Origin of the sequence: Halomonas litopenaei (genome assembly GCF_017303055.1) — a bacterium.
GTDB classification, from domain to species: domain Bacteria; phylum Pseudomonadota; class Gammaproteobacteria; order Pseudomonadales; family Halomonadaceae; genus Halomonas; species Halomonas litopenaei_A.
The window spans coordinates 458,034-515,704 of sequence record NZ_JAEKJT010000005.1 but is presented as its reverse complement, the minus strand read 5'-3'; the positions used below and the strand labels follow the sequence as shown (position 1 = coordinate 515,704).

General features: G+C 62.0%; 52 protein-coding genes and 2 tRNA genes (1 of these 54 only partly in view). 21 read left to right on the top strand and 33 right to left on the bottom strand.

The annotated features are described in order from the left end of the window. Window positions 1-352 carry the 3' end of a transketolase gene (gene tkt, locus JF545_RS12535; RefSeq protein ID WP_206942526.1) on the top strand. Its footprint begins 1,640 nt before the window's first position, so only the last 352 of its 1,992 coding nucleotides appear in the window; its start codon lies beyond the left edge, outside the window; it ends in the stop codon at window positions 350-352. A 236-nt stretch (window positions 353-588) separates the two neighbouring features. Here tkt and JF545_RS12530 read toward each other — a convergent pair whose 3' ends face one another. Beyond that, a complete protein-coding gene (locus JF545_RS12530) occupies window positions 589-1,641 on the bottom strand; it encodes a class I fructose-bisphosphate aldolase (RefSeq protein WP_206942525.1) in 1,053 nt (350 codons plus the stop codon). A 177-nt stretch (window positions 1,642-1,818) separates the two neighbouring features. On the opposite strand from JF545_RS12530, the gene JF545_RS12525 reads away from it, so the two are divergent. The 5 genes from JF545_RS12525 to fba all read left to right on the top strand — a co-directional run bounded on the left by JF545_RS12525 (window position 1,819) and on the right by fba (window position 6,441). After that, entirely contained in the window at window positions 1,819-2,208 is a 390-nt protein-coding gene (locus tag JF545_RS12525) for a CidA/LrgA family protein (protein ID WP_206942523.1), read from the top strand. Beyond that, window positions 2,205-2,921: an LrgB family protein gene (locus tag JF545_RS12520; protein ID WP_206942521.1), complete on the top strand. Its 717-nt coding sequence runs from the start codon at window positions 2,205-2,207 to the stop codon at window positions 2,919-2,921. The genes JF545_RS12525 and JF545_RS12520 overlap by 4 nt, the downstream gene beginning before the upstream one ends. Before the next feature lie 114 nt (window positions 2,922-3,035). Continuing rightward, complete coding sequence (locus JF545_RS12515; protein WP_206942519.1) at window positions 3,036-4,061, top strand: type I glyceraldehyde-3-phosphate dehydrogenase; 1,026 nt, start codon at window positions 3,036-3,038, stop codon at window positions 4,059-4,061. Between the two features lie 70 nt (window positions 4,062-4,131). Further along, on the top strand, window positions 4,132-5,310 hold the full coding sequence (locus JF545_RS12510) for a phosphoglycerate kinase (RefSeq protein WP_206942517.1): 1,179 nt from the start codon (window positions 4,132-4,134) through the stop codon (window positions 5,308-5,310). Window positions 5,311-5,376: 66 nt separating this feature from the next. Beyond that, window positions 5,377-6,441 carry a class II fructose-bisphosphate aldolase gene (fba, locus tag JF545_RS12505; RefSeq protein WP_206942515.1) on the top strand — a complete coding sequence of 355 codons (1,065 nt, stop codon included), beginning with the start codon at window positions 5,377-5,379 and terminating at the stop codon, window positions 6,439-6,441. Window positions 6,442-6,589: 148 nt separating this feature from the next. On the opposite strand, the gene JF545_RS12500 is transcribed toward fba, so the two are convergent. Next, on the bottom strand, window positions 6,590-7,675 hold the full coding sequence (locus JF545_RS12500) for a hypothetical protein (protein ID WP_206942513.1): 1,086 nt from the start codon (window positions 7,673-7,675) through the stop codon (window positions 6,590-6,592). Between the two features lie 618 nt (window positions 7,676-8,293). After that, entirely contained in the window at window positions 8,294-8,575 is a 282-nt protein-coding gene (locus JF545_RS12495; RefSeq protein WP_206942512.1) for a DUF4235 domain-containing protein, read from the bottom strand. Window positions 8,576-8,857: 282 nt separating this feature from the next. Between JF545_RS12495 and JF545_RS12490 the strand changes: the two genes are divergently transcribed. From JF545_RS12490 to JF545_RS12450, 9 genes are all read left to right on the top strand, one after another. After that, window positions 8,858-9,550, top strand: coding sequence for an HAD family hydrolase (locus tag JF545_RS12490; RefSeq protein ID WP_206942510.1), 693 nt, complete (start codon window positions 8,858-8,860; stop codon window positions 9,548-9,550). Between the two features lie 380 nt (window positions 9,551-9,930). Continuing rightward, window positions 9,931-10,977 (top strand): LacI family DNA-binding transcriptional regulator, encoded by a 1,047-nt coding sequence (locus JF545_RS12485; protein ID WP_206942509.1) that lies wholly within the window; start codon window positions 9,931-9,933, stop codon window positions 10,975-10,977. Beyond that, window positions 10,974-11,945 (top strand): sugar kinase, encoded by a 972-nt coding sequence (locus JF545_RS12480; RefSeq protein ID WP_206942508.1) that lies wholly within the window; start codon window positions 10,974-10,976, stop codon window positions 11,943-11,945. The genes JF545_RS12485 and JF545_RS12480 overlap by 4 nt, the downstream gene beginning before the upstream one ends. Window positions 11,946-12,062: 117 nt before the next feature. Beyond that, the gene (locus tag JF545_RS12475) at window positions 12,063-13,043 is read left to right on the top strand and encodes a 2-hydroxyacid dehydrogenase (protein ID WP_206942507.1); all 981 of its coding nucleotides are present in this window, start codon (window positions 12,063-12,065) and stop codon (window positions 13,041-13,043) included. A gap of 87 nt (window positions 13,044-13,130) precedes the next feature. Next, window positions 13,131-14,144: a TRAP transporter substrate-binding protein gene (locus tag JF545_RS12470; RefSeq protein ID WP_206942506.1), complete on the top strand. Its 1,014-nt coding sequence runs from the start codon at window positions 13,131-13,133 to the stop codon at window positions 14,142-14,144. A 57-nt stretch (window positions 14,145-14,201) separates the two neighbouring features. Then, window positions 14,202-14,807: a TRAP transporter small permease gene (locus JF545_RS12465; RefSeq protein WP_206942505.1), complete on the top strand. Its 606-nt coding sequence runs from the start codon at window positions 14,202-14,204 to the stop codon at window positions 14,805-14,807. Beyond that, complete coding sequence (locus tag JF545_RS12460; RefSeq protein ID WP_206942504.1) at window positions 14,804-16,111, top strand: TRAP transporter large permease; 1,308 nt, start codon at window positions 14,804-14,806, stop codon at window positions 16,109-16,111. The genes JF545_RS12465 and JF545_RS12460 overlap by 4 nt, the downstream gene beginning before the upstream one ends. Window positions 16,112-16,163: 52 nt before the next feature. Further along, entirely contained in the window at window positions 16,164-16,844 is a 681-nt protein-coding gene (locus tag JF545_RS12455; RefSeq protein ID WP_206942503.1) for an HAD-IA family hydrolase, read from the top strand. 209 nt (window positions 16,845-17,053) lie between these two features. Further along, window positions 17,054-18,229, top strand: coding sequence for an acetyl-CoA C-acetyltransferase (locus JF545_RS12450; RefSeq protein WP_206942501.1), 1,176 nt, complete (start codon window positions 17,054-17,056; stop codon window positions 18,227-18,229). 88 nt (window positions 18,230-18,317) lie between these two features. Here JF545_RS12450 and JF545_RS12445 read toward each other — a convergent pair whose 3' ends face one another. From JF545_RS12445 to rlmE, 18 genes are all read right to left on the bottom strand, one after another. Then, window positions 18,318-19,817, bottom strand: coding sequence for a sodium:solute symporter family protein (locus JF545_RS12445; protein WP_206942499.1), 1,500 nt, complete (start codon window positions 19,815-19,817; stop codon window positions 18,318-18,320). Continuing rightward, a complete protein-coding gene (locus JF545_RS12440; protein WP_206942497.1) occupies window positions 19,807-20,046 on the bottom strand; it encodes a hypothetical protein in 240 nt (79 codons plus the stop codon). Before JF545_RS12440 ends, JF545_RS12445 begins: the two co-directional genes overlap by 11 nt. A 63-nt stretch (window positions 20,047-20,109) precedes the next feature. Next, window positions 20,110-21,318 (bottom strand): MFS transporter, encoded by a 1,209-nt coding sequence (locus tag JF545_RS12435; protein ID WP_224851887.1) that lies wholly within the window; start codon window positions 21,316-21,318, stop codon window positions 20,110-20,112. A 101-nt stretch (window positions 21,319-21,419) separates the two neighbouring features. Next, complete coding sequence (gene pnp, locus JF545_RS12430; protein WP_206942495.1) at window positions 21,420-23,552, bottom strand: polyribonucleotide nucleotidyltransferase; 2,133 nt, start codon at window positions 23,550-23,552, stop codon at window positions 21,420-21,422. Window positions 23,553-23,755: 203 nt separating this feature from the next. After that, entirely contained in the window at window positions 23,756-24,025 is a 270-nt protein-coding gene (rpsO, locus tag JF545_RS12425; RefSeq protein WP_206942494.1) for a 30S ribosomal protein S15, read from the bottom strand. A 90-nt stretch (window positions 24,026-24,115) separates the two neighbouring features. Beyond that, complete coding sequence (gene truB / locus JF545_RS12420) at window positions 24,116-25,078, bottom strand: tRNA pseudouridine(55) synthase TruB (protein ID WP_206942493.1); 963 nt, start codon at window positions 25,076-25,078, stop codon at window positions 24,116-24,118. After that, window positions 25,078-25,494 (bottom strand): 30S ribosome-binding factor RbfA, encoded by a 417-nt coding sequence (rbfA, locus tag JF545_RS12415; RefSeq protein ID WP_206942492.1) that lies wholly within the window; start codon window positions 25,492-25,494, stop codon window positions 25,078-25,080. The genes truB and rbfA overlap by 1 nt, the downstream gene beginning before the upstream one ends. A 21-nt stretch (window positions 25,495-25,515) precedes the next feature. Further along, window positions 25,516-28,053 carry a translation initiation factor IF-2 gene (gene infB / locus JF545_RS12410; RefSeq protein ID WP_206942491.1) on the bottom strand — a complete coding sequence of 846 codons (2,538 nt, stop codon included), beginning with the start codon at window positions 28,051-28,053 and terminating at the stop codon, window positions 25,516-25,518. 27 nt (window positions 28,054-28,080) lie between these two features. Further along, window positions 28,081-29,574 (bottom strand): transcription termination factor NusA, encoded by a 1,494-nt coding sequence (nusA, locus tag JF545_RS12405; protein WP_206942490.1) that lies wholly within the window; start codon window positions 29,572-29,574, stop codon window positions 28,081-28,083. An 87-nt stretch (window positions 29,575-29,661) separates the two neighbouring features. Beyond that, window positions 29,662-30,123 (bottom strand): ribosome maturation factor RimP, encoded by a 462-nt coding sequence (rimP, locus tag JF545_RS12400; protein WP_206942489.1) that lies wholly within the window; start codon window positions 30,121-30,123, stop codon window positions 29,662-29,664. 210 nt (window positions 30,124-30,333) lie between these two features. Further along, window positions 30,334-30,410: transfer RNA gene (locus JF545_RS12395), tRNA-Met, on the bottom strand. Window positions 30,411-30,541: 131 nt separating this feature from the next. After that, window positions 30,542-30,628 (bottom strand) — tRNA-Leu (locus JF545_RS12390). 16 nt (window positions 30,629-30,644) lie between these two features. Continuing rightward, window positions 30,645-31,079 carry a preprotein translocase subunit SecG gene (gene secG, locus JF545_RS12385; RefSeq protein ID WP_206942488.1) on the bottom strand — a complete coding sequence of 145 codons (435 nt, stop codon included), beginning with the start codon at window positions 31,077-31,079 and terminating at the stop codon, window positions 30,645-30,647. Window positions 31,080-31,083: 4 nt separating this feature from the next. Beyond that, window positions 31,084-31,830, bottom strand: coding sequence for a triose-phosphate isomerase (gene tpiA / locus JF545_RS12380; RefSeq protein ID WP_206942486.1), 747 nt, complete (start codon window positions 31,828-31,830; stop codon window positions 31,084-31,086). A gap of 152 nt (window positions 31,831-31,982) precedes the next feature. Beyond that, the gene (glmM, locus tag JF545_RS12375) at window positions 31,983-33,332 is read right to left on the bottom strand and encodes a phosphoglucosamine mutase (protein WP_206942485.1); all 1,350 of its coding nucleotides are present in this window, start codon (window positions 33,330-33,332) and stop codon (window positions 31,983-31,985) included. Further along, window positions 33,325-34,119, bottom strand: coding sequence for a dihydropteroate synthase (gene folP, locus JF545_RS12370; protein WP_206942612.1), 795 nt, complete (start codon window positions 34,117-34,119; stop codon window positions 33,325-33,327). Before folP ends, glmM begins: the two co-directional genes overlap by 8 nt. A gap of 196 nt (window positions 34,120-34,315) precedes the next feature. Further along, window positions 34,316-36,307, bottom strand: coding sequence for an ATP-dependent zinc metalloprotease FtsH (gene ftsH, locus JF545_RS12365; RefSeq protein ID WP_206942484.1), 1,992 nt, complete (start codon window positions 36,305-36,307; stop codon window positions 34,316-34,318). A gap of 317 nt (window positions 36,308-36,624) precedes the next feature. Continuing rightward, window positions 36,625-37,293: a 23S rRNA (uridine(2552)-2'-O)-methyltransferase RlmE gene (gene rlmE / locus JF545_RS12360; protein ID WP_206942483.1), complete on the bottom strand. Its 669-nt coding sequence runs from the start codon at window positions 37,291-37,293 to the stop codon at window positions 36,625-36,627. Window positions 37,294-37,620: 327 nt separating this feature from the next. Here rlmE and yhbY point away from each other — a divergent pair, with 327 nt between their 5' ends. After that, window positions 37,621-37,947: a ribosome assembly RNA-binding protein YhbY gene (yhbY, locus tag JF545_RS12355; protein WP_206942611.1), complete on the top strand. Its 327-nt coding sequence runs from the start codon at window positions 37,621-37,623 to the stop codon at window positions 37,945-37,947. A 137-nt stretch (window positions 37,948-38,084) separates the two neighbouring features. Here yhbY and greA read toward each other — a convergent pair whose 3' ends face one another. The 4 genes from greA to dapB all read right to left on the bottom strand — a co-directional run bounded on the left by greA (window position 38,085) and on the right by dapB (window position 44,171). Next, a complete protein-coding gene (greA, locus tag JF545_RS12350) occupies window positions 38,085-38,561 on the bottom strand; it encodes a transcription elongation factor GreA (protein WP_206942482.1) in 477 nt (158 codons plus the stop codon). Further along, on the bottom strand, window positions 38,558-41,788 hold the full coding sequence (carB, locus tag JF545_RS12345; protein ID WP_206942481.1) for a carbamoyl-phosphate synthase large subunit: 3,231 nt from the start codon (window positions 41,786-41,788) through the stop codon (window positions 38,558-38,560). The genes greA and carB overlap by 4 nt, the downstream gene beginning before the upstream one ends. A gap of 51 nt (window positions 41,789-41,839) precedes the next feature. Further along, the gene (carA, locus tag JF545_RS12340; RefSeq protein ID WP_206942479.1) at window positions 41,840-42,985 is read right to left on the bottom strand and encodes a glutamine-hydrolyzing carbamoyl-phosphate synthase small subunit; all 1,146 of its coding nucleotides are present in this window, start codon (window positions 42,983-42,985) and stop codon (window positions 41,840-41,842) included. A gap of 367 nt (window positions 42,986-43,352) precedes the next feature. Continuing rightward, window positions 43,353-44,171, bottom strand: coding sequence for a 4-hydroxy-tetrahydrodipicolinate reductase (gene dapB, locus JF545_RS12335; protein ID WP_206942468.1), 819 nt, complete (start codon window positions 44,169-44,171; stop codon window positions 43,353-43,355). 99 nt (window positions 44,172-44,270) lie between these two features. Here dapB and JF545_RS12330 point away from each other — a divergent pair, with 99 nt between their 5' ends. Beyond that, window positions 44,271-45,377, top strand: coding sequence for an esterase-like activity of phytase family protein (locus JF545_RS12330; protein ID WP_206942466.1), 1,107 nt, complete (start codon window positions 44,271-44,273; stop codon window positions 45,375-45,377). Here the strand turns inward: JF545_RS12330 and JF545_RS12325 are convergent. From JF545_RS12325 to JF545_RS12315, 3 genes are all read right to left on the bottom strand, one after another. Further along, the gene (locus JF545_RS12325) at window positions 45,346-46,104 is read right to left on the bottom strand and encodes a class I SAM-dependent methyltransferase (RefSeq protein WP_206942465.1); all 759 of its coding nucleotides are present in this window, start codon (window positions 46,102-46,104) and stop codon (window positions 45,346-45,348) included. The two genes, JF545_RS12330 and JF545_RS12325, sit on opposite strands and share 32 nt — an antisense overlap. A 246-nt stretch (window positions 46,105-46,350) precedes the next feature. Next, window positions 46,351-47,325 (bottom strand): DMT family transporter, encoded by a 975-nt coding sequence (locus JF545_RS12320; protein WP_242520810.1) that lies wholly within the window; start codon window positions 47,323-47,325, stop codon window positions 46,351-46,353. Continuing rightward, window positions 47,322-47,906, bottom strand: a complete 585-nt coding sequence (locus JF545_RS12315; RefSeq protein ID WP_206942463.1) for a MarR family winged helix-turn-helix transcriptional regulator — start codon at window positions 47,904-47,906, stop codon at window positions 47,322-47,324. Before JF545_RS12315 ends, JF545_RS12320 begins: the two co-directional genes overlap by 4 nt. 191 nt (window positions 47,907-48,097) lie before the next feature. Here JF545_RS12315 and corA point away from each other — a divergent pair, with 191 nt between their 5' ends. After that, window positions 48,098-49,063, top strand: a complete 966-nt coding sequence (gene corA / locus JF545_RS12310; RefSeq protein ID WP_206942462.1) for a magnesium/cobalt transporter CorA — start codon at window positions 48,098-48,100, stop codon at window positions 49,061-49,063. Between the two features lie 4 nt (window positions 49,064-49,067). On the opposite strand, the gene JF545_RS12305 is transcribed toward corA, so the two are convergent. Then, window positions 49,068-49,340, bottom strand: coding sequence for a DUF2218 domain-containing protein (locus JF545_RS12305; protein WP_206942460.1), 273 nt, complete (start codon window positions 49,338-49,340; stop codon window positions 49,068-49,070). A 184-nt stretch (window positions 49,341-49,524) separates the two neighbouring features. On the opposite strand from JF545_RS12305, the gene JF545_RS12300 reads away from it, so the two are divergent. The 3 genes from JF545_RS12300 to JF545_RS12290 are packed head-to-tail and all read left to right on the top strand — an operon-like array spanning window position 49,525 to window position 52,437. Then, window positions 49,525-50,637, top strand: a complete 1,113-nt coding sequence (locus tag JF545_RS12300) for an ABC transporter substrate-binding protein (protein ID WP_431606263.1) — start codon at window positions 49,525-49,527, stop codon at window positions 50,635-50,637. Further along, window positions 50,627-51,694, top strand: coding sequence for a FecCD family ABC transporter permease (locus JF545_RS12295; RefSeq protein WP_206942458.1), 1,068 nt, complete (start codon window positions 50,627-50,629; stop codon window positions 51,692-51,694). Before JF545_RS12300 ends, JF545_RS12295 begins: the two co-directional genes overlap by 11 nt. Further along, window positions 51,688-52,437, top strand: a complete 750-nt coding sequence (locus JF545_RS12290) for an ABC transporter ATP-binding protein (RefSeq protein ID WP_206942456.1) — start codon at window positions 51,688-51,690, stop codon at window positions 52,435-52,437. The genes JF545_RS12295 and JF545_RS12290 overlap by 7 nt, the downstream gene beginning before the upstream one ends. Window positions 52,438-52,463: 26 nt before the next feature. Here the strand turns inward: JF545_RS12290 and JF545_RS12285 are convergent, their stop codons facing one another. The 4 genes from JF545_RS12285 to grpE all read right to left on the bottom strand — a co-directional run bounded on the left by JF545_RS12285 (window position 52,464) and on the right by grpE (window position 57,547). Then, entirely contained in the window at window positions 52,464-53,375 is a 912-nt protein-coding gene (locus JF545_RS12285; protein WP_206942454.1) for a DMT family transporter, read from the bottom strand. Between the two features lie 217 nt (window positions 53,376-53,592). Then, complete coding sequence (gene dnaJ / locus JF545_RS12280; RefSeq protein WP_206942452.1) at window positions 53,593-54,729, bottom strand: molecular chaperone DnaJ; 1,137 nt, start codon at window positions 54,727-54,729, stop codon at window positions 53,593-53,595. A gap of 90 nt (window positions 54,730-54,819) precedes the next feature. Then, window positions 54,820-56,751 carry a molecular chaperone DnaK gene (dnaK, locus tag JF545_RS12275; RefSeq protein WP_206942450.1) on the bottom strand — a complete coding sequence of 644 codons (1,932 nt, stop codon included), beginning with the start codon at window positions 56,749-56,751 and terminating at the stop codon, window positions 54,820-54,822. Between the two features lie 151 nt (window positions 56,752-56,902). Continuing rightward, entirely contained in the window at window positions 56,903-57,547 is a 645-nt protein-coding gene (gene grpE, locus JF545_RS12270; RefSeq protein WP_206942448.1) for a nucleotide exchange factor GrpE, read from the bottom strand. Between the last annotated feature and the right edge of the window lie 124 nt (window positions 57,548-57,671).

The following is a 57,671-nucleotide window of genomic DNA, read 5'->3' as shown; positions in this document are numbered from 1 at the left end:
CACCCCTGAGCTGATCCTGATCGCCACCGGTTCCGAGCTGACCCTGGCCATGCAAGCCGCCGAGTCACTTGAGGCCGACGGCAAGCAGGTGCGCGTAGTGTCGATGCCGGCCACCGATGTGTTCGACAGCCAGGACGCTGACTACCGAGAGTCGGTCCTGCCGCGCAATGTGCGTGCACGCCTGGCCATCGAGGCGGGACACCGCGACTACTGGACCAAGTATGTGGGCTTGGACGGCGACGTCATCGGCATGTCCAGCTTCGGTGAATCGGCACCTGCCGGCGATCTGTTCAAGCACTTCGGCTTCACCGTGGACAACCTGGTGGCCCGCGCCAAGGCTTTGCTCGACTAGGCCATCAGCGCTTAGCTCGGCCAGTCCGGCTACAGGTTCCACACCCAGCGTGTGGCTGCTGACGGCGCGTACTGGTGGTGAGCGAAAAATGAAAGGGGCACGGCGAACGCCGTGCCCCTTTTTTGTCGAACCGCACCGAGCTGACTCACGGCAGCGAGAGAGACGGGCCTGAGTCGCTGAACAGGCGCTCTGACCCGGTCCGCTCGATCCTGATATCAGGTTTGTCCCAGTCGCCGTCAGGCGATTGTCACGTCCGGGGCGAGATAGACGTCCTGAATCGCATTAAGCAGGGCAACGCCCTCGCGCATCGGCTTCTGAAACGCCTTGCGGCCGGATATCAGCCCCATGCCCCCGGCACGCTTGTTGATGACAGCGGTGCGCACGGCCTGGGTCAGGTCCCCCTCCCCGCTCGAGGCGCCCCCGGAGTTGATCAGCCCGGCACGCCCCATGTAGGCGTTGGCCACCTGATAACGGGCCAGGTCGATGGGGTGATCGCTGGTCAGCTCGCTGTAGACCTTTTCATGGGTGTTGCCAAAGCCGATCTTGCGGTAGCCGTCGTTGTTCTCAGGCAGCTTCTGTTTGACGATATCCGCCTTGAGCGTTGCCGCCAGGTGGACCGCCTGGCTGGTGAGGTCTGAGGCAACGTGATAATCCGTTCCCTCATGCTTGAAGCCCGGGTTACGCAGGTAGGCCCACAGCACGGTGACCATTCCCAGCTCGTGCGCACGCTCAAAGGCGGCACTGATCTCTTCGATCTGACGACGGCTTTCCGGTGAGCCAAAGTAGATCGTCGCACCGACCGCTACGCAGCCCATGTCAAAGGCCTGGTCGACCTCAGCGAACAGCGTCTGGTCGTACAGGGCGGGATAGGTCAGCGTCTCGTTATGGTTGAGCTTGAGCATCATCGGAATGCGATGAGCGTAGCGACGCGCGACCGACGACAGACCACCAAGGGTAGAGGCCACGGCATTGCAGCCCCCTTCAATGGCCAATTCGACAATGTTGGCGGGATCAAAGTAGATGGGGTTGGGCGCAAAGGATGCCCCGGCGGAGTGCTCGATCCCCTGATCCACTGGCAGGATACTCAGATATCCTGTGCCGCCCAGCCGGCCGTGATCGAACAGCGTCTGCATGCCCCGCAGCACCGCCGGGGTCCTATCGGAGTCCATCATGACGCGGTCGACAAAGTCGGCACCGGGCAGGTGCAGCTGCTCCTTGGCAATTCCACGACACTCGTGCGTCAACAGATCCTCTGCCTCGGCGCCCAGCCAGCTGGCAATATCACTCATCATGCATCTCCCTGTCGTGCCCGAATCCGTCGGGCGGTCGGTAAAGGTCAACGTCAACAGGGTAGCGGAAGAGCATCACGAACGAGAGCCCCCAAAGCTGACCCGGGTGTCAGTTATCGGCACAATGGCTCATTTCCATTGGCCCCAGTCAGTGACATGACGCACTTGAGGAATGATATGGCGGCGCTCAATACATCGGTTCTACGAGGTTTCCTGTGGCTTTGCCTGTTCTGGCTGGCTGGCGACCTGGCAACAGGCATCGGACAGCTGCCACTATCCCCCGGCGTCGTGGGGTTGATGCTGATGACGGGCTTCCTGCTGGCGCGTGGCAGAATGCACGCCGACATTGCTGCGGCGGCACAACCTTTGATCATGCTGCTGGCGATGCTGATCATGCCCGGCGTGGTCGGCGTCTTCTGGGTCTTCGACCAGCTGGCCGGTTACTGGCTGGCGGTCGGCCTGGCGCTGACGCTGGGTACCCTGCTTAGCGTGGCCAGCACCTTGTGGCTGATGCAGCGTCTGCTTCCCCAAGACACGCCGTCTGCTCCCTTCAGGAAAACCCCATGAGCCTGTCCATCACGGATTACCTGAGCATGCCCATGCTGGCCATCGTGCTTTCGATTGGCGCTTATCTCGCGGGTATGGCCCTGTTCAAACGCCTGGGCTCGCCAGGATGGTGTCCCCCGGTATTGCTGGCTTCGCTGCTGCTTGCTGCCTTGCTGAAAGGGGGCTCCATCGACTACGCGGACTATCGCGAAGGAGCACAGTGGCTGATGCTCCTACTGGGCCCCGCCACCGTCGCCTTGGCCGTGCCGCTCTATCAGCAGATGCACCACGTGCGCGCGCTGTGGAAACCACTGCTGGTGTGCTTGCCCATCTCTACGGTGCTGGCCGCTTTCTATGCGCTGGCCATCGCCTGGTCGCTGGGGGCGCCACCGGAGCTTTTGGCCTCGCTGGCCCCCAAGTCAGTGACCGCCCCTATTGCCATGGGGGTGACAGAGCGCCTGGGAGGCTCCGTGTCGATCTTGATGGGGGGCCTGCTGATCACCGGCGTCGCGGCAACGGCCTGTGTCAGCTTGCTGGGCAAGGTGTTCAGGATCACCGATCAGCGTCTGCTGGGCCTGGCGCTGGGTATCAACGGCCATGCCATCGGTACGGTGCGTGCCTTTGAACTGGGCCCCACCGCCGGCGCCTTTGCATCGCTCGGCATGACCTTGACCGGCGTACTGACGGCCTTGCTGATGCCATTGGCCTGGGAGCTGACAGGCCTTGCTGGCTGAAACGATTCACTACCTCAGGGTACGCCACAAGCGGCCAGTAGCCGCGACGTGGGGGCCGATTTGAGATAGACTCTCGCGCCTGTGTCCATCCCACTCAGGAGAGTGTCGAGCCCCATGGCCCAGCGTATTGCCATCAATGGCTACGGTCGCATTGGCCAGTGCGTCCTGCGAGCCCTCATCGAGCGCAATGACCCTTCCCTGGAAGTGGTCGCCATCAATGAGCTATCGGGCCTCGATACCATTACCTACCTCACTCGCTACGATACGACCCATGGTCGCTTTCCTGGCAGTGTGGAAAGCCGCGATGGCCACCTGCTCATCAATGGGCACCCCATCCGCGTGCTGTCAGAGGCAGAGCCCGACCGACTGCCCTGGAAAGCGCTGGATATCGACCTGGTGCTGGAGTGCTCAGGCAGCTTCAAGGACCGCGCTACCGCCGAGCGACATCTGGCTGCCGGTGCCCGGCGTCTGCTGTTCTCACAGCCCGCAGAGAGCGATGTCGACGCCACCATCGTCACCGGCATCAATGACAGCGACCTGACTGCCTCCGCCAGGGTGATCTCGGCAGCATCGTGCACCACCAACTGTCTGGTGCCGATCCTGACCATTCTGGATGAAGCCTTGGGCATCGAGCACGGTGTCACGACCACCATTCACTCGGCCATGAACGACCAGCCCGTGATCGATGCCTACCACCAGACCGATCTGCGCCTGACTCGCTCGGCCATGCAGTCTATCGTGCCGGTGGATACCGGCCTGGCGCGGGGGATCAACCGCCTGATGCCGCACCTGGCAGAGCGCTTCGAGTGCCTGCATGTGCGGGTGCCGACCATCAATGTATCGGCCATGGACCTGTCGATCTGTGTGCAGCGCGATACCTCGGCCCAGGCTGTCAATCGCCTGCTGCAGGAGGCCAGCAACTCCCGGCTTGCTGGCCTGTTGGGGTACACCGAGGAGCCCATGGCGTCCATCGACTTCAACCACGATCCGCGCTCCGGTATCGTAGACGCCACCCAGACGCGGGTGGCCGGTGGTCGCCTGCTGAAGCTGCTGTGCTGGTTCGACAATGAATGGGGCTTCGCCAACCGCATGCTCGACGTGGCCACGCGCCTGAACCAGTTGCCCCGAGCGTTACCGTGATGCCTCTTCCCCTGGCCATTCTTTCCTACTCGATGTCTCTCTCAGACCGTTCAGACGAGGATCTGCCGACATGAACGTGCGCAAGATGACCGATCTCGACCTCAAGGGTCAGCGGGTGCTGATTCGTGAAGACCTCAACGTACCCGTCAAGCATGGTCAGGTGACCAGTGATGCCCGACTGCGCGCCAGTCTGCCGACGATCAAGGCCGCCCGGGATGCTGGCGCCAAGGTCCTGCTGATGAGCCACCTGGGGCGCCCCACCGAAGGTGAGCCCGCCGATGAGTTCACGCTTGCACCGGTGGCTGCCTACCTGGGCGACCTGTTGGACTGTCCGGTACGACTGGTCACCGACTATCTGGACCAGGCCCCGGAACTGGAAGACGGCGACGTCGTACTGCTCGAGAACGTGCGCTTCAACAAGGGTGAGAAAAAAGACGACGATGCCCTGGCCCAGCGCTATGCGTCACTCTGCGACGTGTTCGTGATGGATGCATTCGGCACCGCCCACCGCGCCCAGGCCTCGACCCACGGCGTCGCACGCTTTGCTCCCACTGCCTGCGCCGGCCCGCTGCTCGCCGCCGAACTCGACGCCCTGGAGAAAGCCCTGGCCACGCCCAGACGGCCGATGACGGCCATTGTCGGTGGCTCCAAGGTTTCCACCAAGCTTGAGGTGCTCAACGCCCTGTCCGAGAAGTGCGATCAACTGATCGTTGGCGGAGGTATCGCCAATACCTTCATCGCAGCGGCGGGACACAACGTCGGCAAATCGCTGTACGAAGCCGACCTGGTGGGCAAAGCCAAGGCCTTGATGGCCAAGGTCGAGATCCCGCTGCCTACCGATGTGGTCGTGGCGACCGAGTTTTCCGACTCGGCAGAGGCGGTCACCAAGCCAGTCGACCAGGTTGCGGACAATGAAATGATTCTGGACATTGGTCCAGAGAGCGCCGCGCGCCTGGGCGATATGCTGAAAAGCGCCGGCACGATCCTGTGGAACGGCCCAGTGGGCGTGTTCGAGATCGACCAATTCGGCGGTGGCACCGAGGCCCTGTCCCACGCGATTGCCCAGAGCGACGGTTTTTCCATCGCCGGCGGTGGTGACACCCTGGCCGCCATCGACAAGTACGGCATCGCCGACCAGGTGTCCTACATCTCTACCGGTGGCGGCGCTTTCCTTGAGTATGTCGAAGGCAAGGAACTGCCCGCGGTCGCTGCCTTGGAAGCAGCGGCACGTCAGGCCACTGACGCCTAACAACCCGATTACGTCATGGGCGTGCCTGCGGCACGCCCCTTACCCCTAATAGATTCAGGTATCTCCATGGCACTCGTCAGCATGCGCCAACTGCTGGATCACGCCGCCGAACACGGCTACGGCGTCCCGGCCTTCAACGTCAACAACCTTGAGCAAGTCCGCGCCATCATGGAAGCGGCCGATGCCACCGACTCACCGGTCATCCTGCAGGCCTCCGCAGGGGCGCGTAAATACGCCGGCGCTCCCTTCCTGCGCCACCTGATCCTCGCCGCGGTTGAAGAGTTTCCGCATATCCCGGTGGTCATGCACCAGGATCACGGCACCAGTCCTGCGGTGTGCCAACGCTCCATCCAGCTCGGTTTCTCTTCGGTCATGATGGACGGCTCACTCGGCGAAGATGGCAAGACGCCTACCGACTACGCCTACAACGTTGACGTCACTCGCCGTACGGTCGATATGGCCCATGCCTGCGGCGTGTCCGTGGAAGGCGAGCTGGGTTGCCTGGGCAGCCTGGAAACCGGCATGGCCGGCGAAGAAGACGGTATCGGCGCGGAAGGCAAGCTCAGCCATGACCAACTGCTGACGGATCCGGAAGAAGCGGCTGACTTCGTCAAGTCCACCGGTGTCGATGCCCTGGCAATCGCCATCGGCACCAGCCACGGTGCCTACAAGTTCACTCGCCCGCCGACCGGCGACACGCTGTCGATCCAGCGCATCAAGGAAATCCACGAGCGTATTCCGGACACCCACCTGGTCATGCATGGCTCTTCCAGCGTGCCCCAGGAATGGCTCCAGGTCATCAACGCCCACGGCGGGGCGATTCCCGAGACCTACGGTGTACCGGTTGAGGAAATTGTCGAAGGCATCAAGCACGGTGTGCGCAAGGTCAACATCGATACCGACCTGCGTCTCGCCTCCACGGGTGCCGTGCGCCGCTTCCTGGCTGAAAACCCGGCAGAGTTCGATCCGCGCAAGTTCCTCAAGCTGACCGTGACGGCCATGAAGGATATCTGCATCGCCCGCTATGAGGCCTTCGGCACTGCCGGCAATGCCAGCAAGATCAAGCCGATCAGCCTGGACGACATGTTCGAGCGTTATGCCCGCGGAGAGCTGGACCCCAAGGTGAAGTAACACCACCGCGAGCAGCCCGCTGGATCGATACGCCCTCGCCTCCCAAGGAGGCGAGGGCGTTGTAGTATCGGCTGCGGGGCAGGCGCTGACTCATCAGAGCGCAGACGGTACCTTACTGATCCGCAGCCCACAGCCATCATCCTGTGGCTTAGTCGGTAGCGTCTTCCAGGCGTCGCCTCAAAGGAATGTTGCTGTCCGCTCTGTGCGTGGCGAGTGACAGGTCTGCACGAATATCCGCAATGGCGTCCAACACCGGCTCCAGCGCTGTCAGCTGGCGCGGAGCACGCAGTCGGCGCTCCAGAGACCGATAGACTTCATCTGGATCCTCACCCGGTGCATGGCTGGCGGTGAAGGGCGCCAGGGACGGACCATTGGCGGCGACAGGCTCGAACAGACGCGCATAGGGGTCTTCTCCCGACCAGGTCAGACACAGCAAGTGATCCCGTGTCACCTGCACATTGAGGTCCGGCAGGCTTCGCGCCAGCCGCACCAGCGTATCGATCACATCGCCGGAGAGAAACGCCGCCAGTGCCTCGCTCTCTTCCGTACAGGCGACGAAGTAACGGGCGAAGTCACCTTCTCCCCACACCTCACCTGTACTGCCATGGTGCAGCGGGCGCCATTTCCCCTCTCGCAGGTTGCAAAGATCCACCGCCGCGACATGTTGCAGATCGCAGATCAAACCATTGCGATAGTAGGTGCGGCGGTCCTTGTCCGTACCCTCGTCATAGGCAAACCGGTAAACCCAGTACTCACCCGCAACACGCTCATCGATCGCCTTGCGACAATAGAGCAGCTCGCCATTGTCTGAGTATGTCCGCTGAAAATCGGTGATCTTGCCGCGCAGCGTCGCCAGCATGGCGCCAAGATCCACGTCCGGCTCGGCCAGGCGAAAGTCCAGCTCTGCCGCGCGCTGCACCAGCTGACGCAGAAAGGCGGCGACATTTTCGGTGGCATGGAAGTCAAACCCAAGCAGAGCCACCCCGATCACCGCCAGGGGCAACAGCCACGGCCAGGAAAGCCCCCCCGCCAGCGTAATGACAAAGCCCAACGTCCCGAGCAACAAGCACAGCAAGCCTAGCGCCGTCATGCCGGCGGAGGGTCGCGGGTTCAGAGAGATTCCCCGGTCCCGGGCACGGTCCAGCACGTCGATCAACGCCTCCCGAGACAAGGCCGCCTCGGCAGTGCGTTTTTCGCGGCGCACGAACCGGTATGCCTTCCAAAGCGGCGTCATCGTCGCGGCCCTCGTCTACTCATGTCTTTCTACTCATGTCGATAAATGATCTCGTCCACTCGGGGAAGCGCGCGGTGCCAGCCGTCTAGGTCATGACACGATCTTGACCCTACGGCGGGTGGCGCATTCGTTCAGGGCAACTCGAAGGCACGCCCTTCTTGTCGGACGCTGGAGCTCTCCGCGAGTGAAACACATCTCATCATTTCCCCTGAGACATAGCTGTGCCCAAGCGATAGACATGGCGCACTACAGCGCAGTGACGAGCGAGGGCTCTCAGGAGGGGAGGCCATTGACTGACAGGGGCATCGACCCGGGCAAGCGCTACTGAGACAGGAAAATAAGGGTTCGCCGGGAACGTCTCTGCGGATGATGCGTTATCCGCCCCCCGGGAGGCTTGGGGCTGGGGCTGGGGCTGGGGCTGGGGCTGGGGCTGGGGCTGGGGCTGGGGCTGGGGCTGGGGCAGCCGCCATCGCCCAAGGCTTTTGCATGCGCGGCGCGAAAGCGGTGGAGCTGGTGGGCCAGGCCCAGAGGAAGGTCACGTCATGAGGGGCACCGCCAGGCATCATAGAGGTGTCTGGCGCCCTGAGCGCCAGACACACAGCCACACCCGCGAAACGTCTACTTGCCGGGTCGAGGCAGACGGTGCCGCGAGCGCTGGCGCTGAGCGAGGGCCTTGTTGCCGGCGCTGCGCCCGACTACCCGCGCTACGCCCACCAGGACTCCCGTGGCAGCGCCCCAAAGCAGCGCGTCTCGCCAGCGCACGTCGTCCCGCTCTGGATTATCCGGCGGCTCGGCATCCACCACCTTGCGATACGTCTTCTCGGCTGCCTGTCTCGACATCAGGCTGGCCCCTACCGCGGCGACGGATCCGACAATGGACCACAGTGTCTCTTCCTTCACATTTACCTCCTTGAACGTTGACGATGCCCGCTTCACTGGCGGGCAAATCAAACGGGTACTCCTTCCCCGAATGTGAGATGTCGAACATCACGCCAAATCAGCATAGCCAAGACCGCCCCCTCCCCTCAAACCGGTCATTCATGCACCGCAATAGTGCACAATGCGCAGCGTGAGAAAACAGTGTTCAAAAATTATGGTTTTCGCCTACGAACACAGGCAGACTCCGCGGAAATCTGCAACACTGTTCGATAACGCTATTGCACGACTCGCGAGGTCGCTCCCATGCCCCGCCCTCTATGCCTTCTATTTGACTGTGACGGCACGCTGGTAGACAGCGAGCCACTGCTGGCGGCAGAAATGGCCGTCAGCCTGACTGCAGCCGGCCTTCCCTTCAGGGCCGAAGATTACATGGGCGATTTTCGCGGGGCGCGGTTTCGCAATATCGTAGCGGCGCTCGAGGCTCAGCATGGCCGTGTCGACCCCGACCATTTAGAGTCTCTCGAAGCCAGCATGCGTGCCAACCTCAACCGCCGCCTGGCCACCGACCTGACGCCAATTGCCGGCGCCACCGAGGCGCTGGCAGCGTTATCCCGCTATTCCATGGGCGTGGTCTCGAATGGGCCTGAAAACAAGGTACGCACGTCCCTGGCTACCGTCGGCTTGACGGAGGTCTTTGGCAACCGGCTCTTCAGCGGCTACACCGCGAATTGCTGGAAGCCTGATCCCTGCCTGTATCTTCACGCGGCAAGCATCATGGGCTTCGCCGCCGAGGACTGCGTGGCCATCGACGATGCCATCGTTGGTGTCCAGGCGGCCCTAGCCGCCGGCATGACGGTGATACACCTCAATCGCTTTGCCGATGCAGAGGAGACCCCTGAGGGCGCCCACATGATCACCAGCATGTTTCAACTGCCCACCGTCATCGGCCGCCTCCAGCGCGACCGCAACCGCCACTCGATGATATCCAGCGGCTAAGAAAACACCGCATAAAGGCCTGCGACCACGATTCACTGCGTTGCGTGCTGCTCGAACTTCTCAGCTATACCGCATAGGCTTCGGATCTGCGCGGCGGTCGCCTTGGGCCGCTCGGCTGATGACTTCAGCGCTGCCCTAAGCTCGCTCACTTCTGCTTTTCATGGCCCGGCTTGCTGCCGGGCCTTTTCATTGATGCGCGTCACACCCGACCTTTGTCTAAGCCCTGACGCCTTGCCCGACGCCCGCCTTGACGCCTAAGCTTTGCACCATATGGGAACGTTCCCATTTTGACCCAGAGTGGCGTGACGCCGCCGCCATGGATACCTCTTGAACCCATATCTTTTTCGCGCCATCAACCCCGCCTGAGACTCTGCCAGAGCATGAACCAACGACAACACCGCGCCACGATTCTGGAAGTTGCCCGCGAAGCCGGGGTCTCCAAGACCAGTGTGTCCCGCTACTACAGCGGTGAGCGCGAGCGCCTGTCTACGGCCATGCAGGAGCGTATCGTGGCGGCGGCAACGGCCTTGGGCTATCAACCGAACCCCATGGCCAGAGGACTCAAAGGAGGTCCCTCAGGCTTGATCGGCATGCTGGTTGCCGATATCCACAATCCGTACTCCGTCGCCATCATGCACGGCGTGGAAAAGGCCTGCCGACAGGCCGGGCTGTCGCTCATGCTATGCAACAGCGACAACGACCTTGATCAGGAGCGCCAGCAGCTGGCGTTACTGTCCTCCTATCGTATCGAAGGGCTGGTGGTGAATGCGGCGGGCCGCCACAGCGATGCGCTCGCACAGCTGGCGGCGAGCGGAACTCCGATGGTGCTGCTGGACCGTTCGCTCAAGGGAGTCGATGTCGATGAGGTGGGCCTGGATAACGCCACCGCCATCGATATGGCCATCGACCACCTGGTAGAGCAGGGCTACACCCGTCTGCTGTTTGTGTCTGAGCCCCCAGCTCAGGCGAGCTCACGCCAGGCCCGCCTGGAGCGCTTTGAGACGCAATGTCGTGCACGCGCTCTTGATGCACAGACGCTGGCGCTCGAGCTGAAAGACCACCAGGCGCTGGACGCGGCGCTTGCCCGTCATGTGGATCACCCTCATCCGTCCTGCGCCGTTCTCTGTGCCAACGGCCAGGTCACCCTGGCCGTGGCACGACGGATGAAATACCTCGGCTACCCCCTGGGAGAGATCGGGTTGATGGGTATCGACGAGCTAGAGTGGTGCGACCTGACCGATCCCGGCATCACCACGCTGGAGCAGCCTACCGACCTGATCGGCCAGGCTGCTGTTGACTGTCTGAAGCAGCGCAGCAGCCATCAGGCGACGGCAGCGCGTCGCCACATGTTCGCCCCTACCCTTGTTCCGAGAGGATCGACCCAGCGGCCACTGGCCACCTCTTCATCACCCGAGATTCCATCATGAACCACGATACTCCCGACATTCTTTCCTTCGGCGAGGCCATGGCCCTGTTCGTTGCCGACGTGCCTGGCGATCTGGCCGACGTCGAACGCTTCTCACGCGGCTGCGCGGGGGCCGATACCAACGTCGCCATCGGCCTGTCGAGACTGGGGTTCAACGTCGGCTGGATGAGTCGTGTCGGCAACGACAGCTTTGGTCGCTATCTGCGCTCGACGCTGGAAAAAGAAGGTCTCGACTGCCGCTATCTGACCACCGACCCGGTCCATGCCACCGGCCTGGTGTTCAAGGAACGCGCCGAGGGAGGCGCCGACCCGAAGGTCGAGTACCTGCGCAAGAACAGCGCCGCCAGCCAGATGTCGGTGGCGGACGCAGCCCAGATCGACATTCCATCGCTGCGGCACCTCCATGCAACCGGCATCACGCCCGCCGTATCGGCGAGTTGTCTGGAGCTATCGCGCCATCTACTGGGCCAGGCCCGCCAGCACGGGGTCAGCGTATCGTTCGACCCCAACCTCCGCCCCACCCTGTGGGCCAGCGAGCAGCAGATGCGCACCACCCTCAATGAGCTTGCTGCCCATGCCAACTGGGTCTTGCCTGGCCTTGCCGAGGGCAGGTTGTTGACCGGCCAAGACACGGCCCATGACATCGCAGGCTTCTACCTGGACCAGGGTGCCGAGGCGGTGGTGATCAAGCTGGGGCCTGAAGGCAGTTTCTACCGCGGCCGTCTCACAGGTCAGGATGAGGCTTTCACCGTACCCGGCGTGCCGGTCGCCAAGGTGGTGGATACGGTCGGTGCTGGCGACGGCTTCGCGGTAGGTTTCGTCAGCGCCATGCTGGACGGCCTGGCCCCCCGTGAGGCGCTCAAGCGCGCCAACCTGATCGGTGCCGCGCAGGTGCAAGTCCTGGGCGACATGGAAGGCTTGCCGAGTCGTGCTCGGCTGGGCCAGCTGGAAGCCGCGCTGCCTGCCTGAGCCGTGGCGTTGCCGCCAGGGACATCCTCGCGGCAACACCCCCACTGGCAGCCACGATCCGACCGCTATCCGACCACGACAGTAACAACAACCGCGACAACGACAAGAGAGTCCCCCATGACCCGACGTATTCTGGTGTTTCGCGAGATCAGCGCCGATCAGCTCGACAGCCTTCGCGCTGACTTCGAGGTCGACTACCTGCCTCACGTGACCCATGCCGATGACCCTGAGTTCATGGACGCCCTGTCACGGGCCCACGGACTGGTCGGCGCCAGCCTCAAGATCACTCCAGCCCTGCTCGATCAGGCCCCGCAGCTCGAGGCCATCGCCAGTATCTCGGTGGGCTATGACAATTACCCTGTCGAGGAGCTGACCCGTCGCGGCATCTTGCTGTGTAACACGCCGGATGTGCTGACCGAGACCACCGCCGACACCGGCTTCTTGTTGATCATGAGTACCGCCCGGCGCGCCATCGAGCTGGCCGAGCTGATCAAACAAGGCAAGTGGACAGAAAGCATCGGCAAATCTCACTTCGGCACCGACGTGCACGGCAAGACCTTAGGCATGGTCGGCATGGGGCGTATCGGTGCCGCCATCGCCCGTCGCGGTGCGCTGGGCTTCGGCATGAAGATTCTCTACGCCAAAGCCTCGCCCAAGCCGGCACTGGACGCAGAACTGGGTGCACAGCACCGAGAGCTCGATCAATTGCTGGAAGAAGCGGACATCGTCTGTGTCACGGTGCCACTGACCGAAGAAACGGAAAAGCTGATCGGCGCCGCCGAGTTCGCCCGCATGAAGGCCGGAGCGATCTTCGTCAACGTGGCCCGGGGCAAGGTGGTCGATGAAGCCGCCATGATTGCAGCGCTCAAGGACGGCACCCTGCATGCAGCCGGTCTCGACGTATTCGAGAAGGAACCCTTGCCCGCCGACTCTCCGTTGCCGCACATGGCCAACGTGGTGGCGCTGCCCCACATTGGCTCCGCCACTCACGAAACCCGCACGGCCATGGCACAGCGCGCTATCGACAATATTCGCCTGGCGCTCAGCGGCCAACGCCCACTGAGTCCGGTCAATGCAGACGATCTGAACGACGGATAGACGCCGGGCGACAGCTTCGGCAGGTCGCCCGTTTCACCGGCTCCACCTGTAACACCCCAGGTACATACCACAATAAATGAGGTAATCATGGCACACGCCCTCGCCCCCTCCCGCCGCACTACCCTGACTCGCCTCGGCCAGAGCCTGCTGGCCGGCGCCACGCTGGTCGCAGGACTGAGTCTTACTGCCCCGGTTCACGCCTACGACCTGCGCTTTGGTCATGGCGGCACGGAAGACACCGCCTATCACCTTGGCGCCACCCGGTTCAAGGAACTGCTGGAAGAGCAGGACGTCGATCTTGGCGTCCAGATCATGGGAAATTCCGTGCTTGGCCACGAGACCGAGATGTTTGAGCAGCTGATGGCTGGCGCCCTGGATATGTCCATCGTCAACCCCGGCTTGATCACCGACTTCTCTGACACGGCCAATGTCTTCTCCATTCCCTTCCTGTATCGCGATCAGGAGCACTGGCAGACCGTCCTGGACGGCGACGTGGGCCGGGAAATCGCCGACCAGATCACCGCCGAAACCGGCGTGAAAGTGCTGGCGTTCTTTGGTGGCGGCAAGCGCCAGATCGTCTCCAGCCGGCCGCTGGAAAGTCTCGATGATCTCGATGGCATGAAACTGCGCACCAATCCTACCAAGCCCCTCATCACCGCCTGGTCGGCGCTGGGGACAGACCCGACCGTCATGGCATGGAAAGAGATCTACACCGGTCTGCAACTGGGTGCCATTGATGGCCTGCTCAATGAAGCCGAGTGGATCCACCGCATGCGCTTCCACGAGGTAGCGCCCCATATCGGTCTGTCCGAGCATGACATCACCGTGCGCTTGCTGACCATGTCGGAACTGACCTGGGACCGGCTGGACGATGCCCAGCAGGAAGCGGTCATGGCAGCCGCCAGCCAGGCCGCCAGCTACGCCCGCGGCGTGCAGCTCGAACAAGATGCCGAAGCACTCGAGCTGCTGGTGGAAGAAGGGGCCACCCTGCATGAGCTCGACCGCGAGCAGATGCAGCAGATCGTACGTGAACCGCTCGCCGAAGTGATTGACGAAATGGGGCTGAGCGAGCTCCACCAGATGATCGTCAACGCCGAGTAATGATCCTTCAAGCACCGGGGCCTGCCCCGGTGCCCACCGTCTCAAGAGGATGAAGCCATGAGGCTCTTCCTGGATCTTCTTGCGCGCATCAATCGCGCCCTGGAGAAACTGCTGCACTGGGTATTGCTGGCCCTGCTGTTCGGCTTTATCGCCCTGATCATCTATCAAATCGTCAGCCGCAACCTGCCCTTGCTGCCTCGCCTGTACTGGACAGAAGAGTTCAGCCGGTTTGCGTTCCAGTGGATGATCATGCTCGGCACCGCCATTGGCGTGCTGCATGCGGATCACTTCGTGCTGGAAGCCTTTCCGCGAGGTTCCCGCGCCGATCGACTGACCCGCTGGATACGTGATCTTGCCTGTCTTGCCGTCGGCACGATCTTCGTCGTGCACGGCCAAGAGTTCGCCCTCTCGGGTCTTCGTCGCAGCGCCACGGCCTCCGGCATGTCGATGATCTTCGTCTACGCCACCTTCATGGTCTGCGGCGTGTTCATCATGTTGTTCGCCATCGAACGTCTGGTCCGTGCCGCACTCGACGGCCTCGATAGCATGGAAGCTGCCATGAACACTCCGGATCCCGTACAGGAATCCATCGATGCGCAGCAAGGTCACCAGGTGACCTTGGAGACGCCCTCTCAGGACGCTAGTGACGGGAGGCCCTCATGATCTCCATGGATGCACTCTTTATCCTGCCGTGGCTGCTGTTCGGCCTGCTTGGCGTACTGATTGTGGTGGGCGTGCCGATTGCCATGGCGCTGGTACTGACGGCGGTCGGCATGGTGATACTCGACCCCCGCCTGACCTACTGGGTCATGTTCCAGCGCATGTACAACGGCATGGACTCCTTCGTGTTGCTCGCCGTGCCGCTGTTTCTGCTGGCTGGCAATCTGATGAACGCTGCGCGTATCACGGATCGCCTGATCACCCTGTGCATGCGCCTGGTAGGTCATGTCAAAGGCGCCCTGGCCCACGTCAATGTCATGGTCAGCATGCTGTTTGCCGGCGTATCGGGTTCGTCTACGGCCGACAGCGCAGGCGTCGGCACCGTGCTGATTCCAGCCATGCAGCGAGAGGGCTACCCCACTCACTTTGCCGTTGCCGTGACGGCAGCATCATCGGTGATGGGCATCATCATTCCCCCGTCGATCAACATGATCGTCTGGGGAGCGCTGACCAACACCTCCATTGCGGGTCTGTTTCTCGGTGGTATCTTGCCAGGGGTGATGATCGGCATCGCACAGCTACTGATGAACGTCGGCTATGTGCGTCGCTACCAGGTGCCCGTGCGTCCCCGCGCCAGCTGGCGACAACTGGCCAGTTCCGGCAAGGACGGGCTGCTGGCTGCCGGCATACCGGTGGTCATCATTGGCGGCATCACGCTGGGTATCGTCACCCCGACAGAGGCCGCCGTGATCGCCGTGCTGTACGCCCTGGCTCTGGGCTTCATCGTCTATCGGGAGCTCAGCTTCCGCCAAGTACTGGATGCGTCCACCGACACGGTACGGCTGTGCTCGCTGTCGCTCTTCAGCCTCGTCGGCGCGGCCATCTTCGGCTACCTGATCAGCTTCTACCAGATACCTCCCAAGCTGATGCAAGGCGTCAACATCACCGACCCGATCACCTTGCTCATCATCATGACGGTGGTCATGCTGGTCATCGGTACCTTCATGGACTCACTGCCGGCAATGGCCATCATGGCACCGATCTTCCAGCCCCTGGCCATGCAGGCGGGCGTTCATCCCGTGCAGTTCGGCGTCATCGCCGTCATGGCCCTCGGCCTAGGGCTGATCACTCCACCCTATGGACTGTGCTTGATGATATCCGCCAAGATCGGGGGAATCCCCCTGCTCAAGGCGCTTGGCACGACCATGCTGTACCTGTCGATCATGCTGGCGGTCATTTTGCTGCTGATTGTCTTCCCCGACATCGTGCTGACCATACCCCGTCTGATTGCACCGGATTTTGTCTGACCATTCTGGTGGCGACCGTCGACGCGGTCGCCGCTCCATCAATGAGGAACCCATGTCCCAGACTCAGCCGCCCCTTTGCCTGCTGTTCGATTCCGACGGCACCCTGGTAGACAGCGAGCCGTTGCTGGCGCGTGCCATGGCCGACACCTTTCCGCCCTTTGGCCTGCCGTTTTCCGCCGAACAGTACATGGAGGAATTTCGCGGCGTCCGCTTTCTCGACATCGTGCAGGAGCTGGAAAGACGTTTCGGCTCGCTGGCTGACGACCAGCGTCAGATCATGGAAGATCGCCTGCGCGCCAACATGGCCGAGCGCATGGAGCAGGAACTCGTGCCGATAGCGGGTATCCCGCAGGCGCTGGACGCCCTGGCCGACCACCCCAAGGCGGTAGCCTCCAACGGCCCTATCGCCAAGATTCGACTGGCCATGGCGACCACCGGACTGGCCCCGCACTTCGGCGACCACCTCTTCAGCGCTTACGAGCTGGGTGTATGGAAACCGGACCCGGGACTCTACCTAGCCGCTGCTGAGGCCATGGGCGTGTCCCCCGAGCACTGCGTGGTCATCGATGATGCTGCCGTCGGTGTCGAAGCGGGCCTAAAGGCGGGAATGCAGGTGATTCACATCAACCACTTCCCCGAGGAAGAAGACACCCCGGAAGGGGCGGTGGGCATTACCCATGCAGACCAGCTGGTCGACACCATCGAGCGCCTCGCCGCCAAGGCCACGATGTAAGTCACCGCGGGGCGCCTCCCTTCGCCATACATCCGTATTGGCTTGATGAGAGGAGCCTTGCCTCTATGCGCGATTGGCCACAACGCCTCCAAAACCAGACCCGGTAGCTATACTAAAGTCCCCCGTAGAAACCCGGCATCCGGGGATTGCCGCGCTGCACAAGGCTCCCTATGCTGACGGGACAGCCCCTACAAGTCAGGAGACACTCCATGCAAGAAGTGGTGATCGTTGCTGCACGTCGTACCGCCGTTGGTTCCTTCGGAGGCTCGCTCGCCGGCATTCCCGCCAGCGACCTGGGAGCCGCCGTGATCAAGGACGTGATAGCGCAGACCGGCATCAAGCCGGAAGAGGTCGACGAAGTTCTGTTGGGGCAAGTACTCACCGCGGGAGTAGGCCAGAATCCAGCACGCCAAGCCTCGATCAAGGCAGGCCTGCCCGACGCCGTACCTGCCATGACCATCAACAAGGTCTGCGGTTCCGGCCTCAAGGCGCTGCACCTGGGTGCTCAGGCGATCATGCTGGGCGACGCCGAGGTGATTATCGCCGGTGGCCAGGAGAACATGTCTCTGGCACCCCACGTGCTGCCAAATTCGCGCACCGGCCAGCGCATGGGCGACTGGAAAGCGGTCGACTCCATGGTCAATGACGGCCTGTGGGACGCCTTCAACAACTACCACATGGGCATCACCGCCGAAAACCTGGCAGAAAAATACGGTATCACTCGCGAAGACATGGATGAGTTTGCCGCTGCCTCTCAGCAGAAGGCGGCCGCAGCCATAAAGGAAGGCCGCTTCAAGGGTCAGATCGTTCCTATCGAGATCCCGCAGCGCAAGGGTGACCCGGTCGTCTTTGACACCGACGAAAACCCGCGCGAGGTCACCGCGGAAAAGCTCGGTGGCATGCGCCCCGCCTTCAAGAAAGATGGCACCGTGACCGCTGGCAATGCGTCCTCCATCAACGATGGCGCCGCCGTCGTCATGCTCTGTTCCGCTGCCAAGGCAGAAGCTCTCGGATTGACGCCGCTGGCCCGTATCAAGGCCTACGCCAACGCTGGTGTTGACCCCGCCATCATGGGCATCGGACCGGCACCGGCCACTCGCCGCTGTCTGGAAAAGGCCGGCTGGACCCATGAAGAGCTGGATCTTATCGAGTCCAATGAAGCCTTCGCCGCCCAGTCACTTTCCGTCAACAAGGAACTGGGCTGGGACACCTCCAAGATCAACGTCAACGGTGGCGCTATCGCTATCGGTCACCCGATCGGAGCCTCCGGCTGCCGTATCCTGGTCAGCCTGGTCCACGAGATGATCGCCCGTGACGCCAAGAAAGGCCTGGCCACCCTGTGTATCGGCGGTGGTCAGGGCGTGGCGCTTGCCATCGAGCGCTGATCGACAGGTCGACCACAGTGGAAGCACAGCAAAACCCCCGCCAACGGCGGGGGTTTTGCATGTCTGGGTAACGCGCCATCAGGCGTGATCACGCTTCTGCCTGCACGCCACGCGTCGTCCACCAGGGGGCCGCAAGGCGGAAGAAGCGGTCGACCACCGCCGGGTCGGTGGGCGAGGTCATCAGTGTCACGCCGACGAACACCGGCAGATTGATCATCATCCCCCAGAACCCAGCGTGGATACCCAGCGGATGCGGCCACAGCGTGATGCAGGTCACTGTCACGATAAACCCGGCGAGGATACCCGCGATGACCCCTGGCGCGTTCGCTCTGGGCCAGAAGAACATGCCAATAAATGCCGGTACCACCTGAGAGGCGAACCCCAGACCAATCAGCAGGATCATGACCAGGCTACCTGGCTCAGCAATGGCCAGAGGGGCAATGATCAAAGCCATCAGAGCGACCACCAGGCGCTTCGCCCATTGCCCCGCCCGCTCATCTGACCACCCGGCCCAGGGCGCGATCACATCGCGACTCAGGCTCAGTGCCACGGAATGGATAAAGGGCTCCGAAGACGACATGGAGGCCGCCAGAGTCCCGGCACCCAGCAGACCCACCAGCACCACAGGCAGATGCGTCATTGCATATTCGAGTACCACCGTGTCCGCTCGATCCAGACCAGGAAGGGCAAATACGCCGATAAAGCCCACCGTCACCAACGGCAGGATCACCAGGTAGTAGCTAGGCAGCCAGGTGGCAGCGAGACGCAGGGAACGCGCTGAAGTGGCACTCATCCACTGGGTCCATACCGGCGGCATGAAAGACAGCATGGATACGATGATCGATGTGGTCCAGAAGGCAAAACTCATGTCGCCTCCGGCGCCGGGCAGCGTCAGGTACTCGGGACGCTGTTCAAGGACCTGCTGATAGACATCGGCAAAGTGCCAGCCACCGGTAAAGACATGGGTGGCCCACAGACCCACTATCCAGGCCACCACGAACATCAGCACCCCCTGAAACACATTGGTGCGGCCGATGGCACGCTGACCACGCAGGGTGAGATACACAGCAATGGCGCCAAGGACGACCACAACCCCCGCCCATACCGGTATCAGGCCGCCACTCATCACGTGCAGAATGTAAGCCGAGCCGACCGTCTGCAGCACCGCATAGGCCAATGACCCCACCGCCATCACCAGCGCAGCGAGAGCACCAAGCGCTCGACTCTGATAGCGATCGGCGATGGCGCTGGCTTGGGTAACGTGGCCAAAGTGGGCGCCAAAGGCCCATACCTTGGGCCCGAAGTACCACGCTACCAGCGCGAGGTACCCCAGATAGACCACCACATAGAACACCGGAATGCCCTTGGCATAGGCCCAACCCGGTGCCCCCATGAAGGTGTAGGCACTGACGCTACCGGCGGCAATCAACAGATACAGTGTGACCGGCCCCATGCTGCGCCCGGCGACTCCCCATTCCTCCAGGGTTGACGCCGAGCGGGATCCGCGACGATGCCCACCCAGACCAATCACCATCGCCACCAGAACATAGCCCAATGTCAGACCAAGCGGCAGCCATTCAGTGCTCACCGTCATCCTCTCCTTTCTCTCGAAGCAAACGATTTCCCAGCAGCATCGCCAGCACGCAGCACAGCAAGATCACATAGCTCCAGGCCACGATAGCGGGGACGCCCAGCACCAACTCGGCCCGGTTGATCCATTCGATCACGGGCCACACACCGGCCAGCACGATCACCCCAAAGATCCCCAGCAACAGCCAGCCTCGCCAGGAGGACGGGCGCACGAAGGATGGAAGCATCAGCATTCCTCACGTTCGATACTTGATGAAAAGAAACACGCAAGATTAGGCCGTTGTACGCCCTCACCCGTGGGAGGATCGCTGACGGCCCACCACGCGTGAGGGTGTCGCCAGCACCAGCAAAGCGGCGAGGGAGAACAGGCCACCCGCTGCCAGGAGTACCGACGACAGTCCCCAGCTATCGACCACCCGCCCGCCGGACAGGGCGCCAAGACCAATCGATAGGTTGAAGACGAAGGCCATCATGGCGGTGGCCGCTTCCGGATTGGTCGCCGAGCGCAGTATCCAGGTTTGAAGGCTGACCGAAATGCCACCGAACACAAACCCCCACAGCATCAACAGCGCGCTTGCGCCGGTCGCGGTGACGCCAAACCACGGAAAGCCCAGCGCCACCCCAGCCAGCACCAGAGGAATCAATAGCACCGTCAGATACGGCTGGCGGCCCGCCAGCCCACCGGCAATGAAATTGCCCATCAGACCGGCAGCACCGAACAGCAGCAACAGACGCGAGACATCACTCAATGGGATTCCCCCGAGTCGCTGCAAAATGGGGCTGATAAAGGTATAGGCGGCGAAGTGGCCGACCACGATCAGGGCAGTTGCCAGTGCACCGATACACACGCCTGGCAGTTTCAGCTGTCCGCCCAGGCTTACCAGACGAACCGGTTTCTGCGCGGGCAAGGACGGCAGCAGCTGCCATAGACAGAGACACACCAGCAGGCTCAGTCCACCCAGGGCGGCAAAGGCAATACGCCAGTCAGTGACACCCCCAAGCCAGGTGCCCGCAGGAACCCCCAACACCGTCGCCGCTGCCACACCACTGAAAATGAATGACATCGCCCTCGGCACATGCTCCAGCGCGACCAGCCTGCCGGCCAAACCACCGGCAATGGCCCAGAAACCACCGATACAGCAGCCGATGAGCACGCGAGTCGCCAACAGCCCTGCGAAGCTGTCCATCAGCGCGCCGAGCACGCTTGCGATGGTCATGACCAGCATGAGGCCTGTCAGCAGATAGCGTCGGTCCAGGCGCCCTACCGCGACCGGCAGCAAAGGCGCGGCAAAGGCGGCGACGACGCCAGGAACCGTAATCATCAGGCCCGCCTGCCCTTCACTGACATCCAGCGACGTAGCGAGCTGCGATAGCAAGCCAATAGGCAGCTGTTCTGCCGTGACCAGCAGGAAGATACCTGCCATTACGCTGAACACGGCACACCAGTCTCGTCGCTGGGTGACGGTCGTCATGCCAGAGCCACTACCCTCATCACTCATGCTTGCCTCAAACCTCATCCCCTGCGCACTTGACGATCAGGGGCGTAACACAAAAACGCCCCCGCGGCGTCAGCAACGGGGGCGTCGATGGCTTGCCGTCATTAGACCTCGGTAGCGGCTTCCTCAGCTTCAAAAGCCGCCTTTTCTTCCTCGGTCATTTCCTTGATGGTCAGCTTGACGCGATTGCGGTTGTCGATGTCGAGCACCTTGACCACCACCTCATCACCTTCGTTCAGGTAATCACGCACGTCATTGACACGCTCTGGCACGATCTGGGAGATGTGCACCAGGCCGTCGGTGCCAGGCATGATGTTGACGAAGGCGCCGAAGTCGGCGATACGCACCACCTTGCCGCGGTACAGCTTGCCGATTTCCGCCTCGGCGGTGATCGCCAGCACGGTATCGATGGCCTTCTTGGCCGCCTTCTTGTCCTCGGCGTAGATGCGCACGGTGCCGTCGTCGTCCAGGTCGATGGAGGCGCCGGTATCGTCGCAGATCTTGCGGATGGTGGCGCCGCCCTTGCCGATGACGTCGCGGATCTTGTCCGGGTCGATCTTGATGGTGGCCATGGAGGGCGCGTTGTCGGACACCTCGGCGCGGCTCTCGGCGATCACGGTGTTCATCTGCTCGAGGATGCTGATGCGCGCATCATGGGCCTGGTTCAGGGCCGTTTCCATGATCTGCTCGTCGATACCCTCGATCTTGATGTCCATCTGCAGGGCGGTGACACCCTCGGCACTACCGGCCACCTTGAAGTCCATGTCGCCGAGGTGATCCTCGTCGCCGAGGATGTCGGTCAGCACGGCGTAGCCGTCGGCGTCCTTGACCAGGCCCATGGCGATACCCGCCACCGGAGCCTTGATCGGCACACCGGCGTCCATCAGTGCCAGCGAGGTGCCGCAGACGGAGGCCATGGAGCTGGAGCCGTTGGACTCGGTGATCTCGGAGACCACGCGAATAGTGTAGGGGAAGTCCTCTTCCGCCGGCAGCATGGCCTGGACACCACGACGGGCCAGACGGCCGTGACCGATCTCGCGACGCTTGGGACCGCCCATAAAGCCAGCCTCGCCCACCGAGTAGGGGGGGAAGTTGTAGTGCAGCAGGAAGCGGTCCTTGCGCTCACCTTCCAGCGATTCGATCAGCTGGGAGTCACGCAGGGTGCCCAGGGTCGCGACGACCACCGCCTGGGTCTCGCCACGGGTGAAGATGGCGCTGCCGTGGGTCTTGGGCAGGGTACCGACCTCGATGGCCAGCGGACGCACGGTCTTGTGGTCGCGACCGTCGATACGCGGCTCGCCCTTGATCACGCGGGCACGCACCACGCGCTTCTCGAGACCGGCGAAGGCGCCTTCCACCTCGGAGGCGTCAAATTTACCCTCTTCTTCACCGGCGAGTTGCGCGACGGCCTCGGCCTTGAGCGCGGACAGGGCATCCTGGCGCTGCATCTTGTCGGTGATGCGATAGGCTTCGCCGACCTTGGCCTCGAAGCCCTGGGCGACGGCATCCTTGAGCGCAGTATTCTCGGCGGGAGGCTGCCAATCCCACTTGGCCTTGCCGGCCTCGGAGGTCAGCTCGTTGATCGCCTGGATGACAGTCTGCATCTCCTGGTGACCGAACAGCACGGCGCCCAGCATCTCGTCCTCGAGCAGCTCTTCTGCTTCGGACTCGACCATCAGCACGGCCTTCTCGGTCCCCGCGACCACCATGTTCAGCTCGGAGCCTTCGAGTTCTTCCACGGTGGGGTTGAGGAAGTAGCCGCGCTCTTCGTTGAAGGCCACGCGTGCAGCACCGATGGGGCCATTGAACGGCACACCGGAAATGGCCAGAGCGGCAGAGGTGCCGATCATCGCAGCGATATCCGGATCATGGTTGCGATCGGTGGACAACACGGTGCAGATCACCTGGACTTCGTTCATGAAGCCCTTGGGGAACAGCGGACGGATCGGACGATCGATCAGTCGAGAGGTAAGGGTTTCCTTCTCGGTGGGGCGTCCCTCACGCTTGAAGAAGCCGCCAGGAATCTTGCCGACCGCGTAGGTCTTTTCCTGGTAATGAACGGACAACGGGAAGAAAGGCTGGCTGGGGTTGGCTTCCTTTCTTGCCACCACGGTGCACAGCACCACGGTGTCGTCCATGGTGACCATCACGGCACCGGTGGCCTGGCGGGCGATACGCCCGGTTTCCAGGGTGACGGTGCTGCGACCGTACTGAAACGTCTTTTTGACCGGATTCACGGCGACTTCCTTTACTTTTCGATGTTTGGGTCGTTTTGACTCGCGCACTATTTTAGGGGGTCAGACCCGCGAGGGCCACCACAAAGGACAAAGGACCTGCCTGGCCTCCCCTACTGCGGCCAAAAACGACAAAGGGCAGCCCCGAAGGACTGCCCTTTGTGTGACGCCGCTTCCACAAGGAAGCCTTGTCATGTCAGCACTGCTTAGCGACGCAGGCCCAGACGCTGGATCAGAGACTGATAGCGCTCGAAATCCTTGCGCTTGAGGTAGTCCAGCAGCTTGCGGCGCTGGTTGACCATGCGGATCAGGCCACGACGGGAGTGGTGGTCCTGCTTGTTGGTCTTGAAGTGATCCTGCAGGCCGTTGATGTTGGCGCTCAGCAGGGCCACCTGAACCTCGGGGGAACCGGTATCGTTGTCACCACGGCCGTATTCGTTGACGATGTCGGCCTTCTGTTCGGCGGTAAGTGCCATCTGTCTCTCCAGTAAGCAATATGCCTGAATGATGAATGTCGGAGACCACGCATATTTGCAGTCTCCAGCTGCCACAACCCCTTGAGGAGGTCAGTCTTGCCCCGAGCCCGCGACGAACGAACTCAGCAGGCGCCGAGGCACAATGTCCCCGACTGGCTCCACCAGACCAAGCCCGATAAAGGACTCGCCCTGATAAAGTCGATACAGTGATCCTTCGCTGGCCGTCATCTGGGCCAACGCGTGCTGCTCCACCTCGCCACGGGCGGTTCGCCCAAAGCGCATGGCCGCGGCACCAGCCTCACTGAGGCGGTGTGCCGGCAGATGCTGAAGCAGGCTGTCGATCGGCGCTAGATGCGCTTCACGTGCGGCGGCGTCATCGGCCTCGAGCATCTCGAAATCGAGCATGCCCTCGGCATCGAAAGGGCCTGTCTTGAGCCTTCTGAGCTGCGAAATATGTCCTTCGCATCCCAGCGCCTTGGCCATGTCCTCGGCCAGGGTACGCACATAAGTGCCTTTGCTGACCCGGACCTCCAACTCGAAGGCGGGTGCATTCCCGGCAAGGCTCGTCGAGAGTAGCCGGGCATCATACACCCTTATCCGTCGCGTTGCACGATCTACGCTTTTGCCCTCTCGGGCTAGTTCATACAACTTGCGCCCCTGATGTTTCAGCGCAGAGTACATTGGTGGCAGCTGATCCTGCTCACCAATGAAGCTGTCGACCATGGATGCAACATCCGCCTCGCACAGCGAGGGCACCACACCCTCGGCAATGACGTTGCCCTCGGCATCACCGGTGTCCGTGCTGCGACCCAGTTCCACCCGGGTCCGGTACACCTTGTCAGCTTCAAGCAAATGGCTGGAAAACTTGGTGGCTTCGCCGAACAGTACCGGCAAGAGCCCCGTCGCCATGGGGTCCAGCGTGCCGGTGTGACCGGCCTTCTGCGCCTGGTACAGGCGCCTCGCCCGCTGCAATGCGAAATTGCTGGACATGCCCTTGGGCTTGTCCAGCAACAGTACGCCGTCGATCGGTAATCCTCGGCGACGACGAGCCATTAGTCCTTGGCCCCGTCTTCACCCTCGGAAGTGTCATCCTGATCATCGGCGTGGCGCGAACGATCGCTCGCTACCGCCTCCTCAATCAGGGACGACAGGTGCTGACCGCGAACCACGCTTTCATCGTAATGAAAGCGCAATTCCGGCACATGGCGCAGCTTGATACGACGCGCCACCTGGCTACGCAGGAAACCACCAGCGCGCTTGAGCACCTGAAGGTTTTCCTTGATCCGCTCGGGGTCTTGCTCCCCCAGCAGGGTGATATGCACGTCGGCATAGCCAAGATCACGGCTGACCTCGACGCCGCTGACGGTGACCATCCCCAGGCGCGGGTCCTTGACCTCGCGCTGGATCAGGACCGCCAGCTCCTTCTGGAGCTGGTCGGCCACTCGGTCGGTACGCTTGAATTCGCGCATGGATAACGACTCCCCGAACGCTTACAGCGTGCGCTCGACCTTGACCTGGTCAAAGACCTCGATCTTGTCGTTGACCTGGACATCGTTGTAGTTCTTCACGCCGATGCCACACTCCATGCCGTTGCGCACTTCCTGGACGTCGTCCTTGAAGCGGCGCAGCGACTCGAGCTCACCTTCGTAGATGACCACGTTGTCGCGCAGCACGCGGATCTTCTTGTTACGGAAGACCGTGCCTTCGACCACCATGCAGCCAGCCACCGCACCGATCTTCGGTGCACGGAAGACGTCACGGACCTCGGCCACACCGACGATCTCTTCCTTCCACTCAGGCTCGAGCATGCCGCTCATGGCCTGCTTGACCTCGTCGATCAGGTGGTAGATGACGCTGTAGTAGCGCAGCTCCAGACCTTCACGCTCGATGATCTCGCGGGCAGCCGCGTCGGCACGCACGTTGAAGCCGACCACGATCGCCTCACTGGCCAGGGCCAGGTTGGCATCGGTACCGGTGATACCGCCGACACCGGAGGACACCACGGAGACCTGCACCTCGTCGGTGGACAGCTCCTCGAGGGCGCCTTTGATGGCTTCCAACGAGCCCTGCACATCGGCCTTGAGCACGATGTTGACCTTGGCCGCCTCTTCCTGGCCCATCTGCGAGAACATGTTCTCGAGCTTGGCCTTCTGCTGACGTGCCAGACGGATCTCGCGGTACTTGCCCTGACGGAAGTTGGCCACTTCACGGGCCTTCTTCTCGTCGGCGACAACCATGAAGTCATCACCGGCTTCCGGCGTGCCGTCGAGGCCCTGGATCTCCACCGGCATGGCGGGACCCACCGCATCGACCTGCTTGCCAAGCTCGTTGGTCAGCGCACGTACGCGACCATAGTGCAGGCCTGCCAGGACGATATCGCCCTTCTTCAGCGTACCATTCTGGACCAGTACGGTAGCCACCGGACCACGTCCCTTGTCGAGCCGCGACTCGACCACCACGCCCTTGCCAGGCGCGCTCGGGACTGCCTTGAGCTCGAGCACTTCGGACACCAGGTGGACCGCTTCCAGCAGCGCCTCGATGCCTTCGCCGGTCTTGGCGGAGACGTGGACGAACTGGGTGTCACCACCCCATTCTTCCGAGATGACGCCGTGCTGGGACAGCTCGTTCTTGACCCGGTCGGGATCGGCTTCCGGCTTGTCGATCTTGTTGACCGCCACCACCATCGGCACTTCCGCTGCCTTGGAGTGCTCGACCGCTTCGATCGTCTGAGGCATCACGCCGTCGTCGGCAGCCACGACCAGGATGACAACGTCAGTGGCCTTGGCACCACGGGCACGCATGGCGGTGAACGCCGCGTGTCCAGGCGTATCCAGGAAGGTCACACCATCACTGTCGTCTTCGACGTGATAGGCACCGATGTGCTGGGTAATGCCCCCTGCCTCACCGGTAGCCACCTTGGCACGACGAATGTAGTCGAGCAGCGAGGTCTTGCCGTGGTCGACGTGACCCATGACCGTGACCACCGGAGAGCGAGTGATTTCCTCACCCTCGTAGGAGATGGCTTCGAGCACTTCGGTCTCGAGGGCATCATCCTTGACCAGCTTGGGCGTGTGACCCATTTCTTCCACCACGATCGCCGCGGTGTCCTGGTCGATGGTCTGGTTGATCGTCACCGCCGCGCCCATGGTGAACATGGCCTTGATGACTTCGTTGGCCTTGATCGACATCTTGTCGGCGAGGTCCGCCACCGAGATGGACTCGGGAATGGACACTTCACGGACGATCGGCTGGGTCGGCTTCTGGAAGCCATGCTTGCCGTTGCCCTGGCTGCCACCACGGCGGCTGCCACGACGCTCGGCACGCTTGACTTTCTTGCCGCCACCACGGCGACGCTCTTCGCGATCGCTACGGTCGTCGTCGTCACGCTCGTTGCGACCCTTCTTGCCGCCCTTGCCCGCAGCCTTCTTGACGGCAGCGCGGCGCACATCACCACGGCCTTCCTTCGGCGGCGCCGGGGGCTCGTCTCCGGCAGGAGCGGAGGTATCGAGCTCGGGCACGGGGATATCGGGCACTGCGGCGGCCTGTTCAGCTTCACGCTGGGCCTTGGCCGCCTGCTCGGCTTCCTGAACCGCCTTCTCTTCGGCGCGCTGCTTGGCCGCTTCGGCTTCTTCAGCCTCACGACGCGCACGAGAATCGGCCATATCACCGACCAGCTGACGCGGACCGTGGTCCTCGGCCGGGGCCGGGGTTTCTTCCGGGGTCTCTTCGCGCTTGACGTAGGTGCGCTTCTTGCGAACCTGCACCTCGATGGTCTTGCCGCGCTCGCTGGTCTTGATCTTGCTGCGCGTCTTGCGGGTCAGGGTGATGCGATTGCGCGCACCAGCACCGACGCCTGCACCACCACCGTGGCTCTTGGTCAGGAAGTCCAGCAGCTTGCGCTTGTCTTCCTCGGACACGGCATCGCCTTCCGACTTGTGCTCGAGTCCGGCTTCTTTCATCTGCTCCAGCAGACGGGGCACTTCACGCCCCACCTTTGCTGCAAAATCCTTAACGGTCATCTCTGACATTACGACCCTCCTCAGCCCGTGACCCTGTTACTGTTCGCTCTCGAACCAAGGCGCACGGGCGGTCATGATCAATGCCGCGGCGCGCTCTTCGTCCACCTCTTCGATGTCCACCAGATCGTCGACGGACTGTTCGGCCAGATCTTCCATGGTCTTGATACCACGGCTAGCCAGAATGAAGGCCAGGTGGCGCTCCATACCGTCCATCTCAAGCAGATCATCCGCCGGCTGGGCTCCGTCCAGTTCCTCCTCGGAGGCAATGGCCAGGTTCAAGAGCTCGTCCTTGGCGCGAGCTCGAAGCTCCTCGATGAGGTCTTCGTCGAACTCTTCGATTTCCAGCATTTCCTCGACCGGCACGTAGGCCACCTCTTCCAGAGAGGTGAACCCTTCCTCGACCAGCAGCCGGGCGACATCATCGTCGATGTCCAGATGCTGAACGAAGTGCTCGACCAGGCTGTCGATTTCCTGATCGCGCTTGGCCTCGGCGTCGGCTTCGGTCATGACGTTGATACGCCACCCGGTCAGCTCCGACGCGAGACGCACGTTCTGACCACTACGGCCGATGGCCTGGGCCAGGTTGTCTTCCGCTACGGCGACGTCCATGGCATGGGCATCTTCATCCACCAGGATGGAGGCCACGTCCGCCGGTGCCATGGCGTTGATCACCAGCTGTGCAGGATTGTCATCCCACAGCACGATGTCGACGCGCTCGTTCTGAAGCTCGGAGGACACCGCCTGTACCCGCGAACCGCGCATACCGACACAAGCACCTACCGGATCAATCCGACGGTCATTGGTCTTGACCGCAATCTTGGCGCGAGAGCCAGGATCACGTGCCGCACCCTTGATCTCGATAAGCTGCTCGGCGATTTCCGGGACTTCGATCTTGAACAGCTCGATGATCATCTGCGGGTTGGTACGCGACAGAATCAGCTGCGCACCGCGCGCCTCGGCGTCGACCTTGACCAGCAGGGCACGCACACGCTCGTTCATGCGATAGCGCTCGCCGGGAATCATCTCACTGCGCGGCAGGAACGCTTCAGCGTTGTCGCCCAGGTCAATGATCAACCCGTCACGTGTCGTCTTCTTGACGATACCTGCCACCAGCTCGCCTTCGCGTTCGGCATAGATACGTACGACTTCGGCACGCTCAGCTTCGCGGACCTTCTGCACGATCACCTGCTTGGCGGTCTGTGCGGCGATACGACCGAAGGCGGCATTCTCGATGCGTTCTTCAACCACGTCACCCAGGCCCAGCGGCGGATCGCGCTTTTCGGCGAAGGTCAGCTTGATTTCGGCATCCGGGCCGTCGAAGTCGTCGTCCTCGACCACCACCCAGCGACGGAAGGTCTCGTACTCACCCGTCACGCGATCGATGTGCACGCGCACGCTGGCTTCCTCATCCTCGAAGCGCTTGCGCGAGGCACTTGCCAGCGCAGCTTCTACGGCCTCGAAGATGACCTCGCGGGGGACACCCTTTTCATTGGAGATCGCATCAACGACCGCCAGAATTTCTTTACTCATGCCTTAAAGCCTCGCCAAAAAACCGATCCTTGTTCTCTCTTGTCGTGCGTCAACTGTTGCGCATCAGCCGTGGCGCACCCGAGTACGTCAGTTATCGAACTGCGGTACCACCCGCGCCTGATCGATACCATCGATCGGGAAGCAATATTCCTCGCCGTCGATCTGAACCAGTACCTCATCGCCCTCGACGCCTGCCAGCAGTCCCTGAAACTTGCGCCGCCCTTCGAACGGGGAGCGCAACTTCAGCGCCACGTGATGGCCGGCGTAACGAGAGAACTGGTCGAGCGTGAACAGCGGACGATCCATGCCCGGCGAAGACACCTCGAGCCGGTATTCACCAGCGATCGGGTCTTCGACGTCCATGATGGCGCTGACCTGGCGACTAATATCGGCACAGTTGTCGACGCTGACACCATCGGCATGATCGATATAAATCACCAGACGGGAATGTTTTCCCTGGGACAGGTAATCGATACCCCAGAGTTCGAACCCCATGGCAGATACCACCGGTTCGATCAACGCATTGAGCGCAGCATCTTTGGTCGCCACGAATGAAAGCTCCTACAGCCGTTGCATCAGCACCTGGCCGGGAGTGAACAGGAAAGTCAGGTGGCTGATTGGCGTTCGCGCTGCCGGGCACACCCGGCAAGCTGCTAACAAAAAGCCCCTTCACAGGAAGGGGCTTTTCCAAGAAACCTGTCACCATCTGGCAGATGTTACGCATGCCCCTTGAGGATACCTGCATGCCTGCCAAGAAGATGGTAGCGGGGACCGGATTTGAACCGATGACCTTCGGGTTATGAGCCCGACGAGCTACCAGACTGCTCCACCCCGCATCAATCTAGGCCGGTGAGTATACTTCGCCATGACCAGGGCGTCAAGGCATCTCACCGAACCGCCAACCCTGAAAAGATCACTGGGCGTACCAGGAGAGCTTGTTTTCCCAACGGCGATGCCGTTTGGAAAATGGTGCCGAAGGCGGGACTTGAACCCGCACGACCATACGGTCACTACCCCCTCAAGATAGCGTGTCTACCAATTCCACCACTTCGGCTAGGGGAGTCCGGAGATCAGCTGTCGCTGTCCTCCAGCACTGGCGCAGCATTATCCACATCAGCTGACTCACCGTCAAGCGTGGGCGCGGAATTTTCGGTGTTTTCCTCACCTTGCGCTGGTGCGCTGTTCTGCGTGGAGCTGTCGTCCAGTGTCGGCGTACCGTTTTGCTGCTCGATGACCTCGGCGTCAGGAATACCTGCCACTGGCGCAGCATTGCCTGCCTCGGAGGCGAAATAGGCCAGCGTCAGCGAGGTGGCAAAGAAGCATGCCGCCAGCGCGCCGGTGGCCTTGGACAGAAAACCGCCGCTACCACGGGAACCAAAGACGGTCTGAGAGGCACCGCCACCGAACGAAGCGCCGGCATCGGCACCCTTGCCCTGCTGCAGCAGGATAAGGACGACCAGGGCGATAGCGATCGCCACGTGGATCATGAGAATGGCAACTTGCATGGATTCAACCTGCTGACTGACAAATGGCTAGAAAATCGTCGACCTTCAGCGATGCTCCGCCGATCAGGCCGCCGTCGATGTCCGGTTGGGCCAGCAATTCCGCCGCATTATCGGGCTTCATGCTGCCGCCGTAGAGAACCTGCATGGACGCCGCCAGGGCGCCACCGTACTGCTCGAGTCGCGCTCGGATTGCCGCATGCACGTGCTGCGCCTGCTCGGGTGTCGCGGTACGCCCTGTGCCAATCGCCCACACCGGCTCGTAAGCCAGCACGAGACGGGCTCGCGCATCACTGTCGAGCACGTCCAATACCGCGCACAACTGTCCCAGCACCACCTCTTCGGTGCGACCCGCATCGCGCTCTTCGAGGGTCTCGCCGAGGCAAAGCACCGGCGTCAGGCCCTGATGGAGCGCCGCCTGGACCCGGGCCAGCACTGCGGCGTCATCTTCTCCGAACAGCGTGCGCCGCTCAGAATGGCCCACCAGCACCATCTGTGCACCAACGTCACGCAGCATGGCGCCACTGACTTCACCGGTATAGGCGCCATCTGGCTTGTCGCTCAGCGTCTGACCAGCGACACGCACGGAGGATGGAAGTGCCTCTCGCGCCGCTCCGACATAGGGAAAAGGTACAGCCAGCGCTACGGTAACCGCCTCGGGCAGGTCGGCACGGGACAGCGCTTCGGCGAAGCTGTCGATCAGGCTACGCGAGCCGTTCATCTTCCAGTTGCCGGCAATCAGCGGTGCACGCATGGATCATCCTCTTTCAAGGTGGGCCGAAATGGTATAGGAGAGGCCCTGTCAAGACAACAATCATGACGGACACGCCGACCCAGTACCTGGGGCCAAGCAGCGGCCCCGATAGTGTCAGAACTGGCGTCAGCGTGCCGCCGCAAGGGACAGGGTCAGCTCACCAGCCCACGCACATCATCGGCAAGGCGACGTGCCAGCCCCTCAACGTCCAGATGGGGGCGACCCTCGACCATGACGCGAATCAACGGCTCAGTGCCGGATGGACGCAGCAGCACTCGCCCTTCAGCCCCCAACTCCGCCTCTACGGCCTTGGTCGCAGCGTCCAGGCTAGGCTCTGCCATCACGGCCTTGGCATCAACACCCGCGGGCAATCGCACGTTGACCAGTGACTGGGGGGCTTTCTCGAAACCGTACAGCAACCGCGACAGCGGCTTCTCCTCGCGCACCATGTAGGACAGCACCTGCAGCGCCGAGACAATACCATCCCCCGTCGTCTGCACATGACGGCACACGATATGACCCGACGACTCGCCGCCAAGCAACCAGTTGTTGGCCGCCAGTCGCTCCATCACGTAACGGTCGCCGACCTTGGCCCGCTCGAATGGCACACCCATGCCTTCCAGCGCTGCCGCCAGCCCAAAGTTGCTCATCAGGGTGCCGACCACTCCCCCACCCAGTTCGCCTCGCTCGTGGCGGTCCTTGGCGATCAGGTAGAGCATGTCGTCGCCATCGATTTCATGACCATCGGCATCGACCATCAACACGCGGTCGCCATCCCCATCGAAGGCCACCCCCAGATCCGCCCCCTGCTGAATCACTGCGGCGCGCAACGCCGCGGGATGGGTCGAGCCGACCTCACGGTTGATATTCAGGCCATCTGGCTCGGCGCCTACCAGGGTCACCTTGGCACCCAACTCTTTGAATACCGCAGGAGCGATGTGGTACGTGGCCCCATGGGCGCAGTCGAGGACGATCCGCAGCCCATGCAGGTTGACGCGGTCCGGAATGGTCGACTTGCAGAACTCGATGTAGCGCCCGGCAGCATCATCGACGCGACTTGCCTTGCCCAGCTCATCCGGCGGCACGGTGGTCAGCGTCTCTTCCAGGGCTTTTTCGATCCGCTCTTCGATCTCGTCACCCAGCTTCGCGCCTTCGGCCGAGAAGAACTTGATGCCATTGTCCTGATAGGCGTTGTGGGACGCCGAAATCACGATGCCGGCATCCGCCCTGAAGGTACGCGTCAGGTAGGCAATACCGGGCGTCGGCATTGGCCCCAGCAACATGACGTCAACGCCGGCTGCCGACAACCCTGCCTCGAGGGCCGACTCGAACATGTAGCCGGAGATCCGCGTATCCTTGCCAATCAACACGCGCGCCCGCTGCCGGCGCGGCTCGAGCACGCGCCCAGTCGCCCATCCAAGCTTGAGCATGAAGTCAGGGGTGATGGGCGCCTGCCCGACGGTGCCGCGAATTCCGTCCGTGCCAAAGTAGCGTCTAGCCATGGTGTTCTCCTTCCTCGAGAACGGCCCAAGTCATGTTCACCGCGTCCACATGGGGCCCCACATCGTGAACGCGCAATATGCGAGCACCGCGCTCGACCGCCAGCGCCGACAAGGCCAGGCCTCCCGGCAGACGCTCTTCGACAGCGCGATCGAGCACCTTGCCGATCATGCTCTTGCGAGACATGCCGACCAGCAGCGGAAGCCCCAGGGCTTCTAGACGCTCCATGCGGTGCAATAGGCGAAGATTATGCTCTACCGTCTTGGCGAAACCAAAGCCCGGGTCCAGCAAGATACGTTCCCGACGCAGCCCAGCAGCCTCACATTCTGTGACACGGGATTCCAGGAAGCGCGCGACTTCTTCCTCGACCGGTTCCGCGTAGCTCGGTGCGTCTTGCATATCGCCCGGCTCACCCAGCATATGCATCAGCACTACTGGCAACCCCGTTCCGGTCGCCGCTGCCAGCGCACCTTCGCGCCGCAGGTTGCGCACGTCGTTGATCATGCCTGCGCCAGCCAGTGCGCTTTCACGCATTACCTCAGGCGTCGAGGTATCCACCGACACCAGGGCGTCCAGCTCGCGCACCAGCGCCTCAACCACGGGAACAACGCGATCCATTTCCTGCTGGGCGCTCACCGGAGCGGCCCCCGGCCGGGTCGACTCGCCACCCACGTCAATGATGGCGGCACCTTCCGCCAGCATCTGTTCAGCGTGACGCAGGGCATCATCGATCACCATGTGGCGCCCGCCGTCAGAGAAAGAATCAGGCGTCACGTTAAGAATGCCCATGACGCGGGGAAAGGTGAGATCGAGCCGATGTCGGCCGCAGGGCAGCACGGCGGGATAACGAGATTCCATCGGTGAAAAAGTCCTGGCTGGAGACATGGTAAGACACGAGATGAGGGCCACTATCGCAGCATCGCGCGACAGCTGCCCCTGCAACGCCAGAGGCGCCCCGTGGGGCGCCTCTGTCAGGGGCAGAGCATCAGCTGCCGGCGGGGCCGCCGAGGGGGTCGGAGGGACGACGACCGGGACTGTCATCGTCTTCCTCGTCACCTTCTTCGCTGTCAGCACTGGGCTGATCATTGTCGGCAGTGGCAGCGGGATCGCCGGTCACCGGAGACCCACCACCGGAGCCAGGCTCATCCCAGTCCTTGGGTGGACGCGGATCACGACCTTCCATGATGTCCTTGAGCTGGTCGGCATCGATGGTCTCGTACTGCATCAGCGCGTCAGCCATGGCATCCAGCTTGTCACGATTGTCCTCAAGGATCTGTTGTGCCTGCGCGTAGCAGCCATCGATGATCTTGCGGACTTCACGATCAAGGCGCGTGGTGGTGTCGCCGGACTTGAGCTTGCCGCCGCCCTGACCCGGGCCGCCGAGGAACTGATGCGACTCGTCCTCGTCGTACATGATCGGACCCATCTCTTCCGAAAGACCCCACTTGGCCACCATGTTGTGGGCAAGCTCAGTGGCGCGCTTGATGTCGTTGGATGCCCCTGTCGTGACGCCATTCGGACCCAGCGTCATTTCCTCGGCGATACGGCCGCCGAACAAGGAGCAGATCTGACTGATGATCTGCTGCCGCGACAGGCTGTAGCGATCCTGTTCCGGCAGGAACATCGTCACACCCAGCGCACGCCCACGAGGAATAATGGTGACCTTGTACACCGGATCATGCTCGGGCATGACCAGACCGATGATGGCATGGCCGGCCTCGTGGTAGGCGGTATTCAACTTTTCCTTTTCGGTCATGACCATGGAGCGGCGCTCGGCGCCCATCATGATCTTGTCCTTGGCCAGCTCCAGCTCCTCCATACCCACCAGACGCTTGTTGCGGCGGGCCGAGAACAGGGCTGCCTCGTTGACCAGGTTGGCCAGGTCGGCACCGGAGAACCCGGGGGTACCACGAGCGATGAAGGTCGGCTTGACGTCATCAGCCAGCGGCACCTTGCGCAGGTGGACGTTGAGGATGTGCTCACGACCGCGAATATCGGGCAGCGGCACCACCACCTGACGGTCGAAGCGACCTGGGCGCAGCAGAGCCGGATCCAACACGTCGGGACGGTTGGTGGCAGCGATCACGATGATGCCTTCGTTGGCCTCGAAGCCGTCCATCTCGACCAGCAACTGGTTCAAGGTCTGCTCACGCTCATCGTTGCCGCCACCCATGCCGGCACCGCGCGAGCGACCTACGGCGTCGATCTCATCGATGAAGATGATGCAGGGCGCCTGCTTCTTGGCCTGTTCGAACATGTCGCGAACACGGGAAGCACCGACACCCACGAACATCTCGACAAAGTCAGAGCCGGAGATCGAGAAGAACGGGACCTTGGCCTCACCAGCGATGGACTTCGCCAGCAGGGTCTTACCCGTACCAGGCGGGCCCACCATCAGCACACCACGGGGAATCGTCCCGCCCAGACGCTGGAACTTGGTGGGGTCGCGCAGGAAGTCGACCAGCTCCTCGACCTCTTCCTTGGCCTCATCGCAGCCAGCAACATCCGCAAAGGTCGTCTTGATCTGATCCTGGGACAGCAGCTTCGCCTTGGACTTGCCGAAGCTCATCGGGCCGCCTTTACCGGCGCCGCCACCCTGCATCTGACGCATGAAGAACATGAAGATGGCCAGGATCAGCAGGATCGGGAAGCTGGCAATCAGCAGCCGCGTCCATAAGCTCTGCTGTTCGGGCTTCTTGCCCACCACAGTCACGTTATTGGACAGCAGATCATCCATCAGCTTCGGATCTTCCGCCGAAGGGCGAATCGTCTGGAAGCTGGAGCCATCGTTGCGCTCACCGCTGATCGTGTAACCATCGATGGTCACACTGCGTACTTGTTCATTTTGCACCTGCTGGACGAACTGTGAGTAGTTCATCTGGTTCGGTGCATTCTCGACGCTGAAGTTGTTGAACACCGTCAGCAGCACCGCCGCGATGACCAACCACAGAATCAGGTTCTTCGCCATGTCGTTCAAGGGACCACCCTCAATTGCAAGAATCTGTCGGCCTATGGTGCCTAAGGGTTCGACACTACATGAGCCAGCCTTGTTCAGCCAGCCTGTTGCGACCGACCCAAGGTGTCACTGCGCTGATTTCAGCGAGCGCCACCAGCAGTATACCTCTGCCCCGCCATGAATTTGGCCTCATAGCGAGCACATCTGACATTATCGCAGCATTAGTCGAAAGCTATCGCAGACGCCTTTCGTCGCCCCACATCTCGCCGCCACTCGCTGAGACCGACGCCTTTGTCCGGAGCCTGCTACTGGAGCGAGGGCGTGGCAGCCGGCTGCCGCTACCCCTTGAACCCCTGGGCCAGCAAGTACACCTCCCGGGAGCGCGCCCGCGAGGCACCTGGCTTGCGCGTAACAACCTTGCGGAAGGCACCACGCAGCTCCTTCAGGTACTCGTCAAAGCCTTCGCCCTGGAACACTTTCGCCAGAAAGGTGCCCTCGGGACGCAGCGTCTGCCTTGCCAAGTCCAGCGCCAGCTCCACCAGGTACATGGCCTGCGGCTGATCGATCGCCGCCATACCACTCATATTGGGGGCCATATCCGACATCACAAGGTCTACCGGGCGATCTTGCAGGCGCGCCAGCAACTCATCGAGCACACTGTCTTCGGTAAAATCTCCCTGAACGAAATCGACGCCCGCCAGGGCATCCATCTCCAGGATGTCCGAGGCGATGACAACGCCACTGTCCCCCACTCGCTCGGCCGCTATTTGACTCCAGCCGCCTGGAGCAGCGCCCAGGTCAATCACCGTCATACCGGGCTTGAGCAGCTTGTCCTTGTCATCCAGCTCAACCAGCTTGTAGCTCGCCCGGGAGCGATAGCCATCCTGCCAACTTTGCTGGACATACTGATCGTCGAAGTGCTCCTTCAGCCAGCTCGCACTCGTCTTGCTGGACGAGGGCTTCTTGCTGGAGGATTTCTTGCTGGAAGGGGGACGAGAGGCTGCCACTACACCACCTGAGAGAAGTTGCCGGGGACGATGTCCTGAAGCGGCTGACCGAGACCAATGGATGGGATGGTCTACAGGCTGCTCCGTTCGGAGTGCCGCTCACCTGGACAGAGAATGACCATGAAGCGCGGTATCGGTTCGGACGACGCCCGGGTCGAAGGCGTATCGATGGGGGTGTCCGGTAAGCGCCGACAGCGATTGAAAAAATGGATGCCGGGGGCGCCATCGACGACAATCGACAGGCGACATCGCTTTCACCGCACGGGGTTTACCCGTACCATGTGCGGTCACGCGCCCAACGGCCAATACGGAATGAAGCAAGATACCATGAGCTTGTCACAGGCACAAAAGAAAGCAATGCGCAGCATCGGCCACCACCTCGACCCGGTGGTCACGGCCTCGGAGAACGGCATTTCCGAGGGCCTGTTGGCCGAGCTCGAACGCGCCCTCAATGACCATGAACTGGTCAAGGTGAAGCTGGCGATTCCCGACCGCGACGACCGCACCGCCGTGCTGGACGAACTGGTCAACCAGAGCAAGTCCGAGCTGATCCAGAAGATCGGCAAGGTCGCCCTGCTGTATCGCAAGAACCCCAAGGCCAACCCGAAGCTGTCCAACATCACTCGCTTCGAGAACCACCACGGCCGCCACTGACAGCGCTAGCCACTGACGGCTATCAGGTCAGCCGCCAAGCGCGGAAGGCGACGGCTCAAGGCCAGCTTTAACACCAAACGACACCGCCCCGCCAGGTTGCCTGGCGGGGCGGTGTCGTTGGAGCGGGAGAGTTGCGCTTAGATGTGCTCGACGCCGGTAATCTCGTACTCGACTTCGCCGCCAGGAGTGCGCACCAGCACCACTTCACCTTCTTCCTTGCCGATCAAGGCGCGGGCAATGGGTGACGTGACGGAGATGCGACGCTCCTTGATGTCGGCCTCATCCTCACCAACGATGCGGTAGGTCACCTCTTCGTCGGTATCCAGGTTCAACAGCTCGACGGTCACGCCGAAGATCACCTTGCCCGTCTTCGGCAACTTGGTGACATCGATGACCTGGGCGTTGGACAGCTTACCCTCGATCTCTTGAATACGGCCTTCGATGAAGCCCTGCTGCTCGCGGGCAGCATGGTACTCGGCGTTTTCCTTGAGGTCGCCATGCTCGCGGGCTTCCGCGATGGCAGCGATCACTGTCGGGCGAGCCTCGCTCTTGAGCTGCTCGAGCTCTTCACGCAGGCGTTGCTCACCGGCGACGGTCATCGGGACCTTGTTCATGTATTCGCTCCTGCATGCAGTTCCTGTAGCCGCCGCACGGTAACGGCATTGCCGTACTCGAGCGCCAAGCAAACGGCACTGGCCCCTGCCAGCGTCGTGGCATAGGGAACCTTGTGGGCGAGTGCGGTGCGGCGGATCACCGAGGAGTCGTTGATGGCCTGGCGGCCCTCGGTGGTATTGACGATATAGGCGATCTCGTCGTTCTTGATGGAATCGACGATGTGCGGCCGGCCTTCGTAAACCTTACTGACGACCTCAACGGGCAGACCAGCCTGTTCAAGGGCTGCCGCCGTTCCTCGGGTCGCACAGAGTGTGAAGCCCAATGTTACCAGAGAACGAGCCACTTCGATAACACCCGCCTTGTCCGGCTCGCGTACCGACAGGAACGCCTTGCGATCACCGGTCAGCGGCGCGATCGCCTCGCCAGCACCCAGCTGAGCCTTGTAGAAGGCCTCGGCAAAGGTCTCGCCAGAGCCCATCACCTCGCCGGTGGACTTCATTTCCGGCGACAGGATCGGATCCACACCGGGGAACTTGTTGAACGGGAACACCGCTTCCTTGACGCTATAGAAATGCGGCACGATCTCCCGCTCGAACCCTTGCTCCTTGAGGCTGACGCCAGCCATGCAGCGGGCGGCAACCTGCGCCAGCGAGGTGCCGATGCACTTGGATACGAAGGGCACAGTGCGCGAGGCACGCGGGTTGACCTCGATGACGTAGATTTCGCCGTCCTGCCAGGCCAGCTGGACGTTCATCAGACCCTTCACGCCCAGCTCGACGGCCATGCGCTTGACCTGCTCGCGCATCTCGTCCTGCACGTCCGCCGGCAGCGAGTACGGCGGCAGCGCACAGGCGGAGTCGCCCGAGTGCACACCGGCCTGCTCCACGTGCTGCATGATGCCGCCGATCACGACCTGATCGCCGTCGGACACTGCATCGATATCCACCTCGACCGCCGCACTGAGGAAATGGTCGAGCAATACCGGCGAGTCATTGGAGACCTTGACCGCATGGGTCATGTAGTTCTCGAGCTCGCTGGCGTCGTAGACGATCTCCATGGCCCGGCCGCCCAGCACGTAGCTCGGGCGCACCACCAGCGGGTAGCCGATTGCTTCGGCCTTGGAGAAGGCCTCATCGAAGCTTCTGGCGGTGGCATTGGGGGGCTGCTTCAGACCCAGCTTGTCGATCATCTGCTGGAAACGCTCGCGGTCCTCGGCACGGTCGATCGCATCCGGGGTAGTACCAATGATCGGCACGCCAGCAGCCTCGAGGGCACGGGCAAGCTTCAGCGGGGTCTGGCCACCGAACTGGACGATCACGCCGACCGGCTTTTCCTTGTCGGCGATCTCGAGCACGTCCTCCAGAGTCACCGGCTCGAAGTACAGACGGTCAGAGGTATCGTAGTCGGTGGACACGGTCTCGGGGTTGCAGTTGACCATGATGGTCTCGTAGCCGTCATCGCGCATGGCGAAGGCGGCATGGACGCAGCAGTAATCGAACTCGATACCCTGGCCGATACGGTTCGGACCTCCACCCAGCACCATGATCTTCTGGCGGTCGCTGACCTCGGCCTCGCACTCTTCCTCATAGGTCGAGTACATGTAGGCGGTGTCGGAGGCAAACTCGGCGGCACAGGTGTCTACCCGCTTGTACACCGGGCGGATACCGGCATCCTGGCGTGCCTTGCGCACATCGTCCTCGGAAACGCCAAGCACCTTGGCCAGGCGCGCGTCACCGAAGCCCTTGCGCTTGAGACGATAGATCTCGCCAGCATCCAGCGAGGACAGCGAGCGACTGGCCAGATCCTGCTCGATCTTGACGATATTTTCGAGCTGGACCAGGAACCAGGGGTCGATATTGGTCAGTTCAAAGACGTCTTCCACGCTCATGCCGGAACGCATAGCGTCGGCGATGTAGAAGATGCGCTCGGCACCGGCAGCCTGCAGCTCGCCCTTGATCAGCGCCATGTTGTCAGCGCTGAAGTCGGTCACGATGGGGTCGAGGCCATCATTACCGGTCTCCATGCCGCGCAGGGCCTTCTGCAGAGACTCCTGGAAGGTCCGGCCGATCGCCATGACCTCACCCACCGACTTCATCTGGGTGGTCAGGCGGTCATTGGCCTGGGGAAACTTCTCGAAGGTGAAACGCGGAATCTTGGTGACGACGTAATCAATGGACGGCTCGAACGAGGCCGGAGTGCGCCCGCCGGTAATATCGTTCTGCAGCTCATCCAGGGTGTAGCCCACCGCCAGCTTGGCAGCGATCTTGGCAATCGGGAAGCCGGTGGCCTTGGAGGCCAGCGCAGAGGAGCGCGATACACGCGGGTTCATCTCGATGACCACCATGCGCCCGGTCTCGGGGTCCACGCCAAACTGGACGTTGGAGCCACCGGTCTCGACGCCGATCTCGCGCAGCACCGCGAGAGAAGCGTCACGCATGATCTGATATTCCTTGTCCGTCAGCGTCTGCGCAGGCGCCACGGTAATGGAGTCACCCGTGTGGACTCCCATGGGGTCAAAGTTCTCGATGGCACAAACGATGATGCAGTTGTCGTTCTTGTCGCGAACGACCTCCATCTCGTATTCCTTCCACCCCAGCAGCGATTCGTCGATCAACAGCTCATGGGTCGGAGAGAGCTCAAAGCCACGATGGCAGATTTCCTTGAACTCTTCCTTGTTGTACGCCACGCCGCCGCCAGAGCCGCCCATGGTGAAGGACGGCCGGATGATGGCCGGGAAGCCCAGTTCGCTTTGAATTTCCCAGGCCTCGTCCATGCTGTGAGCGATCTTGGCCTTGGGGCACTCCAGACCGATATTCTTCATCGCCTTGTCGAAGCGATCGCGATCCTCGGCCTTGTCGATGGTGTCGGCATTGGCCCCGATCATCTCAACGCCATACTTTTCCAGGACACCGTGACGATCCAGGTCCAGTGCGCAGTTCAGCGCGGTCTGGCCCCCCATGGTCGGCAGCACCGCATCGGGGCGTTCAGCCTCGATGATCTTCTCTACCGCCTGCCAGGTGATCGGCTCGATATAGGTAGCGTCGGCCATGGCGGGATCGGTCATGATCGTCGCCGGATTCGAGTTGACCAGGATGACGCGGAACCCTTCTTCACGCAGGGCCTTGCAGGCCTGGGCGCCGGAATAGTCGAACTCGCAGGCCTGACCGATGACGATCGGGCCTGCGCCGATGATAAGGATGCTTTTCAGGTCTGTACGCTTGGGCATGGTGCTTCCCGCAAGAAAATTGGACGATGAACCGGAGTCTGGGTGAGCGCCTTAACGACGGCTTTGCATCATGTCGATGAAGCGGTCGAACAGCGGCGCCACATCGCGGGGGCCTGGGCTCGCCTCGGGGTGACCCTGGAAGCTGAAGGCCGGGCAATCGGTACGCTCGATACCTTGCAAGGTGCCGTCAAACAGGGAGCGGTGGGTCGCTCGCAGGGTGTCCGGAAGCGATGTCTCGTCGGCGGCAAAGCCGTGGTTCTGACTGGTGATCATCACATGCCCGGAATCGAGATCCTGCACCGGGTGGTTGGCACCGTGATGACCATGATTCATCTTGACCGTGGCTGCCCCACTGGCCAGCGCCAGCAGCTGGTGACCCAGACAGATACCAAAGACAGGCACCTGGGTGGTCAGAATCTCGCGGATTGCCTCAATGGCATAGTCACAGGGCTCGGGGTCGCCGGGGCCGTTGGACAGGAACACGCCATCGGGCTTCATCGCCAGCACCTCAGCCGCTGGCGTCTGCGCCGGCACCACCGTCAACTTGCACCCGCGGCTGGCCAGCATACGCAGAATGTTGAACTTGACCCCATAGTCGTAGGCCACCACATGGAAGGGGCGCTCGCCGGCAGCAGCGTTAACGTAGCCTTCGCCCAGCTGCCATTCGCCTTCATTCCATTCGTACGCTTCGCTACAGGACACCACCTTCGCCAGATCCATGCCCTTGAGCCCCGGGAAGGCACGCGCGGCTTCCAGCGCGCGCGCTACGGCGTCATCGCCCTCGGCCTCGCTGCCCGCCAAGATGGCGCCATTCTGGGCCCCCTTGTCGCGCAGAATGCGCGTCAGGCGGCGCGTATCGATATCTGCGATACCGACGACATTCTGACTGGCGAGATAATCGGACAGGCTCTGGGTGGAGCGGAAGTTACTGGCAACCAACGGGAGGTCGCGGATGACGAGGCCCGCGGCGGCGATGCTGGAAGACTCGATGTCTTCGGGATTGATGCCGGTATTGCCAATATGAGGGTAGGTCAGCGTGACGATCTGTCGAGAGTAGGAAGGGTCGGTGAGAATTTCCTGATAGCCGGTCATGGCCGTATTGAACACCACTTCGCCACTGGTCTGCCCGTCTGCACCAATGGCCGTGCCGTGGAATACGCTGCCATCTTCCAGGGCCAATATTGCGGGTTTGTTCAACGCTACGTCCTCCCAAAGCTCGTCAAGGTATCCACGACCGCTGCCACCGCCCGTGACAGCCTGTCGCCAGGCCATTCGGCACCGACCCGGCCCGCCGCATGACAAGCACACGAGGGGCCGGGCCGTAAAAAAGCGGGACGAAACCCGGTGTTTGACCGGTTTCATCCCGCTTGTTGTCATTCGCTCGGAATGCACGGCCGCCACACTACGCCAGCAAGCGTCGTTAAATGCGCTTTCTGGGCGGCACTTTCATGCCCGGCTCGGCCAAAATTTTTGGAATGTTACAGCATTCAGAGGTATCTGACTACCCCCGTTCACGCATCAACCCCCGGCAGCCTTTGCCACCGAACGTTGCGACCAGACAGACTTACTCAAGCCCCAGCACATCGTTCATGCCATAGCGTCCGGCATCGCGCCCGGCCACCCAGCGCGCAGCGCGCACAGCACCGCGGGCAAAGGTCATGCGGCTAGACGCCTTGTGGGTAATCTCGATGCGCTCACCTTCCGTCGCAAACATAACGGTGTGCTCACCGACGATATCCCCTGCACGCACGGTAGCGAAGCCAATCTCCTTGGCATCACGGGGGCCGCACTGGCCGACGCGCTCGAATACACCGTGCTCCTTGAGATCACGATCCAGAGCGGCGGCAACCACCTCGCCCATGCGCAGCGCCGTGCCGGAGGGGGCATCCACCTTGTGTCGATGATGGGACTCGATCACTTCGATGTCGTAACCTTCATCGCCAAGCGCCTTCGCCGCGGTTTCCAGCAACTTCAGCGTCAGATTCACACCGACACTCATGTTGGGCGCAAACACCATGGCGACCCGGTCGCGATAGCTGTCGAGCTCGGCCAGCTCGTCATCGGACAAGCCCGTGGTGCCAATCACGATCGCCTTGCCATGCTGGGCGCAGAACGCCAGGTTGGCCAGCGTCACCTTTGGCGCGGTGAAGTCGATCAAGACGTCAAAATCATCGACGATAGCGTCCAGGGAATCGACCGCAGTCACCTCCAGCCGACCGATACCCGCGAGCTCTCCCAGGTCTGCGTTCGTCAGCGAACTGCCCGGCTCAACGATACCACCGGCGAGAGAAGCCGCTTCATCCTGGGCGACGGCGTTGACCAGGGTGCGACCCATGCGACCGGCGACGCCGACAATAGCAATACGAGGGGCGGTTGAACTCATGCAAACTCCAGCGCTGACCAATGATAAAACTGCAAGAAACTTGGCGCAGTATACCAATGCCACACCACAATGCCTTGCCCACGCTTCAATGAGGCCTCCATGTTGCCCAAGCCCTTGCCCCCACACTGCCTGGCCATCGGACTGATCATCCTGTCGTCGTGGCTCAGCGGCTGCACTACCCAGGTCGCCTCAGCCAACCTTCAGGGTGATGCCCCCGCGCCGGCAGCGCTCGAGTTCTGCGGCACCCTGGCGCTACCCGGCGAATGGCAGCCGCTTGATGATGTCGCGCCGGTGCCCCTCGGCGGGCTGTCCGCCATGGCCTGGGACAACGATGAACAGCGCCTGTATCTGCTATCGGATCGTGGACGCCTGCACCAGGCGATTCCCGTATTTCGTAATGGCAGGCTGGTTGACCTCACGGCGCTATCGAGCCACCGACTGACGGACCGAGACGGTCGCCGCCTGGAAGGCAAGGCGGCAGACGCCGAGTCCCTGGTCCTGATAAATGATCGCGACAACGTTGCAGGCAATACGCAGCTGCTGGTGGGCTTTGAACAGGATCACCGTGTCGAAGGCTTCACCACCACGGGGGTATCAAGCGGACGGATCATACGCTCCCCTTTGACGGCCAGCGCTGCTGACAACCAGAGCCTGGAGGCGCTTGCCTGGGTGCCCGGCCTTGGTCTGGTCGCGGGACTGGAAGCCCCACCGACCGACATGCCACAGCCTCCCTCCGACGACGTCTCAAGCCGCCATACGCTGCTGTTCAGCCTGCCCGGCGACGACACACCGGTCACCCGCTGGCACTACCCCTTGGCATCGGCACCTGGCAGCGCACTGACAGAGCTACTGACACTCGAAGACGCTGCCAGCACTCGCTCGCCCCGTCTGCTGGCCCTGGAGCGGGCGTTCTCCCCACCACACCCTCTGACCATCACCCTGAGCCTGGTCGAACTGCACCAACCCCCAACCGTCGACGTCACACGTCTTGCCAGCCTGTCTGCAGGAGACGGCTGGCGAATCGACAACATGGAAGGACTGGCAAGCCTGCCAGAAGGCAGCATCCTGATGGTCAGCGACGACAACTTCAGTGCACTTCAGCGCAATCTGCTGAGCTGCTTCCGCCTGCGGCAGGACCTCGCTGACACACCCCTTCCAGCGGGACCACCAATGTCTAGCGACGGGCCACCAGCAGGTGATGATTGAAGCCCTCTGGCCCCCACAACCAAGCTGACTCGGCATCAGGAAATCGCAACGGCTCGCGCCGGACCTGCGAAAAGCCCACGCGTTGCAGCGTTTCGACCACGGTTCTGCCGGGAATGGCTACATGGTCCACCGGCAACCAGGCAGACCCCGAGCGCACCTGACCCGCCACGCGACTCCAGGGAGCCGGACGCTGCCCCGGCGCCACCCCAGGGTCATAGCGATAGCTGGTCAAGGCTTCCAGCCGCGCCATTCGCTCTGGATCGAACACATAGTCATGGGTGATATCCAGCCACACCAGCAGGCCGCCAGGCTTCAGCGCCTCGAAGAGATTGCGACACGCACGAGCCAACTGCTCTGGATCCTGAATGAAATGAAAGGCAAAGACGCTGACCAGGGTATCGAAGGGCGCCTCGGGCAGGGCTAGCGGCTGATAGGCATCCTCCACACGGAACGTCGTGCCGAGCCCACCATGGCGCTGTCTGGCCAGGGCTATCTGCGCGGGGCTGATATCGACGCCCACCACCTCACTCGCACCCTGACGACGCATATCTGCCGCCAGGTCGCCGTTGCCACACCCCACATCGAGCACCCGCTTGCCGACAACCCCTTCCTCCAGCCCCAGGTAGTGCAGCACCGACCCGGTAAAAATACAGTAGCGGGGATCTTGAGCCAGCTGGTCGTAGCGCTCGGCCAAGGCGTCGGAAAAACCGTCGCCAGATGACGCCATGGCTAGCCCACCCGCATCAGCCACGGAAGAAGAGGGTGCAAATGACTCTGAGTCAGTGGCTGGGCCTTGCTCTGGCTGTCGGTTTTTAAAGGAAGAAGAACAAATACCTGACATGACGAGCTCCATGGCCAAAACCGCCGATGAGCCACCTTTTACCGCCCGCCAGAGATAACGTCACGTCACATTTAGATACACAGAAACACAAAAGCTAGATTTGCGCATTACCGCACAATAATCGAAGTGTACTTACCCCATTCGACATCCCGGCTCCGCATCCGTCCTGGGCACTGCGTGGCGCCGTTGGCGCATGTCCCGCCGCAACAGCAGCACAATGGCGGCAACGACCAGCACACTCCCAGGCAACCACAGCCAGGATATGCGCGTCGGCATCTGCACGAATAGCAGCCACATCGAGACAAACGGCACGAGATAGCCATAGGCAGTGACCCCTGCTGGAGTCAGCGTGGCCGTAGCATACTGCTGCAGCCAGAACGTCATGCCACTGGAGAACAGACCGAGATACACCAAGATCCCGAGATCTCTGGAGGTCATCTTTAGCAAGGCGGTCGAATCCCCGGCCGCGACACCCAGCATGCCGATCAGCAGCGCCCCCAGCACCAGGCTCCACAGCGTTCGCACCCCCGCATGGGGCGACAGCCAACCTCTGGCCAAGCCCAGTTTCGACAGCACCGGATACAGCGCAGAGGCGATGCAGCCCAGGAAGAAGACCAGCTCCCCCGTGCCTAGGCGCATATTGGCAAAGGACCCCCCTGCCTCGGCCCACGCCAGCGCGATGGCGCCTGCCGCCCCCAGCAGCAGCAGCCCCAGCAGCGATAGCGCAGGATCCTCGACGCCGACCAGTCGCCCGAGGGTGTACGCCAGCAGCGGCACGCTCACGAACAAGGTGGCCATGGACAGGGCACTGGTCAGGTGCGCCACCCAGAACATGGCGCCGAAGAAACCTGCCAGACACAGCCCCATCAGCCCATACAGCAGCAGCCCGGGACGACTGGGGCAAAGGCCTGGCGCCCGCCACACCAGCGGCAACACCGCAGCCGCTGCAATCACGAAGCGTAACGATGTCAGCGCAAGCGGCGGCAGTCCTTGACTGAGCAACCCGACGGCCGGGAATGACAGCCCCACCAGCAAGGCCCACAACACCATGCCAAGATGGGCAGGCAAGGCGCCAGCCCTCCAGGAAGACCGGGCTAGCGAGCTCATTGGCGCTCCTCCAATGTCAGCAACAGTTGACGCAGCCCATTGGCCAGGGCATCTGCTTGCTCATCAGCGAGCCCTGAGCGCATCTGTGCCAGCGACTCCAGGTAGGCATCGAGCAGGCCGGGGATCATAGCTCTACCCGCCTCGCTCAGCCTCACCAGCACGCTTCGGCGATCGCTGGGATGCGCCACCCGCTCCACCAACCCCCGCTCCACCAGGCGGTCGAGGCGATGTGTCATGGCCCCTGAGGTCAGCACCACAGCCTCGCACAGCTCATTGGGTGTCAAACCGTCAGGAGCATCACGTCGATACAGAGTGGCGAGCAGGTCGAACTCACCCTCTTTCAGGCCGTGCTCGCGAAACACCGCATTCACTCGTCGATCCACGTGCTTCAGCACTCGGTAAAGGCGCGTAAAAATCCCCATATCCACGGGATCCTGGGCAGGTAGCGCGCGTCGCCACTCGTCCTGAAGACGGTCTATGGCATCTTTTTCGCCCGCAACACCAATGTTGGCCGAACCTGCCGCTGGACCGATGCCTCTGTTGCCACCTGATGGCCCTGTCTTTGTCTCAGCCTCTGTCATGACCGCTCTCCCTCGCCGCTCGAACAGCTATCTTTATACAAAGTATCTTTATATAAAGATAGATAGTCCAAGCCGTTTTGCCAAGGGACCGTCACCACGTTGTTGTGCCTCGCACTGCAAAGACGGATGACCAGCGACAGCACCAGCTACCTTTTCAGCAACGACATCTCGATCGCACGGGGGAGGTAGCCATGATCATCAACTGCGTAGCCTATGAAGAGGGGCGTCGGCTCTGCGACATTGATGCCAGTGAGGTGGCCGTCCACCTTGCCCACCCCCATCGCTTCGTGTGGGTCGCCCTGCATGATCCGGACGCAGACGAACTGGCCACCTTCCAGGAGGTATTCGGGCTTCACGAACTGGCGGTGGAAGATGCCCTGGCAGGCCACCAGCGCCCCAAGGTGGAAGAGTATGGAGATGCCTTGTTCGTGGTGACCCAGATGATGTCGGCGCTACAGGAGGAGATCCAGTTCGGCCAGCTGGCCATCTTCGCGGGACCTGGCTATGTGCTGTCGGTGCGCCAGCACCACCATCGCGGTTTTACCGATGTCAGGCACCGGTGCGAGCGAGAGCCAGAACTCCTCAAACAGGGGCCGGCCTTCGTGCTGTACGCGTTGATGGATGTGGTGGTCGACCGCTATTTTCCGATTCTCGAGAGCCTGGAGGCAGAGCTTGAAAGCATCGAGGAACAGATGTTCGTCAAAGGCAACGCAAGAACCAGCCTGAAACGTCTCTATCAGCTCAAGCGCAGCATCATGTGCGTCAAGCATGCGGTGAACCCGCTGGCCGAAGCCAGTGCCCATCTATTTGGCGGACGCGTGCCCGCGCTCTGCCAAGGCACCCAGGATTACTTTCGTGACGTCTACGACCACTTGCATCGCATTGAAGCTGCCGTCGACACCATCCGCGAGACAATCACCACCGCCATTCAGGTCAACCTGGCCATGATTGCCATCGACGAAGGAGAGGTGCAGAAACGCCTGGCGTCCTGGGCGGCCATTTTCGCCGTGGCGACCATTCTTGCGGGCGTCTGGGGAATGAACTTCACGCATATGCCAGAACTGGACTGGCGCATGGGCTATCCCATGGCACTGGGGGCCATGGGACTATGCTGCGGCGCGCTTTATCGTCACTTTCGACGAGCCGGCTGGCTATGACACCTTACTGCCAGTGAATGCTCAGCGTCTCCTTGCTGGCCATACGCTCCAGGTGGCTGGCCACCACACCCTGCAAGCGTGCCAGCTGCTCCGCGTCCTGCGCCTCAAGGTCCACCTTGAGCTGCGTCTCTGACGCGCTCATCAGGCACTCGCCACCAGGGAAGACCACTCGCCCCGACGCCGCATCCACCTCGAGCTTGTGCGCCCAGTGCTTGCACAGCCGATTGATCAAGCGCTGCCCGGATGACGTCTCGACGATAGCCTGGGAATCCACCATACTGTTCACCGTTTTTACGAATACGAATACGTCGCAGTAGAATAGCGCCGACTCACGCGCCACGTCAGGCAACGCAGCGTTGCCTTTTCTGCGACGGAAGACACCTGGATCGCCCCCAAGCCATGTATGCAGGGCACTCGGCCGTCCTTCACCACCTGAGAACCCAGTCTCGATGAAACCTTTCATGATGTTTGGCCTAGCGGCCCTGTCCCCGTTCGCGGCTGCGGCCGCCATGGCCGATACCACTACTGTCACGGATGTGGCCGGACGCCAGGTCACCCTCGAGACCCCGGTTGAGCGAGTCATTCTTGGCGAAGGCCGCCAGATCTATCTGCTGGGCGCACTTCAGCCCGACGCTCCCTTTGCTGGCGTGGTGGGATGGCGTGAAGACTTCTCCCAGGCCGACCCGGACAGCTACTCCCGCTACGCCGAGAAGTTTCCCGAGTTGCTGGAGCTGCCGACGTTCGGCGGCTTCAAGGACGGCACCTTTGACGTCGAGCAGGCCGCCTCGCTGTCTCCCGACGTGGTCCTGATGAACCTGGAAGCTCGCGCCGCTACGGAAGACGCAGGCTACGATGACAAGCTGGCAGAGCTCGACATTCCGATCGTCTACGTGGACTTCCGCGAGGATCCGCTGGCGCATACGATCCCCTCCATGCGCCTGATGGGCGAGCTGCTCGGCAAGCAGCAACAGGCCGAGGCCTTCATCGACTTCTCGGAAGAACAGCTGGCCAAAGTGACCGATGTGATCGCGGAAGCGAATCCCGAGCGGCCCAGCGTGTTCATCGATCGCGCCGGTGGCTACTCGGATGACTGCTGCATGAGCTTCGGGCCCGGCAACTTCGGTGAATACGTCGAACTGGCGGGGGGCAGCAACATCGCCGACGGCATCATCCCCACCACCTTCGGCACCCTAAACCCGGAGCAGATCATTGCCGCCAATCCTGACCACGTGGTGGTCACCGGTGGCAACTGGGATGCCTATGTGCCTGGCGGCAACTGGGTTGGCATGGGCCCTGGCGCTGACATGGACGCGGCTTGCACCAAGCTGGAACGGCTGACGCAGCGCACTGCAATGACCGGCATCACTGCCGTGGAGCAGGGTCAGTTCCACGCCATCTGGCACCAGTTCTACAACAGTCCCTACTACTTTGTGGCAGTACAGCAACTGGCCAAGTGGCTCCACCCCGAACTGTTCGAGGACCTGGACCCCGAGGCGACCTTCCAGGAGCTGCACGAGCGCTTCCTGCCCACCGACTACGAGCCCGGCTACTGGATCACTCTGGATGAGCAATGACAGTACGGCGGTCGTCGATCACAGCGGTCGCGACGCCTATCGTTCACTGGTCCTGCGCCGCCAGATCATTCTGGCGGCGCTGGTGGCAGCCCTGGCACTCAGCCTATGTATCGACCTGGCACTGGGGCCAGCCCGCTTCACCCTCGCCGAGGTGGTCGCGGCTCTGCTGACGCCTGACCAGGTCGAGGCACAGGCGCGGGTCATCGTCTGGGAAATACGCATGCCTGTCGCGCTGATGGCCCTGGTCGTCGGTGCCAGCCTGTCCATTGCCGGCGCCCAGATGCAGACCATCCTCAGCAATCCTCTGGCCAGCCCCTTCACCCTGGGTATCTCTGCCGGTGCCAGCTTTGGCGCGGCCCTGGCGCTGGCCTTCGGCGTTGCCATCATCCCGGCAGCACTGGACTACGTCATCCCCATCAACGCCTTTGTCATGGCCATGCTCACGGCGTTCCTCATTCATGCGCTTAGCCTCAAGCGTGGCGTCACTATCGAGACCATCGTGCTGCTAGGCATCGCCATGGTCTTCATCTTCAACTCCCTGATGGCGCTGATTCAGTTCTTTGCCAGCCAGCAAGCGGTATCTGCCGTCGTCTTCTGGACCATGGGCAGCCTGACCAAGGCCACCTGGCCCAAGCTATGGATCGCCCTCGGCGTCTTGCTGCTGGTGGTGCCGCTGCTGGCCCGTCACGGCTGGGCGCTGACGGCGATGCGTCTGGGCGACACCAAGGCGGAAAGCATGGGGCTGAAGCCTCGGCGGCTGCGCCTCGAAGTGCTGGTGCTGGTATCCCTGCTGGCAGCGGTCTCCGTCGCCTTTGTCGGTACCATCGGCTTTATCGGTCTGGTCGGGCCCCACATCGCCCGCCTGCTGGTCGGTGAGGATCAACGCTTCTTCCTGCCAGGATCCGCCTTGTGTGGCGCCCTGATCCTGTCCATTGGCTCAGTGCTGTCCAAGGTGATCCTGCCAGGCACGGTCATACCCATCGGTATCATCACCTCGTTGGTGGGAATCCCCTTCTTCCTGTTTCTCGTGCTCAACCATAAGAAGGCCTCATGGTAAGCCTACGTCTTGATCGTCTTTCGGCGCGCTACGGTCGGCGCCAGATTCTTGCCGAGATCACTACCCCGACCTTCCATGGCGGCCAGGTCGTGGCGCTGCTGGGCCCTAACGCCGCTGGCAAGTCGACCCTGTTTCGTCGCGTCTTCGGCGTACTTAAGGGATCCGGACAGGCCATTGTGGAAGGCGCGCGGCAAGATCGCCCGATGGCCTACATGACCCAGGACAACGGCGCCAGCGCAGTGCTGACCGTCTATGAAGCGGTGTTGCTGGCTCGCATGCAAGGGCGCGGCATGAAGGTGCAGCCACAGGACCTGACCCAGGTCGAACGAGCCCTGGCGGAGCTCGGCATCGCCGACCTGAGTGAGCGGGATATCGGGGATTTGAGCGGTGGCCAACGCCAGATGGTCAATGCGGCACAAGCCTTGGTGCAGGAACCCGAGGTGCTGCTGCTGGATGAACCCACCTCTGCGCTGGACCTGCATCGCCAGGTCGGGCTTCTGACCATCCTGCGGCGTCTGGCCAGTGAGCGCGAGATGCTCATTCTCGTGGCCATTCACGACCTGGGACAGGCACTACGCTTCACCGACCAGGCCATGCTGCTGGAACAGGGCCGTCTGGTCGCATGTGGTGCCACCAAAGACGTTGTCACCAGCGAGCTGGTGGAGCGGGTCTACCGCGTCAGAGCCAGGGTTGAACCCTGCTCCATGGGGGTACCGCAACTGATTGTCGAAGACGCTATCTAGGGAAGTGCTAGATTCGCCCGGCTAGCCTACTTCAACGTGTCAGGGCGCCTGCGGCGAAAGCCTAGGCGGCGCCCTTCCATCGCCGCCAGAGCCGCCCCGCCCAGCATCAGAGGCAGCGCCAGCAGAAAGCCCGACGATAGCGGCTGGCCAAATAGCCAGACGTCTGCCAACACGGGCCAGATCAGCGCAATGTATTCAAAGGGCGCCAGTCGCGACACTTCCGCGAAACGCAGCGCCAGGGTCATGCAGATATGGGCCGCGCCACCGAACAGTCCCGACAGGATCAATAGCGTCAACGTTTCCGTCGGCAGCGCCACCCAACCCAATGGCCACGTCGCCAGTCCCGCCAGGGTGCACGCCAGCACGAAATAGAACGCGATGGCACCAGCGCCTTCAGTGCGCGAGATACGTCGCACCGTCACCAGCGCAGCAGCCGTCAACGACGCCCCCAACACGCCTAACGCATAACCGGATAGCTGGCCGGCCTTGTGGCTGTCACCGATATCCGGGACAACCAGCACGGCGACCCCAGCGACAGCCAGCATCAGCGCCAAGGCCCGCGGAAGGGTGAAGCGCTCCCCCAGCATCACGACACCGCCGATGGCCATCAGCACGGGGGCGAGCTGTGCCAACAAGGTTGCCTCTGCCACCGGTAATCTGGCCAAGGCAGCGAAGGTGGCAAACATCGACGCAGCGCCAAGACTGGAACGCAGCAGGTGTCCACCAGGGCGGCGAGTGGCCAGTCCTTTAGGAAATTCGTGACGCCAGGCCAGGAACACCACGATAGGCAGTAGCGCGAAGGCGGAGCGGAAGAACACCACCTGTCCCAGCGGCACGTCGTCACTCACCCATTTCACGCAAATCAGCATCGCCGCAAACAGCAGGCCGGAGCCAATCCGCAGCACAATGCCCGCAAGCGGCCGGTCCTGATTACCCATGGCTTATGCCTTGGTGAATGCGCAGGCTCATGCCCTGTTTTAAGCGCTGGTTTAAGCCCTGGTTTAAGCCCTGATTCAGGCCCTGGCTCATGTCCTGGTCCATGTGTCCCCACGTCCTTTTGTGCCTGTCTGACAAACGCCAACCCCCAGCGCATGGCGCCGGGGGTTGGCGGGTCACATCAGCCCGGGTAGTCCCGGGTCGCTGGCCAGCAGCGACTTACAGCTTCATATCTTCAAAGAACTTCTTCACACCGTCGAAGAAGCTCGACTTCTTCGGCGAATGCTGGGCATTGCTGCCACCGAGGCTGTCCTGGAAGCTGCGGAGCAGGTCTTTCTGCTCTTCGCTGAGATTAACCGGTGTTTCCACCACCACGCGGCACAACAGGTCACCCGCGGGGCCTCCGCGAACCGGCTTGACCCCCTTGCCACGCAACCGGAACAGCTTGCCTGTCTGGGTTTCTGCCGGAATCTTCAGCTTGACGCGCCCATCCAGAGTGGGCACTTCCAGCTCTCCACCAAGGGCCGCATCAACAAAGTTGATCGGCACTTCACACTGCAGGTGACGGCCATCCCGTTCGAAGATATGGTGCGGCTTGATCGCCACCTGCACGTACAGATCGCCAGGCGGGCCACCGTTGACCCCAGCCTCGCCCTCACCGTTGAGGCGAATGCGATCACCGGAATCGACGCCAGCCGGAATCTTGACCGACAGGGTGCGGGTCTCGCGCACGCGCCCTTCGCCATGGCACTTGTGGCACGGCACCTTGATGTGCTGGCCGCTACCATGACAGGTCGGACACGTCTGCTGCACGGCAAAGAAGCCCTGCTGCATGCGTACCTGACCATGACCGTGACAGGTGGGGCAGGTCTCCTTGGTGGAGCCGGGCTCCGCACCATCACCGTCACAGCGCTCACACTCGACGTGGCGAGGCACGCGAATGTCCACACTGGTACCGGCCACGGCACTTTCGAGGTCGAGCTCCAGGTTGTAGCGCAGATCGCTGCCGCGCTGCGGGGCGTTGGGGTTGCGACGACCGCCGCCACCGCCAAAAATGTCACCGAAGACATCCCCGAAGATATCGCTGAAGCCGCCAGCCCCGGCGCCGCCGAAGCCACCACCGCCCTGACCGTCGACGCCGGCATGGCCGAACTGGTCATAGGCCGCGCGCTTCTCGCTGTCGGTCAGTACCTCGTAGGCCTCGGACACTTCACGGAATTTCTCCGCCGAGGTGTCATCGTCCGGGTTGCGGTCCGGGTGGTACTTCTGTGCCAGCCGCCGATAGGCCTTCTTGATGTCCTTCTGATCGGCACCGCGCTCGACACCCAGTACCTCGTAGTAGTCTCGCTTGGACATGGGTCTGTCCGCCTCCGTAGCGATCCTCAGCAACACCAACGCGGGAGGCAGGCTCCCGCGCTGGTGTCATCCGAGGTTCAGATGTCGTGGTTACTGCTTTTTCTGGTCGTCGTTGACTTCTTCATACTCGGCGTCGACCACGTCATCTTCCTTCTTGGCGCCAGCGCCTGCCTCGGCGTCGCCCGCCTGCTGGCCGGCATCTGCCTGCTCGGCGTACATCTTCTGCGCCAGGTTGCCGGAGGCCTCGGTCAAGGCATCAAGCTTGGCCTGGATGGCGTCCTTGTCATCGCCTTGCAGGGCTTCTTCGAGTTCCTTGATGGCGCTCTCGATAGCCTGCTTCTCTTCCTCGGACGCCTTGTCACCGGCTTCCTCGAGGGTCTTGCGCGAGGCGTGGATCATGCCATCGGCCTGGTTGCGCAGTGCGACCAGTTCTTCGAACTTCTTGTCCTCATCGGCATGGGCCTCCGCATCGCGGACCATCTGCTCGATCTCGTCATCGGACAGGCCGCTGGAGGCCTTGATGACGATGGACTGCTCCTTGCCGGTCGCCTTGTCCTTGGCGGACACATTGAGGATACCGTTGGCATCCAGGTCGAAGGCGACTTCGATCTGCGGTACGCCACGCGGTGCCGGCGGAATATCGGACAGGTCGAAGCGGCCGAGTGACTTGTTGCCGCTGGACTGCTTGCGCTCACCCTGCAGCACGTGAATGGTCACGGCTGTCTGGTTGTCATCGGCAGTCGAGAACACCTGGGTCTTCTTGGTCGGAATGGTGGTGTTCTTCTCGATCAGCGCCGTCATCACGCCACCCAGGGTCTCGATGCCCAGGGTCAGCGGCGTCACGTCGAGCAGCAGCACGTCCTTGACGTCACCGCCAAGCACGCCACCCTGAATCGCAGCACCCACGGCCACGGCCTCGTCCGGGTTGACGTCCTTGCGAGCGTCCTTGCCAAAGAACTCGGCCACCTTGGACTGCACCATCGGCATGCGGGTCTGGCCACCGACCAGGATCACGTCGTCGATCTCGGAGGCAGACAGGCCAGCGTCCGACAGAGCGGTCTTGCACGGTGCCAGCGAACGGCTGACCAGCTCTTCCACCAGTGACTCGAGCTTGGCGCGGGTCACCTTGACGTTGAGGTGCTTCGGGCCAGTGTTGTCAGCGGTGATGTAAGGCAGGTTGACGTCTGTCTGCTGCGCGCTGGACAGCTCGATCTTGGCCTTCTCGGCAGCTTCCTTCAGGCGCTGCATCGCCAGGTTGTCCCCGGACAGGTCGATACCGCTGTCGGCCTTGAACTGATCGACCAGGTAGTTGATCAGCTTGAGGTCAAAGTCCTCACCACCCAGGAAGGTATCGCCGTTGGTGGCGAGCACTTCGAACTGGGTTTCGCCGTCGACGTCAGCCACTTCGATGATGGAGATATCGAAGGTACCGCCACCCAGGTCATAGACCGCGATGGTCTTGTCACCGCGCGACTTGTCCATGCCGTAGGCCAGGGCAGCAGCGGTCGGCTCGTTGATGATGCGCTTCACTTCCAGACCGGCAATGCGGCCGGCGTCCTTGGTAGCCTGACGCTGGCTGTCATTGAAGTAGGCCGGCACGGTAATGACCGCCTCGGTCACGGCTTCGCCAAGATAGTCCTCAGCGGTCTTCTTCATCTTCTTCAGCACTTCAGCGCTGACCTGGGGCGGCGCAAGCTTCTTGCCCTTCACCTCGACCCAGGCGTCACCGTTGTCGGCTTCGGCGATGGTGTACGGCACCATCTTGATGTCCTTCTGGACAACGTCGTCCTTGAAACGACGGCCAATCAGGCGCTTGATCGCGTACAGGGTGTTTTCCGGGTTGGTCACCGCCTGACGCTTGGCCGCCTGCCCCACCAGAGTCTCGCCATCGTCGGTGTAGGCGATGATGGACGGAGTGGTGCGTGCGCCTTCTGCGTTTTCGATTACCTTGGCGCTGTCGCCGTCGAGCACGGCCACACAAGAGTTAGTGGTACCAAGGTCAATGCCGATGATGCGTCCCATAGGAAATCCTCGAATTCGTGTATTGCGTAACTAAAGTTCGTGTTGCGGCGTTAACCGCGGGGTTGCCGACTATCTGGGGGGCGTTATCGCCGTTTTCAAGTCCCCATCCGCTTTCCGGCGCGACAACCCTTAACGTTTTCGGGCGTCCGGCTTAGCCGGCGGCCTGGCTGACGACCACCATGGCCGGGCGCACCAGTCTGCCGTTGAGCACATACCCCTTTTGCATCACGTCCATGACGGTGTTGGGCTCAAGTTCGGGGTTGGGCACCATGGCCATGGCCTCGTGGAACTGCGGATCAAACGGCTCGCCATGGGGTTCGACGATGTCGACGCCAAACTTGCCCAGCACGTCGAGCTGCATCTTGAGGGTCATGGAAACCCCTTCGCGATGCGCTTCAGAGGCATCATCGCCCATGGCCTCAAGGGCTTTCTCGAGGCTATCTACCACCGGCAGAAGGTCCTTGATGAACTTCTCCAGCGCGAACTTGCGGGCCTTTTCAGCCTCGGCTTCTGCACGGCGGCGAACGTTCTGCGCCTCTGCCGCTGCGCGCAGCGCCTGATCCTTGGCATCGGCCACGCTCTGCTCGAGCTCCTCGACCCGTGCGGCCAGCACCTCAGCCTCAGGATTGTCACTGCCTTCCACGGCGTCGCCCTGGGCGTCATCCTCAGCCAAGTCGATGATGTCATCCAACTCGCCTTCGATCGCTTCGGCAGTCTCTGCAGACTGCTGCGGATCGCCTTCCTGTTCCTGGCGTGCGAGTTCGTCATCCAGCGGGGTCTGGGGATCTTTGGCCATGTGCAGCCTCCTGAAGCATTCCAACAATCGCGGTGGCACCGCCTGTAAAGTGATTGACCGCAAGGAAGCGTGACATCGCCTGCTTCCCTCGGCCGCAAACTGCAGGGATATATGGGGCTGGCCA

Coding starts and splice junctions, on each gene's coding strand:
- JF545_RS12530 (WP_206942525.1), bottom strand. CDS start 1,641: ATGAGTGATATTGCCAGCTGGCTGGGCGCCGAGGCAGAGGATCTGTTG.
- JF545_RS12525 (WP_206942523.1), top strand. CDS start 1,819: ATGGCGGCGCTCAATACATCGGTTCTACGAGGTTTCCTGTGGCTTTGC.
- JF545_RS12520 (WP_206942521.1), top strand. CDS start 2,205: ATGAGCCTGTCCATCACGGATTACCTGAGCATGCCCATGCTGGCCATC.
- JF545_RS12515 (WP_206942519.1), top strand. CDS start 3,036: ATGGCCCAGCGTATTGCCATCAATGGCTACGGTCGCATTGGCCAGTGC.
- JF545_RS12510 (WP_206942517.1), top strand. CDS start 4,132: ATGAACGTGCGCAAGATGACCGATCTCGACCTCAAGGGTCAGCGGGTG.
- fba (WP_206942515.1), top strand. CDS start 5,377: ATGGCACTCGTCAGCATGCGCCAACTGCTGGATCACGCCGCCGAACAC.
- JF545_RS12500 (WP_206942513.1), bottom strand. CDS start 7,675: ATGACGCCGCTTTGGAAGGCATACCGGTTCGTGCGCCGCGAAAAACGC.
- JF545_RS12490 (WP_206942510.1), top strand. CDS start 8,858: ATGCCCCGCCCTCTATGCCTTCTATTTGACTGTGACGGCACGCTGGTA.
- JF545_RS12485 (WP_206942509.1), top strand. CDS start 9,931: ATGAACCAACGACAACACCGCGCCACGATTCTGGAAGTTGCCCGCGAA.
- JF545_RS12480 (WP_206942508.1), top strand. CDS start 10,974: ATGAACCACGATACTCCCGACATTCTTTCCTTCGGCGAGGCCATGGCC.
- JF545_RS12475 (WP_206942507.1), top strand. CDS start 12,063: ATGACCCGACGTATTCTGGTGTTTCGCGAGATCAGCGCCGATCAGCTC.
- JF545_RS12470 (WP_206942506.1), top strand. CDS start 13,131: ATGGCACACGCCCTCGCCCCCTCCCGCCGCACTACCCTGACTCGCCTC.
- JF545_RS12465 (WP_206942505.1), top strand. CDS start 14,202: ATGAGGCTCTTCCTGGATCTTCTTGCGCGCATCAATCGCGCCCTGGAG.
- JF545_RS12460 (WP_206942504.1), top strand. CDS start 14,804: ATGATCTCCATGGATGCACTCTTTATCCTGCCGTGGCTGCTGTTCGGC.
- JF545_RS12455 (WP_206942503.1), top strand. CDS start 16,164: ATGTCCCAGACTCAGCCGCCCCTTTGCCTGCTGTTCGATTCCGACGGC.
- JF545_RS12450 (WP_206942501.1), top strand. CDS start 17,054: ATGCAAGAAGTGGTGATCGTTGCTGCACGTCGTACCGCCGTTGGTTCC.
- JF545_RS12440 (WP_206942497.1), bottom strand. CDS start 20,046: ATGCTTCCATCCTTCGTGCGCCCGTCCTCCTGGCGAGGCTGGCTGTTG.
- JF545_RS12435 (WP_224851887.1), bottom strand. CDS start 21,318: ATGAGTGATGAGGGTAGTGGCTCTGGCATGACGACCGTCACCCAGCGA.
- rpsO (WP_206942494.1), bottom strand. CDS start 24,025: ATGGCACTTACCGCCGAACAGAAGGCCGACATCGTCAACGAATACGGC.
- truB (WP_206942493.1), bottom strand. CDS start 25,078: ATGGCTCGTCGTCGCCGAGGATTACCGATCGACGGCGTACTGTTGCTG.
- rbfA (WP_206942492.1), bottom strand. CDS start 25,494: ATGCGCGAATTCAAGCGTACCGACCGAGTGGCCGACCAGCTCCAGAAG.
- infB (WP_206942491.1), bottom strand. CDS start 28,053: ATGTCAGAGATGACCGTTAAGGATTTTGCAGCAAAGGTGGGGCGTGAA.
- nusA (WP_206942490.1), bottom strand. CDS start 29,574: ATGAGTAAAGAAATTCTGGCGGTCGTTGATGCGATCTCCAATGAAAAG.
- secG (WP_206942488.1), bottom strand. CDS start 31,079: ATGCAAGTTGCCATTCTCATGATCCACGTGGCGATCGCTATCGCCCTG.
- tpiA (WP_206942486.1), bottom strand. CDS start 31,830: ATGCGTGCACCGCTGATTGCCGGCAACTGGAAGATGAACGGCTCGCGT.
- glmM (WP_206942485.1), bottom strand. CDS start 33,332: ATGGCTAGACGCTACTTTGGCACGGACGGAATTCGCGGCACCGTCGGG.
- folP (WP_206942612.1), bottom strand. CDS start 34,119: ATGGGCATTCTTAACGTGACGCCTGATTCTTTCTCTGACGGCGGGCGC.
- yhbY (WP_206942611.1), top strand. CDS start 37,621: ATGAGCTTGTCACAGGCACAAAAGAAAGCAATGCGCAGCATCGGCCAC.
- greA (WP_206942482.1), bottom strand. CDS start 38,561: ATGAACAAGGTCCCGATGACCGTCGCCGGTGAGCAACGCCTGCGTGAA.
- carB (WP_206942481.1), bottom strand. CDS start 41,788: ATGCCCAAGCGTACAGACCTGAAAAGCATCCTTATCATCGGCGCAGGC.
- dapB (WP_206942468.1), bottom strand. CDS start 44,171: ATGAGTTCAACCGCCCCTCGTATTGCTATTGTCGGCGTCGCCGGTCGC.
- JF545_RS12330 (WP_206942466.1), top strand. CDS start 44,271: ATGTTGCCCAAGCCCTTGCCCCCACACTGCCTGGCCATCGGACTGATC.
- JF545_RS12325 (WP_206942465.1), bottom strand. CDS start 46,104: ATGGCGTCATCTGGCGACGGTTTTTCCGACGCCTTGGCCGAGCGCTAC.
- JF545_RS12320 (WP_242520810.1), bottom strand. CDS start 47,325: ATGAGCTCGCTAGCCCGGTCTTCCTGGAGGGCTGGCGCCTTGCCTGCC.
- JF545_RS12315 (WP_206942463.1), bottom strand. CDS start 47,906: ATGACAGAGGCTGAGACAAAGACAGGGCCATCAGGTGGCAACAGAGGC.
- corA (WP_206942462.1), top strand. CDS start 48,098: ATGATCATCAACTGCGTAGCCTATGAAGAGGGGCGTCGGCTCTGCGAC.
- JF545_RS12305 (WP_206942460.1), bottom strand. CDS start 49,340: ATGGTGGATTCCCAGGCTATCGTCGAGACGTCATCCGGGCAGCGCTTG.
- JF545_RS12300 (WP_431606263.1), top strand. CDS start 49,525: ATGATGTTTGGCCTAGCGGCCCTGTCCCCGTTCGCGGCTGCGGCCGCC.
- JF545_RS12295 (WP_206942458.1), top strand. CDS start 50,627: ATGAGCAATGACAGTACGGCGGTCGTCGATCACAGCGGTCGCGACGCC.
- JF545_RS12290 (WP_206942456.1), top strand. CDS start 51,688: ATGGTAAGCCTACGTCTTGATCGTCTTTCGGCGCGCTACGGTCGGCGC.
- JF545_RS12285 (WP_206942454.1), bottom strand. CDS start 53,375: ATGGGTAATCAGGACCGGCCGCTTGCGGGCATTGTGCTGCGGATTGGC.
- dnaJ (WP_206942452.1), bottom strand. CDS start 54,729: ATGTCCAAGCGAGACTACTACGAGGTACTGGGTGTCGAGCGCGGTGCC.
- dnaK (WP_206942450.1), bottom strand. CDS start 56,751: ATGGGACGCATCATCGGCATTGACCTTGGTACCACTAACTCTTGTGTG.
- grpE (WP_206942448.1), bottom strand. CDS start 57,547: ATGGCCAAAGATCCCCAGACCCCGCTGGATGACGAACTCGCACGCCAG.